The 49,697-nt window shown below is 73.0% G+C and carries 41 protein-coding genes and 1 riboswitch; of the genes, 17 read left to right on the top strand and 24 right to left on the bottom strand.

All coding sequences use genetic code 11. The features are described 5' to 3' along the window. The 6 genes from PT931_RS26090 to PT931_RS26065 form a co-directional block, all read right to left on the bottom strand. A partial coding sequence (locus tag PT931_RS26090) for a hypothetical protein (protein WP_456248340.1) occupies positions 1-189 on the bottom strand: 189 nt, incomplete at its 3' end. Beyond that, entirely contained in the window at positions 186-1,703 is a 1,518-nt protein-coding gene (pelF, locus tag PT931_RS26085; RefSeq protein ID WP_456248339.1) for a GT4 family glycosyltransferase PelF, read from the bottom strand. The genes pelF and PT931_RS26090, both read right to left, overlap by 4 nt. Positions 1,704-1,728: 25 nt before the next feature. Further along, positions 1,729-3,819 (bottom strand): Agd3-related carbohydrate-binding protein, encoded by a 2,091-nt coding sequence (locus PT931_RS26080; RefSeq protein ID WP_456248338.1) that lies wholly within the window; start codon positions 3,817-3,819, stop codon positions 1,729-1,731. A gap of 209 nt (positions 3,820-4,028) precedes the next feature. Further along, the gene (locus PT931_RS26075) at positions 4,029-7,406 is read right to left on the bottom strand and encodes an AfsR/SARP family transcriptional regulator (protein ID WP_456248337.1); all 3,378 of its coding nucleotides are present in this window, start codon (positions 7,404-7,406) and stop codon (positions 4,029-4,031) included. A 51-nt stretch (positions 7,407-7,457) separates the two neighbouring features. Continuing rightward, complete coding sequence (gsmA, locus tag PT931_RS26070) at positions 7,458-8,321, bottom strand: sporangiospore maturation cell wall hydrolase GsmA (RefSeq protein ID WP_456248336.1); 864 nt, start codon at positions 8,319-8,321, stop codon at positions 7,458-7,460. A gap of 212 nt (positions 8,322-8,533) precedes the next feature. Next, positions 8,534-8,755 (bottom strand): hypothetical protein, encoded by a 222-nt coding sequence (locus tag PT931_RS26065; RefSeq protein ID WP_363726033.1) that lies wholly within the window; start codon positions 8,753-8,755, stop codon positions 8,534-8,536. Positions 8,756-9,100: 345 nt separating this feature from the next. Between PT931_RS26065 and PT931_RS26060 the strand changes: the two genes are divergently transcribed. From PT931_RS26060 to PT931_RS26035, 6 genes are all read left to right on the top strand, one after another. Then, complete coding sequence (locus PT931_RS26060) at positions 9,101-9,838, top strand: lysozyme (RefSeq protein WP_456248335.1); 738 nt, start codon at positions 9,101-9,103, stop codon at positions 9,836-9,838. Between the two features lie 283 nt (positions 9,839-10,121). After that, a riboswitch (cobalamin riboswitch) is annotated at positions 10,122-10,191 on the top strand. Positions 10,192-10,204: 13 nt separating this feature from the next. Continuing rightward, positions 10,205-12,253, top strand: a complete 2,049-nt coding sequence (locus PT931_RS26055; protein WP_456248334.1) for a magnesium chelatase subunit D family protein — start codon at positions 10,205-10,207, stop codon at positions 12,251-12,253. A 127-nt stretch (positions 12,254-12,380) separates the two neighbouring features. After that, positions 12,381-12,980, top strand: coding sequence for a cob(I)yrinic acid a,c-diamide adenosyltransferase (cobO, locus tag PT931_RS26050; protein ID WP_363726025.1), 600 nt, complete (start codon positions 12,381-12,383; stop codon positions 12,978-12,980). Next, complete coding sequence (locus PT931_RS26045; protein WP_456248333.1) at positions 12,974-14,305, top strand: cobyrinate a,c-diamide synthase; 1,332 nt, start codon at positions 12,974-12,976, stop codon at positions 14,303-14,305. The genes cobO and PT931_RS26045 overlap by 7 nt, the downstream gene beginning before the upstream one ends. Then, entirely contained in the window at positions 14,296-14,754 is a 459-nt protein-coding gene (locus PT931_RS26040; protein WP_456248332.1) for a cobalamin biosynthesis protein, read from the top strand. Before PT931_RS26045 ends, PT931_RS26040 begins: the two co-directional genes overlap by 10 nt. Positions 14,755-14,830: 76 nt before the next feature. After that, entirely contained in the window at positions 14,831-15,427 is a 597-nt protein-coding gene (locus PT931_RS26035) for a precorrin-8X methylmutase (RefSeq protein ID WP_456248331.1), read from the top strand. Positions 15,428-15,463: 36 nt separating this feature from the next. Here PT931_RS26035 and PT931_RS26030 read toward each other — a convergent pair whose 3' ends face one another. Together PT931_RS26030 and PT931_RS26025 are read right to left on the bottom strand one after the other, a co-directional pair. Next, the gene (locus PT931_RS26030) at positions 15,464-16,636 is read right to left on the bottom strand and encodes an Ig-like domain-containing protein (RefSeq protein WP_456248330.1); all 1,173 of its coding nucleotides are present in this window, start codon (positions 16,634-16,636) and stop codon (positions 15,464-15,466) included. Positions 16,637-16,642: 6 nt separating this feature from the next. Next, positions 16,643-17,080: a hypothetical protein gene (locus PT931_RS26025; RefSeq protein ID WP_456248329.1), complete on the bottom strand. Its 438-nt coding sequence runs from the start codon at positions 17,078-17,080 to the stop codon at positions 16,643-16,645. Between the two features lie 159 nt (positions 17,081-17,239). On the opposite strand from PT931_RS26025, the gene PT931_RS26020 reads away from it, so the two are divergent. Genes PT931_RS26020 through PT931_RS26010 form a run of 3 tightly spaced genes read left to right on the top strand, consistent with a single transcriptional unit; the run spans position 17,240 to position 19,550 of the window. Continuing rightward, positions 17,240-17,626, top strand: a complete 387-nt coding sequence (locus PT931_RS26020) for a GntR family transcriptional regulator (protein ID WP_456248328.1) — start codon at positions 17,240-17,242, stop codon at positions 17,624-17,626. A gap of 2 nt (positions 17,627-17,628) precedes the next feature. Further along, a complete protein-coding gene (locus tag PT931_RS26015; RefSeq protein WP_456248327.1) occupies positions 17,629-18,525 on the top strand; it encodes an ABC transporter ATP-binding protein in 897 nt (298 codons plus the stop codon). Next, complete coding sequence (locus PT931_RS26010; protein WP_456248326.1) at positions 18,522-19,550, top strand: ABC transporter permease subunit; 1,029 nt, start codon at positions 18,522-18,524, stop codon at positions 19,548-19,550. Before PT931_RS26015 ends, PT931_RS26010 begins: the two co-directional genes overlap by 4 nt. Before the next feature lie 102 nt (positions 19,551-19,652). On the opposite strand, the gene PT931_RS26005 is transcribed toward PT931_RS26010, so the two are convergent. The 3 genes from PT931_RS26005 to PT931_RS25995 all read right to left on the bottom strand — a co-directional run bounded on the left by PT931_RS26005 (position 19,653) and on the right by PT931_RS25995 (position 23,372). After that, complete coding sequence (locus PT931_RS26005; RefSeq protein ID WP_456248325.1) at positions 19,653-20,342, bottom strand: MIP/aquaporin family protein; 690 nt, start codon at positions 20,340-20,342, stop codon at positions 19,653-19,655. A 176-nt stretch (positions 20,343-20,518) separates the two neighbouring features. Continuing rightward, on the bottom strand, positions 20,519-20,938 hold the full coding sequence (locus PT931_RS26000) for a cupredoxin domain-containing protein (protein ID WP_456248324.1): 420 nt from the start codon (positions 20,936-20,938) through the stop codon (positions 20,519-20,521). After that, complete coding sequence (locus tag PT931_RS25995) at positions 20,931-23,372, bottom strand: Dyp-type peroxidase (protein WP_456248323.1); 2,442 nt, start codon at positions 23,370-23,372, stop codon at positions 20,931-20,933. Before PT931_RS25995 ends, PT931_RS26000 begins: the two co-directional genes overlap by 8 nt. 125 nt (positions 23,373-23,497) lie before the next feature. Here PT931_RS25995 and PT931_RS25990 point away from each other — a divergent pair, with 125 nt between their 5' ends. Then, positions 23,498-25,396 carry a beta-propeller domain-containing protein gene (locus PT931_RS25990; protein WP_456248322.1) on the top strand — a complete coding sequence of 633 codons (1,899 nt, stop codon included), beginning with the start codon at positions 23,498-23,500 and terminating at the stop codon, positions 25,394-25,396. A gap of 88 nt (positions 25,397-25,484) precedes the next feature. On the opposite strand, the gene PT931_RS25985 is transcribed toward PT931_RS25990, so the two are convergent. From PT931_RS25985 to PT931_RS25970, 4 genes are all read right to left on the bottom strand, one after another. Continuing rightward, positions 25,485-26,327, bottom strand: coding sequence for a TatD family hydrolase (locus tag PT931_RS25985; protein WP_456248321.1), 843 nt, complete (start codon positions 26,325-26,327; stop codon positions 25,485-25,487). Between the two features lie 92 nt (positions 26,328-26,419). After that, positions 26,420-26,542: a hypothetical protein gene (locus PT931_RS25980; RefSeq protein ID WP_456248320.1), complete on the bottom strand. Its 123-nt coding sequence runs from the start codon at positions 26,540-26,542 to the stop codon at positions 26,420-26,422. Beyond that, the gene (locus tag PT931_RS25975) at positions 26,536-29,484 is read right to left on the bottom strand and encodes a BTAD domain-containing putative transcriptional regulator (protein ID WP_456248319.1); all 2,949 of its coding nucleotides are present in this window, start codon (positions 29,482-29,484) and stop codon (positions 26,536-26,538) included. Before PT931_RS25975 ends, PT931_RS25980 begins: the two co-directional genes overlap by 7 nt. 22 nt (positions 29,485-29,506) lie before the next feature. After that, the gene (locus tag PT931_RS25970) at positions 29,507-31,078 is read right to left on the bottom strand and encodes a BCCT family transporter (RefSeq protein WP_456248318.1); all 1,572 of its coding nucleotides are present in this window, start codon (positions 31,076-31,078) and stop codon (positions 29,507-29,509) included. Between the two features lie 62 nt (positions 31,079-31,140). Here PT931_RS25970 and PT931_RS25965 point away from each other — a divergent pair, with 62 nt between their 5' ends. Continuing rightward, on the top strand, positions 31,141-34,281 hold the full coding sequence (locus PT931_RS25965; RefSeq protein WP_456248317.1) for a BTAD domain-containing putative transcriptional regulator: 3,141 nt from the start codon (positions 31,141-31,143) through the stop codon (positions 34,279-34,281). Here PT931_RS25965 and PT931_RS25960 read toward each other — a convergent pair. Next, positions 34,265-35,056, bottom strand: coding sequence for an ABC transporter permease (locus PT931_RS25960; protein WP_456248316.1), 792 nt, complete (start codon positions 35,054-35,056; stop codon positions 34,265-34,267). The genes PT931_RS25965 and PT931_RS25960 overlap by 17 nt on opposite strands. Then, positions 35,053-36,003 (bottom strand): ATP-binding cassette domain-containing protein, encoded by a 951-nt coding sequence (locus PT931_RS25955; RefSeq protein ID WP_456248315.1) that lies wholly within the window; start codon positions 36,001-36,003, stop codon positions 35,053-35,055. The genes PT931_RS25960 and PT931_RS25955 overlap by 4 nt, the downstream gene beginning before the upstream one ends. Before the next feature lie 89 nt (positions 36,004-36,092). On the opposite strand from PT931_RS25955, the gene PT931_RS25950 reads away from it, so the two are divergent. After that, positions 36,093-37,031 (top strand): S41 family peptidase, encoded by a 939-nt coding sequence (locus tag PT931_RS25950; protein ID WP_456248314.1) that lies wholly within the window; start codon positions 36,093-36,095, stop codon positions 37,029-37,031. A 24-nt stretch (positions 37,032-37,055) separates the two neighbouring features. Then, positions 37,056-38,135 (top strand): hypothetical protein, encoded by a 1,080-nt coding sequence (locus tag PT931_RS25945; RefSeq protein WP_456248313.1) that lies wholly within the window; start codon positions 37,056-37,058, stop codon positions 38,133-38,135. On the opposite strand, the gene PT931_RS25940 is transcribed toward PT931_RS25945, so the two are convergent. From PT931_RS25940 to PT931_RS25925, 4 genes are read right to left on the bottom strand one after another with little or no spacing between them, the layout of a single operon-like run. Further along, positions 38,132-38,389 carry a PLD nuclease N-terminal domain-containing protein gene (locus PT931_RS25940; RefSeq protein WP_456248312.1) on the bottom strand — a complete coding sequence of 86 codons (258 nt, stop codon included), beginning with the start codon at positions 38,387-38,389 and terminating at the stop codon, positions 38,132-38,134. The genes PT931_RS25945 and PT931_RS25940 overlap by 4 nt on opposite strands. 22 nt (positions 38,390-38,411) lie before the next feature. Next, positions 38,412-39,251: an SDR family NAD(P)-dependent oxidoreductase gene (locus PT931_RS25935; protein WP_456248311.1), complete on the bottom strand. Its 840-nt coding sequence runs from the start codon at positions 39,249-39,251 to the stop codon at positions 38,412-38,414. A 37-nt stretch (positions 39,252-39,288) separates the two neighbouring features. Further along, positions 39,289-39,969 carry a hypothetical protein gene (locus tag PT931_RS25930; protein ID WP_456248310.1) on the bottom strand — a complete coding sequence of 227 codons (681 nt, stop codon included), beginning with the start codon at positions 39,967-39,969 and terminating at the stop codon, positions 39,289-39,291. A 40-nt stretch (positions 39,970-40,009) separates the two neighbouring features. Continuing rightward, positions 40,010-40,588 (bottom strand): helix-turn-helix domain-containing protein, encoded by a 579-nt coding sequence (locus PT931_RS25925; protein ID WP_363725976.1) that lies wholly within the window; start codon positions 40,586-40,588, stop codon positions 40,010-40,012. A gap of 135 nt (positions 40,589-40,723) precedes the next feature. Here PT931_RS25925 and PT931_RS25920 point away from each other — a divergent pair, with 135 nt between their 5' ends. Both PT931_RS25920 and PT931_RS25915 read left to right on the top strand, forming a co-directional pair. Next, a complete protein-coding gene (locus PT931_RS25920; protein ID WP_456248309.1) occupies positions 40,724-40,882 on the top strand; it encodes a hypothetical protein in 159 nt (52 codons plus the stop codon). Continuing rightward, a complete protein-coding gene (locus tag PT931_RS25915; protein WP_456248308.1) occupies positions 40,879-42,204 on the top strand; it encodes a radical SAM protein in 1,326 nt (441 codons plus the stop codon). Before PT931_RS25920 ends, PT931_RS25915 begins: the two co-directional genes overlap by 4 nt. On the opposite strand, the gene PT931_RS25910 is transcribed toward PT931_RS25915, so the two are convergent. Further along, a complete protein-coding gene (locus PT931_RS25910; protein WP_456248307.1) occupies positions 42,171-42,986 on the bottom strand; it encodes a YndJ family transporter in 816 nt (271 codons plus the stop codon). The genes PT931_RS25915 and PT931_RS25910 overlap by 34 nt on opposite strands. A 189-nt stretch (positions 42,987-43,175) precedes the next feature. On the opposite strand from PT931_RS25910, the gene PT931_RS25905 reads away from it, so the two are divergent. Further along, positions 43,176-44,552 (top strand): FAD-binding oxidoreductase, encoded by a 1,377-nt coding sequence (locus PT931_RS25905; protein WP_456248306.1) that lies wholly within the window; start codon positions 43,176-43,178, stop codon positions 44,550-44,552. A 141-nt stretch (positions 44,553-44,693) separates the two neighbouring features. On the opposite strand, the gene PT931_RS25900 is transcribed toward PT931_RS25905, so the two are convergent. Beyond that, complete coding sequence (locus PT931_RS25900) at positions 44,694-47,168, bottom strand: DEAD/DEAH box helicase (RefSeq protein WP_456248305.1); 2,475 nt, start codon at positions 47,166-47,168, stop codon at positions 44,694-44,696. A gap of 676 nt (positions 47,169-47,844) precedes the next feature. Between PT931_RS25900 and PT931_RS25895 the strand changes: the two genes are divergently transcribed. Next, positions 47,845-49,068 carry an ATP-grasp domain-containing protein gene (locus tag PT931_RS25895; RefSeq protein ID WP_456248304.1) on the top strand — a complete coding sequence of 408 codons (1,224 nt, stop codon included), beginning with the start codon at positions 47,845-47,847 and terminating at the stop codon, positions 49,066-49,068. 186 nt (positions 49,069-49,254) lie between these two features. Here PT931_RS25895 and PT931_RS25890 read toward each other — a convergent pair. After that, positions 49,255-49,697: class I adenylate-forming enzyme family protein (locus PT931_RS25890; RefSeq protein WP_456248303.1), on the bottom strand; the 443-nt coding region annotated here is incomplete at its 5' end.

The following is a 49,697-nucleotide window of genomic DNA, read 5'->3' as shown; positions in this document are numbered from 1 at the left end:
GTGGCGTCGCGGTTCTTCGTGCACGTCCTTGTAGCCGTAGTCCTGGAGAGCCATCCGGTCGGTCATGCCGTCGCTCTCGAGCATCGCGGCGATCTGCAGCGGGTCGATGGCCAGGCCGCAGCGGTCCGACACCTTGGTGGCGAGCGCGTCCACGGGGTCGACCTGGCGGAGCTGGAGCGTGTCGGTCACGCCAGGACCTCTTCGTAGACCGACCGGTACGCCTCGATGGACTGGGCCAGGGTGAAGTTGTTCAGGATCCGTTCCCGGGCGGCCACCCCGAGCCGGCGGCGCAGGTCGTGGTCGGTGAGCAGCTTGACGCAGCCTGCGGCGATGGCGACGTGGTCACGGGCGGCGCAGACGATCCCGGCGTCGCCCACGGCCTCGGCGACCCCGCCGACGTTGGTGCAGACCGGCGGCCGGCCGGTGGCCATGGCCTCCACGATGGTGTACGGGAACCCCTCGGAGATCGAGGTGAGCACGTTGATGTGCCCGGCGTGGTACGCGTCGACCTGGCTGGCGATCCGGCCCTCGAAGGTGGCGGAGTCGGTGAGCCCGAGGTCGTCGACGAGTTTGCGGCAGCTCGCCGCGTACTCCTGATTCACCTCGGGGATCGGCCCGAACATCTTGAGTCGCGCGTCGGGCACCTCCTCCTTGACCAGGGAGAACGCCCGGATCAGGGTGTGCAGGTCCTTGAGCGGGTCGATCCGGCCCATGAACACGATCGTGGGCACGTCCGGCTCGCCGGTCGCGGCGGGGAAGTCGGCCGGGTCGACGCCGTTGTACATGGTGCGCATCCGCGCCGGGGTGGCCCCGTTGTACAGCGCCCAGCGCCGGTTGTAGTTGGAGTGCGGGGCGAGCAGGTCCGCGCTGTGGTACGTCGCCACGGCCAGGGTGCGGAAGAAGTTCAGCAGCAGCACCTTCACGGCGTGCGGCACGTCCTCGTTCACCATGGACAGGTAGCGTTCCCGCAGGTACACCCCGTGCTCGGAAAGAATGATCTTGGATCCGTTGCGCCACTTGGCGGCCAGCGCGACGAGGCCGGCGAGCCCGTTCATGGCCAGGTGGCAGATGTCGACCTCGACGGGCGGCGCCGACAGGGGCCGGAGCATGTGCTCGATGAGGTCGGCGGCGGTCAGCGCGTCGGCCAGGCAGAGCGGCTCGCCGATGTCCATGCCGGACTCGTGCCAGGCGTCCATCAGGCGGCTGATCGCGGCGTTGCTGGTCAGCGCGGCGGTCAGGTCGGCGATCTGCGCGTAGTCGAACAGGGCCCGCAGCGCCTGCAGGAACGACTCGCGGCCCTGCTGGCTCCAGCGTTCCCGCACCTCGGCGGGCCGGATCAGGGCGCGCAGGAACGTGGCGTGCGCGTCGGTGAACCACTGCGGCTCGCGGTCGGGCTGGCGCTCGCGCCGGGTCCACAGCGGGATGTTGATGACCTGGTCGAGGTTGTCGGGGATGTCCCAGACGCTCTTCTCGACCCCGGTGACGGTGAGGGCCACCACCTGGAACCGGTGCTCCGGCATGCCCCGGATCAGCTGGTCCATCCAGACGCTGACCCCGCCGAAGTGGTGCGGGTAGGTGCCCTCGGAGATCATGGCGACCCGGGTGGTGCGCCGGTCGCGCTGCCGGGGGACCACCGGGTCGGCCACGGAGGCCCGCCCGATGGCCCGCCAGCTCTTCAGCGGGGTGTGGGGGCGCGTGGTCATGGGGAGCATCGCCCCCACCTCCCTTCTACGGCTTCGGGTACGCGGTCAGGACGGTCGCGGTGGGCACCTTGGAGATCGAGTCGGTGCCGTACGCGTCGAACCCGGCGGCCCGGACCCCGGTGGCGAACACCGGACCGGCACCCGTGAAGGTGACCTGGTTCGTGGCCCGGTCCCACACGGCGTCGTTGCCGGCGGACAGGGAACCGAAGTGCGCGGTGCGGTCGGCCACGTAGCCGGCGAGCGCGACCCAGTCGGGGTTGCGCAGCGGCACGTTGTAGTAGGTGCTGTACTTGCCGGCCACGGCCCGCAGCCAGTCGAACGTCAGGTTCTTGTTCGCCGCGTACTGGCGCAGGTTGTTCTGGTGCACCGTGTGCGAGTACGCCGACCCGGTCATCACGTGTTGCAGCGCGACGTCCGACTCGTGGCCGATGATCTGGTCGTAGGTCTGGTTCACCGGCCAGTAGGGGAACTTGCCCTGCGGCCCGTAGTAGGAGTTGTAGAACTGGGTCTCCTGCGCCGGGTTCGTGACGTGGTAGGCGATGTTCGTCGGCCAGTCGGGCACGATGAGCAGGCTCGGCTCCAGCGGGTGGTAGATCCCGCAGTTGAAGCAGGCCGGCTTCTGGCTGGCGAAGGACATGTTGCCGTGCAGGTACTTGACCCCGGCGGCCTTCGCGGCGGCCAGCAGGTTCACGTTGGACGCGCCGAGCCCGTAGTCCGTGGGCGGGTCGATGTCGTTGTTCGGGTCCGGGTGGTAGACGCCCAGGCCCGAGTACTCCGGGGTCTTGAGCACCGTGGTCGGCACGGCCAGCCCGATCTGCGCGGCGGCCGTCAGGTTGCTCTGGATCTCGGCGAGGCTGGTGTTGTAGTCGGTCGCGTTCATCTTCGGGTGGGTCAGCGTGTGGTTGACCCAGCGGAAGTCGTCCTTGTTGCACCGCGACTGCCCGGTCAACGCGTCCTCGAGGATGATCAGGCAGGCGACGTTGACGCCCGGCTGGATGCCCTCGCCGTTGAAGGGGACGTTGAGCTCGAAGCCGGCCGCCAGCGGGTACGTGCTGCGCAGCGAGGCCTGCTGCGTCTTCGTGCTGGTGACGTCCGTGCCGTTCATCCGGTAGCCGGGGTCGGAGTTCACCGTGCCGTCCGGCTGGAGGACGTCGCCGTTGTTGAACCAGTCGTCGACGTCGACGTTGAGCCAGTGCCGCTGCTCGCCGAGGAACACGCCCTTCGAGGCCCAGCGCAGCAGGCCGTACGTCAGCAGGTTCGCCTGGATCAGGTACTGGTTCGACGTGAACGTCAGCGCGAGGCGCTCGCGGCCGTCCGCGGTCGTGCTGGTCACGCCGATGACGCTGCCGCCGAGGGTGAGGATCGGGGTGGCCGCGCAGTTCGGGGTGACACTTGTCCGGTACACGTAGGACAGCGAGATCGGGATGTTCGCCGCTGCCTTCAGGTAGTCGAAGATCGGCGCGCCGGCGGTCGTGAGCACCGCGTTCTGCGGGGTGTCGCCGATGCCGCCCTCGCTGACCGGGGTCAGGCAGTAGCTCTCCGGGTAGGTGCCGTAGGAGGTGTACAGGGACACCTGCCGCACCTTGTACGCCTTCTCGTACTCCCACAGTGCCGTCCACTCGGCGGGGTCGAGGGCGCTGACGTAGTTGCCGTTGTCGTTGTACAGCAGCGCGTTGTTGGTCAGCAGCACCGCGTTGTACTTACCGGTGCCGTCGGGCCTGGTCAGCGCGCCGAGGGGCGCGTTGCGGGCGTACAGCAGGTCGTAGGGGGCGCCGATCTGGTCCAGGCTGGACTTCCAGGTGGCGGCGCCGAAGTCGCCCGCGTCCACGGCGATGACGAGGGCGCGCAGGGCCACCTTGTCGGTGGGGGCCAGCGCGGCGGCGGCGCGCGGCGCGGCGGTCGACAGGGGACCGTTGCGGACCGGGAGCTTCTCCGGGGTCTTGACCTGCGGCCGGGCCGCGTCCGCCCGGATCACGCTGTGCCTGTGGTCGTCGGTGTGCCCCGGCGCGGCCTGGGCGGTGGTGACCGTGCCGGACACCACTGCCACGGAACCGACGAGGGCGACAGCCAGAATGATGCGTCCGGGCAGACTTCTGCCCGGCATGCGATATTTCATGCCACATCCTTGATGGGACGGGCAGTGATCATTAGAGCACTGCGGGTGTGGGGGAGGGGCTCGTGTGAAGTAAACCGTCCCCGGGCAGCGCGCATGACGGCTCCGACAAGTTGCCGACATGGTGACTAAGAAAGAGGGTTTGGGGTAATGCGGGGTTCACAGTGGAGGACGTGGCCCTGTTGGTCTGAAGAAGCAACCAAATGTCTGATTCAGGGTACCTGAAGAGGGGAGTCCCCCTCGGGCACCGGCACGCCGATCTCGGTGAGGATGTCGCGGGCCGTCCGCCGCTGGTCCTCGTCGCCGGTGGCCTCGGCGAGCAGTTCCAGGGTCCGCGCCTCGCCCAGCAGGTGCCCCGTCGTGCGGTGGATCCGGATCGCCTCCCGGCCGTCGACGACCGCGAGGTCCGACTCGCCGCGCGCCAGGTGGACCCGGGCCCGTTCGGTGAGCGCCTGCCCCTCCAGCACCGCGTACCGCCCCTCCCGGGCCAGTGCCAGGGCCGCCGTGGCGTCCTCCAGGGCCGCCCCGGTGTGTCCCAGGGCCCCGGACGCGGCGGCCCGCCGGATCAGCGCCACGATCCGCTGACCGGGCTGGGCGTTGCCCAGGGCCACGTCCACGGCCCGGGTGTGCCCCGCCACGGCCTCGTCGAACTGCCCCAGCCGCCAGCGCACGTCCGCCAGGTTCGTCTCCACATCGGCCTCCAGCCGCACGATCCGGTGCTCCCGGACCAGCGCGACCCCCTCCCGCAGGTCGGCGAGGGCCGGTTCCAGCTCGCCCAGCTCGGCGTGCGCCTCCGCCCGGCCGCTCAGGCCCGAGACCACGGTGTCCACACTGGCTATTCCCCGGGCCAGCGCCAGGCCCCGGGTGAACGTGTCCACGGCCAGGGCGGGCCGCCCCAGTTGGTGGTACGAGCGGGCCAGGGTCGTCAGGAGTGATGCCCGCACGTTGTCCAGCTCGTCGGCGGGCAGCAGCGACAGCGCCGTACTCAGCTCGGCGGCGGCCCGGTGCAGCCGGCCCGTCTCCAGCAGCACGATGCCCAGATTGGCCAGAATGGACGCCCGGACCTGCGGGGCCAGCTCGAAGCCCAGGGCCGCCTCCAGGTGCCGTGCCCCCTCCTCCATCTGGCCGCGTTCGCTGAGGATCCGGCCGCAGTTGGCGAGCAGCACCACCTCGTAGTCGGTGAAGCCGTGCGCGCGGCTCAACTCCAGGGCCGCCCGGCCGTGGTCGAGGGCCCGGTCGTGCCGGGAACCCACCGCGTTGGCCAGGCTCAGGCTCAGGTGCGCGGCCGTCCGGACCAGCGGCTCGTCGGCCGCCGTCGCCGAGGCCAGGCTCGCCTCGGCCGCCGCGAACCAGTCGACGGTGAGTTTGCGCTGCCAGAAGTACCCGCGCAGGCTGTCGGCGAGCAGCCAGGCCACCGAGGGCAGGCCTGCGGGCGGCTCCGCGATCGCGGCGACCAGGTTGGCCCGCTCCGCGTCGAGCCAGGCCAGCGCCTGCGCGTGGGTGTCGAACGCGGCGGCCCCGGGCACCGTCCCGGCCGGGCGGGGCAGCCGGAGCATCTGGGGGTGCAGGACGTGCGCGGCGGTGTGCGCGGCGTCGCCGTACCAGAGGTGGAGCCGGTGTTCCGCCGCCGCGCGGTCCGCCGGCTCCTCGTCGGCCTCGGCCCGCTCCCGGGCGTACGCGCGGACCAGGTCGTGCATGGTCCACCGGCCCGGGGCGTGCCCCTCGACCAGGTGCGCCGCCGCGAGCCGTTCGAGCAGCTCGGCCGCCTCGGCGAGGTCCGTACCCGCGAGCTGGGCGGCCGCCGCCGCGGTCAGGTCCGGTCCCGGGGCGAGGCCGAGCAGCCGGAACAGCCGGGCGGCCCGGGGCGCCAGCGCCTGGTGGGACAGGTCGAACGCGGCCCGCACCGAGGACTGCTCGTCCCCGTCGACCTCCAGCGCGGCCAGCCGGTTGCCGGCCCGCAGTTCCGCCGCGTGGTCCGCCAGCGGCAGCGTGGGCCGGTCCGCCAGGTACGCGGCGCTGATCCGCAGGGCCAGGGGGAGGTGGTCGCACAGGCCGGCCAGCTCGGCGGCCGCGGCGGACTCGGCGGTCACCCGGCCGGGGCCGACGATCCAGGCCAGCAGCGCCACCGAGTCGGGGCCGGACAGCACGTCGAGGTGCAGCCGGCGCGCCCCGTCGCGGGCGGACAGGCCGGCGAGCCGGTCCCGGCTGGTGATCAGGGCCAGGCCGGCCGCGCCGACCGGCAGCAGGGGGCGCACCTGGTCGGCGCTGTTGGCGTTGTCGAGGAACACCAGGAGCCGGCGGCCGGCGATCCGGCTGCGGTACAGGTCGACGGCCTCGTCCAGGTCGACCGGGATCTGGCCGGGCGGCACGCCGAGCGCCCGGAGGAACCGGGCCAGCGCCTCGATCGGGCGGAGCGGGGCGGAGGTGGAGTAGCCGTGCAGGTTGACGTAGAGCTGGCCGTCGGGGAAGCGGTCGCGGACCTGGTGCGCCCAGCGCAGGCCCAGGGCGGTCTTGCCGACGCCGCCGATGCCGGCGATCACGCCGACGGGTACCGGGCGGTCCTCCACCGGATCGCGCTGGCCCGGGATGTGGGCGCCGGCCGGGCCCCGGACGCGGTCGGCCCCCGGCGCGGGGAGCGGGCCGGGGCTCTCCGGCTGGTCGCCGGGCGGCACCTCCGGGCCGGTGACCCCGCGCGCCGGTTCGCCGCACAGCAGCGTGTCGAGGGCCGCGAGCTGGTCGACCCGGCCCGTGAAGTCGGCGATGCTGGCCGGCAGCAGCCGGGGCACGTCCCGCGCGTCTGCGGCCGGCGCGGGGGTGGGCGGGGTCTCCGGCTGCTCCAGCAGGAGGACGGGGTCGTCGCGGAGGACGGCCAGGTGCAGCCGGTTCAGGTCCGGGCCGGGGGTCAGGCCCAGCTCGGCGGCGAGCCGGCGGGTGATCCGCTGGTGCGCGTCGAGGGCCTCGGCGCGGCGGCCGGCCCGGTACAGGGCGAGGATCCGCAGCTCGGCGAGGCGTTCGCGCAACGGGTACCGGACGGCCAGCTCGGCCAGCTCCGTCAGCACCTCGTGGTGCCGGCCGTACTCCAGCTCGGCGGCGATCCGCAGGTCCGTGGCGTCCTGGAAGGCCGCGTCGATCGGCGGCCAGATCCGCTCCCAGATCCGGTCGTTGAGGATCTCCCCGAACAGCCCGCCCCGGTCGAGGGCGTGCGCGGCCCGGTGCAGGGCGACCTTCGCGGCCAGGTCGGTGGCCGCCGCGGCCCGCTCGACGAGCAGCCGGAAGCGGTGCAGGTCCACCCGGTCGGGGTCGCCGGTGAGCAGGTAGCCGTCGCCGGAGCGGGCGAGGGTGAAGCCGAACCGGTCGGCCCCGGCGGCGGCCAGCCGTTTGCGGATCCGGGACACGTGCACCTGGACGGCGCTGCGCGGCCGGGCCGGGGGCTCGGTGTCCCAGAGCAGGCCGATCAGCCGGTCGGTGTCCACAGTGCAGCCGAGGTATACGGCCAACAGGCCCAGTAGCCGGCGCTCCATGCGCTGACCTATGTCGATGGACTGCCCGTCTGCGACGGCCTCGACCGTGCCTAGTACGCGCAACTCCATGTCAGGAGGTTAGTCCAGTACGGACCGTGTTCGGGAGGCCCGCGCTGTCGGTTACAGGTCGTACTGGTAGAGGTTGTACCGCTTCATCAACGTGATGACCTTGTCCGCGTACCGGGGATCCGTGGCGTAGCCGGCCTTCGCGATCCGGCGCGCGAACTCGTCCGGGTTCCCGGTCGCGCCGAACGAGCCGGCGTAGCGCTCGTTGACCCGGAGGAAGCGGCCGTGGTCGTCGTAGGAGTCGGACTCGCTGCGGTACGAGCGGAACGTGGCCGAGGTCGGGTAGCACCGGGTCCCCGCGCACTCCGACGTCCTGTACTTCGCGCACCCGGTCGCGATCGGCCCCGCCCAGCCGAAGCACTTGATCCCGAACAGGTTGTGCTCGACCCTGGCCAGCTCGCTCGCGCCCCAGCCGGACTCGAGGATCGCCTGGCCGAGGCTGACGGACGCCGGCACCCCGTAGGTGGTCTGGGCGCGGCGCGCGTGCCCGACGCCGGAGGCGATGAAGGCCCCCGCCTCCCGGGGCGCGGCCGGGGCGGCGGGCGCGGCCCCGCACACGGGCGGTTCGGCGGGCCGGGCGACGTAGGCGTCGGAGACGAAGCCGCCGGAGGTCAGGCGGTCCCACCGGTTCGTGGTGCGCACCGTGCCCTCGACCATCTGGCCGGTGACCTGGCAGTCGACGGCGAGCGGCGTACCGTTCTCGACCGTGCCGACCCGGGTACTGGTCGCCGACGCCGCCGAGCGGATCTTCAACGGGATGCCGGGGGTCCGGACGACGGCGCTGGTGGGCGCCTGGGCCAGCGCCCGGGACACGGCGGCACCGGAGAGGCCGGCCAGGGGCGCCGCGGACGCGGGCAGGACGGGGAGAACGAGGAACGTGCCGATCGCCGCGCCGGTCAGGACCACCAGGGATCGCATAATCGCCTCCAAGTACCAGATAACTCTCCAAAGGTACCGGATGGACATCCGGGCTGAGAGAGGAATCGGGCAACCCGGAGGGGCGATCGTGGATGTCCGGGCAGCTCACGGCCCCCGGGGCTCAACGGGGCTCGAAGTGGGGGAAGGCGGCCAGGCGGCCGGGCCCGGCTCGACGCGGGGCGACCGTGGCCGGGCGGGTGGGGCGTGCGGGCCTAGGCCCTGCGTAACTGGTCCGCCCAGACGGGGCTGTGATGGACCACCAGGCGCGCGGTGCCGAGATCGGAACCGGTGAGCACCCGCACCGCCGTGACGGAGTCGGGCTCGCCGAGCCCGGCCGCACGCAGGTACGAGATCACCTGGTCGAGATCGGCACCGGCCGCCAACTGGTCCCTCGCCGCGGCGACGACCTGCTCTAACCGTTCGGCGGGCTGCATGTCGCCAGTATGCCGGCGAAGATCGCGGGGCCGGAAGGACAAGTTGTCCGTCTTCGCAGATGGTGATGAACAATATTGCACAGGGTAAATGCTGTGTAAGCACGTAGTAAGGATGGGCGGATAACCGCAGGACAGGGGATCCCCCGGATTCGGGCGCCGTTCGTATTCACCGGCATGAGTTCATGCGAAAACCGACGACGGGGGTACCGGCCGGGCCGACGGCCGCCCCGCCCCGGTCATCCGGGACCGGGACATTGTTTACGCCACGCACGTTGATCTGTCTTGTCCACACAGGTCATCCTGGGGCGGTCATGTCGCATCACACCTCCCGAAACTGGAGGCACCATGCACATCCCGCGCATTTTCGGCCGGTTCGCCGTCGCCGTCACCGCGAGCGTCCTGGCCGCCGTCGGACTGGCCGCGCCGGCCGGGGCCGCCGTCCAGACCCCCGGCATCGACGTCTCGCACTACCAGGGCACGATCAACTGGACCTCCGTGCGCAACGCCGGCATCCAGTTCGCGTACATCAAGGCGACCGAGGGGATCGGGTACAAGGACACGAAGTTCAACACCTACTACCCGGCCGCGTACCACGCCGGGGTCATCCGGGGCGCGTACCACTTCGCGCTGCCCGACCGGTCCACCGGCGCCGCCCAGGCGGACTTCCTGGTCGACAATGGCGGCGCGTGGTCGCGGGACAACCTGACCCTGCCCGCGGCGCTGGACATCGAGTACAACCCGTACGGCGCGACCTGCTACGGGAAGAGCGCCTCGGCGATGGTGGCGTGGATCAACGACTTCCTCGCCCGGTACCAGGCCCGGACCGGTCGGTGGGCCGTCATCTACTCCACGACGAACTGGTGGCAGACGTGCACCGGCAACTACTCCGGGTTCGCGAACCGCAGTCCGCTGTGGCTGGCCCGGTACGCGAGCGCGCCCGGGACGCTGCCGGCGGGCTGGCCGGTGTACACGATCTGGCAGTACTCCTCGACGGGTTCCGTGTCCGGGATCGCCGGCAACGTCGACCGGAACAACTTCAACGGTGACCGCAGCCGCCTGCTCGCCCTCGCGAACAACACCTGACGGGTACCGGGGCCGCCCGGCGGGTTCCGGGTGGCCCCGGCGGGCCCGCGACGGGGTGACCTCGCCCGGGCGTCCGTGACAGGTTCCGGCTGGTGGCAGGAGGGGCCGCCGGGTGGTTCGGGGCCGGGTGGACCGGCGGTCGCGTCCAGGTAGCGGCGCCCCGGGTCGTGGACCGCGGGCGTGCCGCCGTGGCGGGGCCGGCGCGTGGTCCGGTACCCCTCGTGAGCTTGGCCTCTTTGACGGGGGCACGCCGATAGGCCAGCATGGGGCGGGGCAGCAGTGGAGGAACCCGGTGGGAGTCCGGGGCGGTCCCGCCACTGTGACCGGGGATCTTCGCCCGGGAGTCAGGAACTTCCGCTGCCCGCAATGTCGCAGCTATTCGCGGGCGTGGACACCCGCGGAGAGGACTCACCCGTGGTGCCGTTCCCGTTCTCGGCCGTCGTCGGCATGCCCGACCTGCGGCTCGCCCTGCTCCTCAACGCCGTGTCGCCGGCGATCGGCGGGGTGCTGGTCCGGGGCGAGAAGGGCACGGCCAAGTCGACCATGGTCCGGGCGCTGGCCCGGCTGCTGCCCACCCTCGACGTGCTCGACGGTTGCCGGTTCTCCTGCGCGCCCGGTGCCGAGTACCCGGGCTGCCCCGACGGGCCGCACGACGGGGTGACCGTCCGCAAGGACGCCCGGCTGGTCGAGCTGCCCGTCGGCGCGACCGAGGACCGCCTCCTCGGCTCCATCGACCTGGAGAAGGCCCTCGGCGGGGGCACGGTGTCCTACACCCCCGGCCTGCTGGCCGCCGCCCACCGCGGCGCGCTGTACGTCGACGAGGTCAACCTGCTGCCCGACCACCTCGTGGACGCCCTGCTCGACGCCGCCGCGATGGGCGAGGCGCACGTGGAGCGCGACGGGGTCTCCCTCAAGCACGCGGCCCGGTTCCTGCTGGTCGGCACCATGAACCCGGAGGAGGGCGAGCTGCGGCCCCAGCTCCTCGACCGGTTCGGGCTGACCGTGGAGGTGCGCGCGCCCCGGGTCGCCACCGAACGGGTCGAGGTGGTCCGCCGCCGGCTCGCGTACGAGGCCGCGCCCGAGGCGTTCGCCCAGTCCTGGGCCGGGGCCGACACGGTCCTCGCCGACCGGATCGCCACCGCCCGCGCGCACCTCGCGAAGGTCGACCTGCCCGACGCGGAACTGCTCCGGATCGCCCAGGTCTGCGCCGCCTTCGACGTCGACGGGCTGCGCGCGGACCTCGTCGTCGCCCGGACCGCCATCGCCCTCGCCGCCTGGGAGGGCCGGGCCGAGGTGACCGCCGCCGACGTGGAGGTGGCCGCCCGGCTGGCCCTGCCGCACCGGCGGCGGCGCGACCCGTTCGACGCGCCCGGCCTGGACGAGGACACCCTGCAGGACGCGTTGCAGGACCCGCCGGCCCCGGAGGAGCCCGAGGACGACCCGGACGGCAACGGCCCGGACTCCGACGGCGGCCCCGACGACGGCGGCCCGGACGGCGGCTCCGGCGGCGCCCCCGAGCCCGACCAGGACCGGTCCGCGACCCCGCCGGACGCCGACCGCCCGAACCCGCCGGACCCCGACCGCAAGCCCCCGCAGCCCCGGGGCCAGTCCGACGACGGCAACGGCAGGGCCGGCCAGGACAAACACGGCAAGGGCCAGCCGTTCCGCGCCCGGCTGCTCACCGTCCCCGGCACCGGGCAGGGCGCGGCGGGCCGGCGTTCCCCCGCGTACACCCGCAGCGGCCGGGTCGTCGGCGCCCGGCTGCCCGACCCGACGCTGACCGGGGTGCACCTGGTCGCCACGGTCCGGGCGGCCGCCCGGCGCGGTTCGGCGACCCTGGAGCGCCAGGACCTGCGCGCGCCGGTGAAGAAGGGCCGCGAGGCCAACCTGGTGCTGTTCGTGGTCGACGCGTCCGGTTCGATGGCCGCGCGCCGCCGGCTCGGCGCGGTCACCGATGCCGTGTTGTCCCTGCTCATGGACGCCTACCAGCGCCGGGACAAGGTCGGCATGATCACGTTCCGGGGGAGCGAGGCGCAGCTGGTCCTGCCGCCGACGTCGAGCGTGGAGGTCGCCGCCGCGCGGCTGCGCGACCTGGGCACCGGCGGCCGGACCCCGCTCGACGCGGGCCTGCGCCGGGCCGAGGACACCCTGCGGATCGAGCGGCTGAAGGACCCGTCCCGCCGGCCGCTGCTCGTCGTGGTCACCGACGGCCGGACCACCTCGGGGCCGACCCCGGGCGCGACCGCCGGCCGGTTGGCCGCCGCAGGGGTGGCCAGCGTCGTCGTGGACTGCGAGTCCGGGCACGTCCGGCTCGGCCTCGCCGGGCAGCTCGCGACCCAGCTGCGCGGCGAGCACGTGCCCCTGGCCGACGTGTCGGTGCAGAGCCTGCGCACCGTCGCCGGCCGCGCCGCCTGACGGGGACGACGCCCGGGGCGGTAGCCCCGGGCCACGCGTGCCGTCCGGCGCCGGACGAACCGCCGGGCACCGGAACAGGCGCCCCCGTAACCATCCAACGGTGTCGATCTTGAATTGAGGAGTGAACATGCCGCAGGGCAAGCCCGAGACGGTCCCCGACGACGGTCTCACCACCCGCCAGCGCCGCGCCCAGCCGGTCCTCGCCGTGCACACCGGCCTCGGCAAGGGCAAGTCCACGGCCGCGTTCGGCATGGCGCTGCGCGCCTGGAGCGCCGGCCTGCGGATCGGGGTGTTCCAGTTCGTGAAGAGCCCGAAGTGGAAGGTCGGCGAGGAGGCGGCGATGCGCGCGCTCGGCGAGACGGGCAAGGGCGGCACGGTCGACTGGTTCAAGATGGGCGAGGGCTGGTCGTGGCTGGCCCGGCCGGGGACCGAGCGCGACCACGCCGTGGAGGCCGTCGAGGGCTGGGCGCAGATCAAACGCGACCTCTCGGCGGGTACCTACGACTTCTACGTGCTCGACGAGTTCACCTACGTGATGCACTGGGGCTGGGTGCCGGTCGAGGAGGTCGTCGAGGTCCTGGGCGCCCGGGACGGCGCGCACGTCGTGATCACCGGCCGGTACGCCAAGGACGAGCTGACGGCCGCCGCCGACCTCGTCACCGACATGGGCAAGGTCAAGCACCCGATGGACGCGGGCCGCAAGGGGCAGAAGGGCATCGAGTGGTGAGTCTCGCCGTGCCCCGGGTCGTGATCGCCGCCCCCGCGTCCGGGCACGGCAAGACGACCGTGGCCACCGGGCTGCTCGCCGCGCTGACGGCCGCCGGGCACCGGGCCGCCGGCTTCAAGGCCGGCCCGGACTACATCGATCCCGGGTACCACTCGCTCGCGTGCGGCCGGCCGGGACGCAACCTGGACCCGGTACTCGTCGGCGAGGAGAAGATCGCGCCCCTGTTCGCGCACGGGGTGGCCGGGGCCGACATCGCCGTCATCGAGGGCGTGATGGGCCTCTACGACGGGGCCGTCGGCCGGGGCGACTTCAGCTCCACCGCGCACGTCGCGCACCTCCTCGACGCGCCCGTGGTGATGGTCGTGGACACGTCCTCGCAGGGCCGGTCGGTGGCGGCCGTGCTGCACGGGTTCCGGTCGTTCCCGGGCGCGCCCCGGATCGGCGGCGTGATCCTGAACCGGGTCGGCTCCGACCGGCACGAACAGCTGCTGCGGGACGCGTGCGAGGAGGTCGGTACGCCCGTGCTCGGGGTCCTGCGCCGGCACGCGGTGATCTCCGCGCCGTCCCGGCACCTCGGGCTGGTGCCGGCCGTGGAGCGCTCGGCCGCGGCCCGGGAGTCCGTGGCCGCCCTGGCCGCGCTGATGGCCGACCTGGTCGAACCCGTCCTGGAGGTCGCGCGGACCGCCCCGGACCTCGTCACGACCCCGTGGGCCGCGCCCGTGCTGGAGCGGGCGGTCCGGCCCGTGATCGCGGTCGCGGGCGGGCCGGCGTTCTCGTTCGGCTACACGGAGACCACCGAGCTGCTCACCGCCGCCGGGGCCGACGTGGTCACCTTCGACCCGCTGCGGGACGCCGCCCTGCCCGCCGGCACCCGCGGCCTGGTCGTCGGCGGCGGCTTCCCCGAGGTGTACGCGGCCGAACTGTCCGCCAACGCGACCCTGCGCGCGGAGGTGGCCGCCCTCGCCGCGACGGGTGCCCCGGTGGCCGCCGAGTGCGCCGGGCTGCTCTGGTTGTCGCGTTCCCTCGACGGCGCGCCGATGTGCGGGGTGCTCGACGCGGAGGCGGAGATGACCCCGAACCTGACTCTGGGGTACCGCGACGCCGTCGCCGCGTCGGACAGCTGGTTCGCGCCGGCCGGTACCCGGCAGTCGGGGCACGAGTTCCACCGCACGGTCGTGGCGCCGAGGGCGGGCGCGGCGCCGGCCTGGGTGAGCGCGCACGGGCCCGAGGGGTTCGTGGCGGGCGGGGTGCACGCCTCGTACCTGCACGTGCACTGGGCGGCGCGGCCGGAGATCGCGGCCAGGATGGTGGCGGCGTGCGGATAGAGCCGGGCACGGGGGGCCTGCCGGTGCCCGGTGTCGAGGGCGCGCGGGCGGTGCCGGCCGGCGACGCCCTGGTGGGGCCCGGTACGCGGCTGGTGCTCGGGGTCGGGACCCGGGCCGGGGTGACCGTCGAGGAGCTGGCGGCGGCGGTGGCCGCGGTTCTGGCGACGGCCGGGCTGGGTGAGGACTGTGTGGATCGGCTGGTGACGGTGGCCACGAAGGTCACCGAGCCGGCGGTCGTCTCGTTCGCCCGCGCGGCCGGTTGGCCACTGGTGGGCTACCCGGCCGAGGAGCTGGCGGCGGTGTCCGTGCCGCATCCCTCGGCCGTGGTCGACGGTTCCGTGGGTACTCCGAGCGTCGCCGAGGCCGCCGTGTTGTTGTCCGGGGCGACCCTGCTCGTACCCAAGACCTCTACGGCGCGAATTACCCTAGCTGTAGGGACTTTGTCCTAGTTCCCTAGATACGCCAAGTGACGATAGGATCACAGTTCCTATCAATTCACGGTATCGTGTGACTACAGTGGACACCGTGAGAACTCCGCACCCGATCGAAGTTGAGTCCTACCGGATCCTGCGGGCCGCCTGCGACACCCACGGGCTCCCACCCCGCAGCCGTGACGTCGTCGAGCGGATGGTGCACACCAGCGCCGACGAGAGCTGGTGCGCCGACCTGATCCTCGACGAGCAGGCCCTGGCCGCCGGAGCGGCCGCCCTCGACGGTGGCGCGCCCCTCGTGGTCGACGCCCAGACCGTGTCCGCCGGCATCGCCGCCTACCCGTCGCTGTGCCTGATGGACAGCGAGGCCGCCTACGACATCTCCGTCCGGACGGGCATCACCCTGCCCGCCGCGGGCTTCCAGCTCGCCGCCTCCCGGGTGGCCGACGGCGCGGTGTGGGTGGCGGGCAGCTCGCCCACGGCGCTGTGGGAGCTGCTCCGCCTCGCCGAGGGCGGCGTGCTCCGCCCGGCCCTCGTGATCGGCCTGCCCGTCGGGTATGTCGGCGCCGCCGAGGCCAAGGCCGCGCTGCGGCGCAGCGGGCTGCCGGCGATGTCCAACGTGAGCGCGAAGGGTGGGGCGGTGGTCGCGGCGGCGGCCGTCAACGCGCTGCTGTACGGCGACATCTGCTGACCCGGCCACCGCCGGACCCGGGCGGGGTGAGGGGGGTCAGCCGGCCGGCGGCGGCAGCGCCGAACCCTTCAGGAAGTCCCCCCAGCTCAGGTCCCACGCCGTCCACCCGTTGCCGGGCGACAGCGCCTGCTCGGTGTTCTTGACGACGATGGGGTCGCCGACCTTCGTGAAGTCGTACGTCCACTTCGCGCCGTCGGCGGCCACGTTCACGCAGCCGTGCGAGACGTTGTTGCGCCCCTGGTCGGCCACGGACCACGGCGCGGAGTGGATGAACTGGCCGTCCCAGGTCATCCGCTGGGCCCACTCGATGTCGGTCCGGTACCCGTCGGGGGAGTTGGCCGGGACGCCGTACGTGCCGGAGTCGAAGACCGTCTTCGGCAGCTTCTCCATCACGACCATCGTGCCGTGGAACGACGGCTTGCTCGGCTTGCCCAGGCTCACCGGCATGCTCTTGACCTCGGCCCCGTTGAGGGTGGCGACCATGGTCTTGGTGTTGTTGTCGATCACGAGCTCGCGCTTGTCGTGGTCGATGGTGAAGTCGCTGGTCACGTCGTACTGGCCGTACTTGTCGCCGCCCAGGGGGAGGCCGCCGAGCCCGTAGCGCACGCTCACCTTGGTGTCGGGCTGCCAGTACTCCTTCGGCCGGTACTCCAGGTGGCTGCCGCTGAACCAGTGCCACGCGCCGACCTGCGCCGGGGTGCTCGTGACGAACAGCCGCTTCTCCACGGCCGCGCGCTGCTCCTTGGGGACCTGGTAGTCCTTGAACTCCATGACGATGGGCATCGCCTGCCCGTAGACCGTGTTGTCGCTGACGTACACGTGCACGTTGACCCGGTTCTTCGGGCTGGACATCGTCGTGAACGTGCTGGAGGACCCCCCGACCTTCACCGTGTACTGCGTGTCGTAGCCGAGCGGCTCGGCCGGCACCCAGGAGCTGCCGTCGGCGCGCGCCGCGCCCTTGACCTCGCCCTTCGGGCCGGTGAGCTGCACGTCGGCCGCCTTGCCGCCCGCGACCACCGCGATCTCGGCGGAGACCGGGACGTTGACGTCCTTGTCGGCCGGCGTCACCTGCGCGGCGGAGCCCTTGGTCGGCCCGGCCGAACCCTTGCCCTGCGGATCCTTGTCGGACTTGCCCGAACCGCAACCGGTCAGGACCACTGCCATCGTGGCCATCACGGCCACGCCCACCATCAGTCGTCTGCGCGCCATGTTGTCCTAGGCTACCCGCTCCCCGGCGACCGCGACCGGGTGAGCTGATCTTGGGGTGCGCGGGGGCTGGGTGACCAGTGCGCCGATGCTGAGGACGAAAACGACGAACAGCCCACCGAACCACCACCAGCTGAAGATCAGGCCGCCGACGACCATCAGCAGCCACTGCAGGGGCATCGAGGTGAGCAGCAACACGCGCCCCGTGCGGGGGAGCTGGCGACGGAACGCGCTGACCAGCAGGAACCCGGCGACGGACACCAGGAACGCGCCGAGCACGCAGAGCAGGATCCCGAGGACGACCACGGTCTCGCCGGTGGGGCGGCCGCCCATGCTGATCGAGTACTCCCGGGTGGAGCTTTGGAGCACGAACAACAGGCCGCAGAAGACCGCGGCCTCGCCGAGGACACCGAGCGCTGCGGCGGCGGAGAGGAGGCGTCGGACCATGCCCGAGAAGCTACTCGCCGGTAGCCATCCTTTCAAGAGTCTCGATATATTGTGCGGATTTCTCCGGGAGGGCCCGTCATGGTCCGCGCGCGGCCGGCGGTTGACACCTCCTCCCACTAGCAGTCTATTGTGCTAGCTAACTAGATGAATGGAGGCCAGGTGATCGAGTTCCACCTGGACGGCCGGTCGGGGGTCTCGCCCTACCAGCAACTGGTCCAGCAGGTGCGCCAGGCGCTGCTGCTGGGCGTGCTGCGCAAGGGTGACCAGCTCCCGACGGTCAAGGAGGTCGTGGCGCGGCTGGCGATCAACCCCAACACCGTGCTCAAGGCGTACCGGGAACTCGAGCACGAGGGTCTGGTGGCCGCGCGGCCCGGCGTCGGCACGTTCGTGACGGCGACGCTGGCCGACGACACGCTCGCCGCGCACGGCCCGCTCCGCGAGGAGCTGCGGCGCTGGCTCGATCACGCACGCCAGGCGGGCCTCGACGAGGAGAGCATCGAGGCCCTGTTCCTGACCACCTTCCGTACCCCCGTAACGAAGGACTAGGCATGACATCCGTGATAGAGGCCCGGCGACTGGGCATGCGGTACGGCCGCCGCTGGGCACTGCAGGACTGCACCCTGGACATTCCGGCCGGGCACGTCGTCGGGCTCGTCGGCCCCAACGGAGCCGGGAAGACCACGTTCCTGAACCTGACCGTCGGCCAGATGGCGCCGACAGCGGGCGACATCCGGGTCCTCGGCAGCCGGCCCGCCGACACGACGGCGCAGCTCGCGAAGGTCGGTTTCGTCGCGCAGGACACCCCCACCTACGCGAGCCTGACCGTCGCCGAGCACCTCCGGCTCGGCGCCCGGCTCAACCCCGGCTGGGACGCGGCCCTGGCCGCCGACCGGATCCGCAGTCTCGGCCTGGACCCCGCCCAGCGCGCCGGGAAGCTGTCCGGCGGCCAGCGCGCCCAGCTCGCCCTGACCCTGGGCATCGCCAAGCGGCCGGAGCTGCTGGTCCTGGACGAGCCGGTCGCGGCCCTGGACCCGCTCGCCCGCCGCGAGTTCCTCCAGAGCCTGATGGAGGCCGCCGCCGAGCACGAGTTCAGCGTGGTGATGTCCTCGCACCTGGTCTCCGACCTGGAACGGGTCTGCGACTACCTCGTCGTGCTCGTCGGCTCCCGGGTCCAGTTGGCGGGCGAGGTCGACGAACTGCTGGCCACCCACCACGTGCTCAGCGGACCCCGGCGCGATCCCGGCACCCTGCCCGCCGGCGTGCACGTCGTCTCCGCCAGCCACACCGACCGGCAGAGCACCCTGCTCGTGCGGACCGACACCCCGGTCCACGATCCCGAGTGGACCGTCAGCCAGGTCAACCTGGAGGACCTCGTCCTCGCCCACATGAGCCGGCCCGCCACCGCGGGCGACGACCGCACGCCCGCACTGGAGGTACAGAAATGATCTGGCTGACCTGGCGCCAGTTCCGTGTGCAGGCGGGCGTGGTGTTCGCCGCCCTCGCCGTCCTCGGCGTCGCCCTGGCGGTGACCGGCCCGGCCATGGCCGGTGACTACGCGGACGGGATGAAGGCCTGCGCCGCGCGCGGCACCTGCGAGTCGTTCTCCCACCAGTTCTTCGAGGACCGCACGTCCCTGTTCACGGCGTTCGGCCTCGTGGTCCTGGTGCTGCCGGCGATCATCGGGATGTTCTGGGGCGCTCCGCTGGTCGCCCGCGAGTTCGAGGCCGGCACCCACCGGCTGGCGTGGAACCAGAGCGTCCCCCGGACCCGCTGGCTCTTCGCCAAACTGTCCCTCGTCGGGCTGGCCGCGATGGCCGCCGCCGGCCTGACCAGCCTCGCGGTGGGCTGGTGGGCGAGTCCGCTGGACAAGGCGCTCGCCGCCCAGTTCCCCCGGTTCGCGCCCGAGCTGTTCGACATCCGCGGGATCACGCCTGTCGGTTTCGCGGCCTTCGCCTTCGCGCTCGGCGTCACCGTCGGGGTCCTGATCCGCAAGACGCTGCCGGCCGTCGCGGTCACCCTGGCGCTGTTCGCCGTCGTGCAGATCGTGATGCCCCTCGCGGTCCGGCCGCACTTCGCCGAGGCGTCCAGTGTCACCACCCCGATCACGGCCGACAACGTCAAACAGATCGGCATCGGGAACGGCGGCCGCATGATGGTGACGGTGAGTCTGACCAAGCCGGGTGACTGGCTCCTGACCAACGAGACCCTCGACGCGGCCGGCAAGGTGGTCGAGAGCATGCCCGCGTCCGTCGCCGACAAATGCCAGCCGGAAGGGTCGCAGAACGAGGGGATCCGGATGCCCGAGGCCTGCTTCACGAACATCGGCCAGCTCGGGTACAAGCAGCGCGTGACCTACCAGCCCGCCAACCGGTACTGGGCGTTCCAGTGGGCCGAGACCGGGATCTTCCTGGTGCTGGCCCTCGGCCTCGCCGGATTCTCCTACTGGTGGATCCGCCGCCGCCCGGCCTGACCGGTCGCGCGACCAACGGGGAGCGGGGCCTTCGCGGCCCGGCTCCCCGGACGGCGGCCCGGGGACGGGGCCGCCCGCGTGCGGACGGCCCCGATCGTCGGGCTACTCGGAGGGCTTCGCCTCCGCCGTGGACTTCAGGAGCGTGTCGACGACGAGGACGCCGACCAGGATGCCGACCACCGGGCCGACGAGGTAGACCCAGAGGTCCGACCAGTCACTCTTGCCCCCCGACAGGGCGAGCGTGATCTGCGGGGCGATGCTGCGGGCGATGTTGGCCGACGCCCCGGTGAAGCTGCCCAGGGCGAGGATGCCGGTGCCGTACGCGAGGCCGACGCCCAGGGCGCCCAGTCCGCCGGAGAGGCGGCCCTGGACGTGGAAGGCGTAGTACGCCGCGCCGAGCAGGAAACCGGCGAGAGCCTCCGCGAGCAGGCCCTCCCACACGTTGGTGCCGGCGCTGAGCGAGGTGGCCCCGAGGCCCGCGCCCTTGGTGCCGACGGCGGCCCAGATCAGCAGGCTGCCGGCGACCGCGCCGACGAGCTGGGCGACGACGTAACCGGGGACGTCGCGCCACGCGAACCGGTTGCGGGCGGCCATCACGAGGGTGATCGCCGGGTTGAGGTGCGCGCCGGACACGCCGCCCACCAGCCAGATGGCCAGGGTCAGGGCCAGGGTGTAGGCGACGGCCGTCCCGTACGCGCCGGACGCGGCCGAGACCGCGGCGGTCGCGCCGAAGAAGACGAGGGTGAAGGTGCCGAGCGCCTCGCTGAGGAGACGTTGCAGGGTGGTGCTCATGTCCCACCTCCGAGAGTGGCGGTGCAACTACTCTGGGTCAACAGAGTGCCACTGTGGAACGAGCCACCGGAGCTGTCCGAACAGCCCGATGCGCCGATCGGCCGACATCGATCGGTGGGCGGCGCGGCGGTGCGCCCAACGGTCGGCGGACGGCGCCCCGCCGCGCCGAACGGTCGTCAGCGCACGTCGAGCGTGCCCCGCATGCCCACACTGCCGTGGTAGGCGCACGGGTACGGGTAGCTGCCCGGGCGGTCCACAGTGACCCGTAGCGTCCGGGTCTCCCCGCCGTTGACGTTGTCCAGCTTGTCCGCGCCCACCCCGAACGTGTGCGGCGAGCCGCCCGTGTTCCGGATCGTGAACTCGATGACGCCGACCCTGGCCCGCACCTCGGCCGGCTCGAACCGCAGCCGGTCGGTCACCGTGATCGTCACCCGCTGCACGCCGTCCGCGCCGAGGATCGCGTCCGTGGCCGTCGCCGTCGTGGCCGCCGCGCTCGGCCGGGGGATGCCCGCCCCGTTCGGGCCGCCCTCCGGGCCCCAGACGGCGCACCCGCCCAGCAGGGGCAGGACCAGCAGCAGGCCGAGGAGTTTACGCATCGAGGAGCCCCTGTCCCAGGTAGCCGGTGGCGTCGACCCCGGCCGGCATCGCGAACACCGCGCTGGTCTCGTGCCGGATGAAGGCGTTCAGCGCGTCGGCGTCGGCGAGCCGGCGCTGCACCGGGATGAACCCCCGGCGCGGGTCGGCCTGCCAGGCCAGGAACAACAGTCCACTGTCGTCGGGCGCGTCGGCGTAGTTGAACCCGCGCCGGACCATCGCCGCCCCGTTGTTGAACGCCGGCGTCGCCAGCCGCACGTGCGCGTCGGGCCGGATCACCAGGCCGCCGCCCGGCTCCTGCGCGCCGAAGTCCGCCGGGGTCCGTTCCGTGCCGCCGGTGGCGGGCGCGCCGCTGTCCTTGCGCCGGCCGATCACCTGCGACTGGCGGTCCACCGGGGTGGCGTCCCAGGCGTCGAGCAGCATCCGGATCCGACGGAACACCAGGTAGGAGCCGCCCTTCAGCCAGGCGGGGCCCTCGGTGACGAAGACCTGCTCGGCGGGTACCGGGTTGCCGGTGCCGTCCAGGAAGCCCATCATGTTCCGCTGGGTCGCGCCGTCGTCGGCCCCGGAGCCCCGCGCGGCCCCGAACCCGGACATGCCCCACCGGGGGGTCGCCAGGCCGGCCGCCAGCCGGGTGAGGGCGCGGACCGCCTCCTGCACGACCAGCGGGTCCTCGGCGGCGATCACCACACCCAGGTCGCCGTCGCCGCGCGCCGGGTCCAGCCGCTCGCCGGGGAACGCGGGCAGCGGGGCGAGCGCCTCCGGCCGGGGCAGGCCGAGCTTGTCGAAGAACGTCGGGCCGAAGCCGACCGTGATGGTGAGGGCGGCGGGGCCCAGTCCGGCGCCGATCAGGTTGTCGACCGCCGCGCGCCGGCCGGCGGTCAGGGCGCGGGCCGTGTCGGTCCAGCGGCGGAGGAGCTGCTGCGCGGCGGGCTTTCCCGCGCCGTCGACCAGGTCGAACGCCCCGATCCAGCCCTGGGCCTGACGCCGTGCCGGGCTGAGGATCCCGGCCTGGTGCGGGCCGTGGAAGTCGACCCTCTCCTCGCCGGTACGAGGTGCCGGGGCGGCCTTCTCGGTCGGCGCGTCCGGGGCGGAGGCGTAGCCGAGGGCGGCACCCGCGACGCCGCCCAGTCCGGCGGCCCCGGCGTACTCGACGAAGCGGCGGCGGGGGAGCGTGGGGCCCGGGGTGGGCGGTGCGTCAGCGCCGCCCACCCCGGGCGACTCCCCGTCGGGCGTGCCGGCCCCGGGCTCGACCGCCCCGGACGCCGGATCCGCGTCGGGGCTGAGTGACGCGTGTCCGGCGGGGGCGGCCGGGCTGTCGCTGACGTCGGCGTGCCCCGGGGCCGGGTCGGCCGGGGACACCGGGGCCGCGCCCGGAACGTTTCCCGCGTCGTCGGCCGCGTCCCCGGTACCCGTCGAGGTCTTCTTCTGCCGGTGCACCACGAACGGGAGGGCCAGCAGCAGGCCGAAGCCCAGGGCGATGGTCACGGCGAGCGTGCCCCGGTTCAGCGCCGCCGACCACGCGAACGGCGCCGAGGACCGCCAGAACACCGGCGCGTCGGACATGCCGCTGGTCAACGCGATCATCGCCGCGCCGCCCGCCGCCAGCCACGCCCCGACCACATACCCCTTGCGCAGCGCCAACAGGGCCAGGACGAGCACGAACCAGCAGGTGATCTGCAACAGGTCCCCGCCGATGAACGCCCCGACCCGCTCCAGGGTCGACCCGGGCGTGACCAGCGCGATCCCGGCCGCGTGCACCACGTCCGCCACGATCATGGCCACGGTGGCGGCGGTCAGGGCCGCGTACGGCCGGCGGAGCAGGCCCAGCGCCCCCACGGCGAGCACCGCGAGCCCGATCACCGCGAACCAGGCCCACGGCTGCGGGCCGGGCCGCCAGTCGAGGGTGCCGGTGGCGGTCAGCGGCCGGCCGTCCTGCACGAGGGTGATGCTCCACGCCGTGACCCGGTGCTCCCTCGTCGGGGCGTCGGCCACGGCCGGGGGCATGGTGTTGAGCATCCAGTGGATCCGGTGGTCGTGCCAGCGGTACACCGGCTCGTCGGAGACCTTCCGCCAGTCCGGCGGATTCTTCGGGGACACCCCGACGGGTACCGACACCTGCGCGTACCGGCTCTGGTTGAGGTACGCGGCGGGGGACTGCCGGTTCTCGTACACCCCCTCGGGGCCGACCCGCAGGTACGGCTCGTCCGCGTAGCCCCGGACCGTGACCTCCGACGAGGAGGTGTTGCGCAGCTCCAGCCGGCTGCCGTTCTCGATCACGGCGAGCCGCACGCCCGGCGCGGCCGGGGACAACGCGGACAGCGTGGTGTGGAAGTTCGTCGCGCCGACCCCGCCGACGGTGTGCGCGCTGGCGGGGCTCGCGGGCAGCACCACGAGCGCGGCGAGCACGGCGAGCAGGAGCGCGAGCCGGCGCATGGTGCCTCCCAGACGTGTCGGAGCGGCCATTCTTCCATCCCGGCCTTCGCCCGGTTCCCCGGGAACGCGTCACGGGCGTTCCGACAACCAGGGAACGCCCGCGCGGGTTCCGGCGTCATACCGCCATGACACGCAAGCGTTGGGGCGGCATCGGCCTGGTACTCGCCACGGGAATCTCCCTGGCCGGGTGCACGCCGGAGGACAGGGCCCCCGTTTTCAAGGACTCCGGGGTGACGACGGTCGGCATGCGCCTCGTCGCGTACGACTCGTGCCAGGCCGCGATGGACGGTCTGCGCGCGGCGGCCAAGAGCGCGGTCGGCCCGTACGGGTTCGGCGGCGGCATGATGTACGCCAAGGGCTCCGGCGCCCGGGCCCTGGACGCCCCGGCGGCGGGGGGCGTTCCGGAGACGTCCAAGAAGGGCGAGGACTATTCCGGGACGAACACGCACGAACAAGACGTGGACGAGCCGGACCTGGTCAAGACGGACGGCAAGCGCATCATCACCGTCACCGGCGGCACCCTGCGCGTGGTCGACGCGGCCACCAGGCGGATCACCGGCGAACTGAAGCTCGACGACCAGGGCGCCGACGAGCTCCTGCTGTCCGGCGACCGGGTCCTGGTGCTCTCGCACGGCGGGGGCTGGGCCCAGCCCATGGCCCGGTCCGTGCCCGACAAGCAGGGCTACGGCTCCCGGCTCACCCTGGTCGACCTGTCCGGCGCGCCGAAGGTCACCGGCACGCTCTCCGTCGACGGGTCCTATCTGGACGCCCGGCAGACCGGTAGCACGATCCGGGTCGTCGTCAAGTCCGCGCCCCGGGTGGAGTTCCCCTACGACCAGCGCGAACTGAGCCCCGACGAGCGCACCGCGGCCAACCGCAAGGTGATCGACCGCGCGGGCCCCGACGAGTGGCTGCCCCGGTACCAGCTGGAGGTCGACGGCTCGACCAGCACCGGACGGGTCGACTGCGCCCAGGTCAGCCGGCCCGAGGTGTACTCCGGGGCCAGCATGCTCAGCGTGTACACCATCGACCTGGCGGCCCGCACCCTCGGCTCCGGCGACCCCACCACGATCGTCGCGGACGGCGAGACCGTCTACGGCACCGGCTCCAGCCTGTACATCGCCAACGACGACCGGTGGCGGGTGTGGTTCTGGTCCGGCCGGGACGGGATCCGGCAGCCGCCGAAGGACCGGACCCAGATCTTCCAGTTCGACACCTCGAAGCCCGGCCGGCCGGTGTACGTGGCCTCGGGCGAGGTGCCCGGCTGGCTGCTCAACCAGTACTCGCTGTCCGAACACGACGGCCGGCTGCGGGTGGCCACCACCACCGACCAGCGGATCTGGGGCGGCGAGTCCCGCGACACCTCGCACAGCGGCGTGTACGTGCTGCACCGCAAGGGCGACGCGCTCACCGAGGTGGGCCGGGTCGACGGGCTCGGCAAGGGCGAGCGGATCTACGCGGTGCGCTTCGTGGGGACCACCGGGTACGTGGTCACGTTCCGCCAGGTCGACCCGCTGTACGTGCTCGACCTGCGCACCCCGGACAAGCCGAAGGTCACGGGCGAACTGAAGATCAACGGGTACTCGGCGTACCTGCACCCCGCCGGTGACGGCCGCCTGATCGGGGTCGGCCAGGACGCCAGCGACCAGGGCCGGGTCAAGGGCACCCAGGTGTCGCTGTTCGACGTGCGCGATCCGGCGAAGCCCGGGCGGCTGGCGCAGTACGTGCTGGCCGGGGCGCACTCGGAGGCGGAGTTCGACCCGCACGCCTTCCTGTACTGGCCGAAGACCGGGCTGCTCGTCGTCCCCGTCTACGACCGGACCGGCACCGGCGTCCGCGGCACCGCCCTGGCGCTCAAGGTCGACGGTTCCTCGGTGACCGAGGCGGGCCGGGTCATCCTGGACGCCGGGCAGATCCGCCGCTCGCTGGTCATCGGCGACACGCTCTGGGTGGTCTCCGACGCGGGCCTCAAGGCCAGTGACCTGACCTCGCTGGCCCCCCAGGCCTGGGTCCCCTTCGCGTGACCGGGTGGGGCGCGCTCCGCACGCCCCACCCCCACACCGCGTCCGGGTGGGTGTCGCCGTCACGAGGGGGACGGCGACACCTCCCTGGTCAGCCCCGCCGGATCGAGTTCCCCCCATGGTGGTCGGCCACCGGCCCCACCTCCAGCCGCAACCTCCCCGACCGCCCGTAGCACCGCACGGGGTTGTCCCACAGCACCCCCTCCACCCGCTCCGCCCCGAACCCGGCCGCCAGCATCGCCTCGGCGGCCACCCGGGTGAGCAGCGGATCCGTCCGTCCCCAGTCGGCCGCCGAGTTCACCAGCACCCGCTCCGGCCCGTACTCCTCCACGAAGCCCACGAGCCGTTCCGGGCTCAGCTTCGCCTCCGGGTACACCGTGAAGCCGAGCCAGAACCCGGCGTCGGCCGCCAGCGGCGCGGTCTCCTCGTCCAGCTGGTCGAACACCACCAGCTCCGGGTCGATCCCCGACTCCCGGACCAGGTCGATGCTCCGGCGCACGCCGAGTGCCTTGTCCCGGTGCGGGGTGTGCACGAGCACCGGCAGCCCGTACCCGGCGGCCAGCTCCACCTGCCGGGCGAACGCCACGTCCTCGGCCGGGGTCATCGCGTCGTAGCCGACCTCGCCGACCGCGAGCACCCGGTCCCGGGCCAGGAACCGGGGCAGCTCGTCCAGGATCTCCGCGCAGCCGGGCTCGTTGGCCTCGCGCGGGTTGAGCCCGAGCGCGCAGTGGTGCGCGATCCCGTACTGCGCCGCCCGGAACGGCTCCCAGCCCAGCAGCGACTCGAAGTAGTCCACCTGGGAGCCGGCCGAGGTCCGGGGCTGCCCGGCCCAGGACGCCGGCTCCAGCACGGCGCGCACGCCGGCCGCGTGCAGGTCCTCGTAGTCGTCCGTGGTGCGCGCCGAGGCGTGCAGGTGCGGGTCGAAGATGCGCATCACTCAGGCTAGAAAGTCGAGCATCCGACACGCCCGGTTGAGTCGGGGTGACGACACGTGAGCGACCTATCCCCGGTACCCGGTGAAAGGCGCTATTTCTTCCCGAAGACGGTGCGGATGGCGAGGACCATGATGACCGCGCCGAGGGCGAGTCCGACGAGCTTGACCGCCGGGATGTCCTCCCAGGCGCGGTCCGCGAGCAGGCTGGCTAGCATCCGGGCATCGTAGCCGGATTCGGCGCCGCCGGGCGGATCACGTCCACGAGCTGCCGGGACCGGACCAGGCCGGCGTGGTAACCGGTCCGCTCGTGCGCCGCGACCGCCTCGACCGCCCGCGCCAGGGCCGCCCCGGTGTCCCCGGCCGCCAGCAGCGCCTCCGCGCACGCGGTCAGCGCCCGGCCCGCCACCGCCGCGTGCCCGTGCCGGCGGGCCAGCTCCAGGGCCCGTTCGGCGTGCGCGACGGAGCACTCGCACGCCGACAGCCCCAGCAGGGCCTCCGCCTGGCCGTACCGGTGCTCCACCTCCTCGGCGACCGCCAACGCCGACCGGTACGCCTCCGTCGCCCGCCCCGGGTCGCCGAGCCCCCGGTGCGCGTCCCCGATCACGACCAGCGCGTTGGCCTCGAACTCCGGGGCGTGCTGGGCCACGATCGACGGCAGCGCCCCGGCGGCCCGGTCGAGCGCGGCGGCGTGCTCGCCCCGGTCGCACAGCAGCCGGCCCAGCACGGTCAGGGTGTGGCCGGCCCCGTTGACGGTGCCCGACACGTCGAGCTGGACGAGCGCCCGGTCGAGCAGCGCACCGGCCTCGTCGAGCCGGCCCAGGCTCCGGGCGGCGTCGGCCAGGTTGGTGAGGGCGATCGCCCCGCTGGCCCGCTGCCCGTCGGTCGGGTCGCCGCGCAGCACCTCCTCGGCGAGGGCCACGGCCTCCGTCAGATAGCGGTACGCCCCGCGCAGGTCGCCCTGGTCGTACAGGAGGTCGCCCAGGTTGTTGGTGATCGTGGCCGTGCCGTGGCTCCAGCCGGCGGCCACGGCCAGGTCGAGCGCCGCCCGGTAGTGCTCGGTGGCCAGCTCCGGGTCGTTGGTCACGTACCGCGCGACGCCGAGGCTGAGCAGCATCGCCGCCCGGGCCAGCCCGTCGTCCTCCGCGACGGCGGCGTCCAGCGCGGCCTGCGCGCCGGCGAGCCAGTCCACGGCGTGCCGGCGGTGGTAGAGGTAGCCGCGCAGGGTGTCGGCGATCCGCCAGGAGTACTCCCGGGGGCCGTGTTCCGCCGTGTGCCGGATCGCGGCGACCAGGTTGGCCCGCTCGGACTCCAGCCAGGTCAGCGCGTCGGTGTCCAGGCGCACGGGGGTCGGCGCGGGCGGCAGGGTCAGCCGGGTGGCGCCGGAGTACAGCTGCTGGGCGGCGGCGTCGGCCGAGTGCAGGTACCAGTCGTGCAGCCGCCGGGTGGCCGCCTCCCGCTCGGGGTCGTCGGCGACCCGCTCCTCGGCGTACCGGCGCAACAGGTCGTGCAGCGCGTACCGGCCGCCGGACTCCCCGACCAGGTGCGCGGCGGTGAGCTGACGCAGTAGCCGGTCCGGGTCCGCCCCGGCGAGGGCGCGCGCCGCCCCGGCGGTCAGGTCGGGGCCGGGCACCAGGCCGAGGAACCGGAACAGCCGGGCGGCGTCGGGGGCCAGCGCCGCGTAGGACAGGTCGAACGCGGTGCGCACCGAGGCCTGCGGGTCGTCGTCGACCTCCAGCTCGCCGAGCAGGTCCCCGCCGCGCATCCGGGCCACGTGCGCGGCGATCCCGGGCCGGTCGAGCAGGTGCGCGGCCGTGATCCGCAGGGCCAGCGGCAGCCGGCCGCACAGCGCGATCAGCTCGGCGGTGGCCTCCGGCTCGGCGGCGACCGCGTCGGGGCCCAGGACGGACCGGAGGAACTCCGCCGCCTCGTCCGCGCTGAGCACCGGCAGTTCCAGCACCACGGCGCCGTCCCGGACGACGAGCCCGGTGAGCGCGTTGCGGCTGGTCACCAGGACCATGCAGTGTGGACCGGAGGGCAGCAGCGGCCGGACCTGGTCGGGGTGGTGGGCGTTGTCGAGGAGGATGAGCACCCGGCGGTCGGCGAGCAGGCTGCGGTACATGTCGGCGGCCTCCTCCAGGTGCGGCGGGATCCGCTCGGACGGCACCCCGAGGGCGCGCAGCAGCCGGGCCAGGGCCTCGGTGGGCGGTACGGGGGCGCTCGTGGAGTACCCGTGCAGGTTGAGGTGCAGTTGCCCGTCGGGGAACCGGTCGCGGATCCGGTGCGCCCAGTGCACGGCGAGGGTGGTCTTCCCGATCCCGCCGGTCCCGGTGACGGTGCTGATCACGACCGTGCCGCCGCCCGTGGGCAGCAGCGCGTCGAGCCGGTCGAGTTCGGGTTCGCGGCCGGTGAAGTCGGCCAGGTCCGGCGGCAGCTGGGCGGGGGTGCGCACCGGGGCGTCGTCGTGCAGCACCCGCTGGTGGGCGGCCGCCAGTTCAGGGCCGGGGTCCAGGCCGGTCTCCTCGGCGAGCCGCTCCCGGGCCGCCTCGTACGCGGCGAGGGCCTCCGGGCGCCGGCCGGCCCGGTGCAGGGCGGTGACCCGCAGCGCGGTGAACGTCTCCCGGAGCGGGTGGGCGGCGGTCAGCGCGGCCAGTTCGGGCAGCACCGCCGCGTACTCCCCGGCGGCGAGCTCGGCGGTCAGCCGGAGCCCGGTGGCGGCGAGGAACAGCTCGTCGAGGCCGCCGGCGAACCGCTGCCGGACCGCGTCGGTCGCGTCCGGGCCGAGCGCGGGGCCCCGCCACAGCGCGAACGCCTCCCGGAGCGGCGCGAGCGGCCGGTCGGACCCGCGGGCGGCGGCCACGAGGGCCCGGAACCGGTGCACGTCGATCCGGTCGGGGTCGGCCAGCAGCGTGTACCCGCCGCCTCCGGACCGCACCCGCGCGCTGGTGCCGGCCAGGGCCCTGCGGAGCCGGGAGACGTGCACCTGCACCCGGGACCGGGTCAGGTCCCCGCCGAGGAGGTCGACCAGGGTGTCGGTGGACACCGGGGTGTTGACCTGCAACAACAGCACGCCGAGGAGGCACCGTTCGCGTCGGCGGCCGAGGTCGACCGGAACGCCGTCGACCTGGGCCCGCACGCCGCCGAGTACCCGGAACTCCATGGCGCGAGGGTAGCTCGGCGGGTCAGACGTCCTCGCCCACGGTGGCCCGGACCGCGTCGCCCATCCCGTGCGGTCTCGTGCGCCGGGCGCCGTGCGCGGCCATCGGGTCGTCGCGCAGTTCGCGGACCAGGGCGACGCTGAGCGCGAGCAGGACGAGGACGAACGGGCCGGCCACGAGGATGGTGGCCTGTTTGAGGGCCTCCAGGCCGCCGGCGACCAGCAGGACGGCGGCAACGGCCCCGATCAGCACGCCCCACAGCACGACGAGGCTGTTGGGCGGCTTGAGGGCGCCGCGGCTGCTCAGGGAGCCCAGGACGAGGGAGGCGGAGTCGGCGCCGGTGACGAAGTACAGGCCGACGAGCACGATCGCGATCACGGAGGTGACGGTGGCCGCAGGCAGCGCGTCCAGCAGTCCGAACAGCGCCTGCTCGGCGCCGCCCTTCGTGGCCCCGATCAGGTCGGCGTCCCCGTCGGCCTGCAACTTCAGGGCGCTGCCGCCCATGATGGAGAACCAGACGGCGCTGGCCCCGCTGGGCACGAGCAGCACGCCGACCAGGAACTGCCGGATGGTGCGGCCCCGGGAGATCCGGGCGATGAACGTGCCGACGAACGGGGCCCAGGAGATCCACCAGGCCCAGTAGAAGATGGTCCAGCCGGACAGCCACGCCGGGTCGGAGAACGCGCCGGTCCGGGTGGACATCCGGACCAGGTCGGTCAGGTAGCTGCCCACGGCGGCGGGCAGCACGTCGAGGATGTACACGGTGGGGCCGACGACGAACACGAACAGCGCGAGGAGCACGGCGAGCCCCACGTTGGCGGTGGACATCCACTTCACGCCCCGGTGGATGCCGGAGAACGCCGACACCACGAACGCGGCGGTCAGCGAGCCGATGATGATCAGGTGCAGGGTCTTGGAGTCCGCGACCCCGGTGACGATGTTCAGCCCGGCGCCGACCTGGAGCGCGCCCAGGCCCAGGCTGGTGGCGGAGCCGAACACGGTCGCGAAGATGGCGATCAGGTCGATCACCCGGCCGGCGGCGCCGTCGGCCCGCTTTCCCAGGAGGGGTACGAACGCGGCACTGACCCGGTTGCCCCGGCCCTTGCGGAACGTGGCGTACGCCATCGCGAGCCCGGCGACCGCGTAGATCGCCCACGGGTGCAGGGTCCAGTGGAACAGGGTGTAGCGCATCGCCGCGTCGGCCGCCGGCCCGGTGAGCGGCGCCGCCCCGCTGGCCGGTGGCGGGGCCGCGAAGTGGCTGAGCGGCTCGGACACTGCGAAGAACATCAGGCCGATGCCCATGCCGGCGCTGAACATCATGGCGATCCACGCGACGGTGCGGAACTCCGGCTCGTCGTCGTCGCGGCCGAGCGGGATCCGGCCGTACCGGCTGACGGCGAGCAGCACCGCGAGGACCAGGAACGCGTCGGCGGCCACCACGAACAGCCAGCCGAAGGTGCCGATCACCCAGTCCAGCCCGGAGGTGGACGCCGCGAACAGCGAGTCGGCGTCGAGCGCGCCCCAGGCGACGACGGCGAGCACCACGCCGACCGCGATCCCCAGGACAATCCGGTCAACAGTGGGCTTTTCCGTCATGTGGCCACCGTACCGGCCGAGCTGAACACCCGGGCCGGAACGGACGGGGCAGAATCGTCCAGGTGACCATCGCGATACTGGGGCCCCTCGAGGTCGAGGGTGGGACGGTCCGCGGCGCGAGGCTGCGCACCCTGCTCGTCCTGCTCGCCCTCGAACCGGACCGGATCGTCACCACCGGACGGCTCGCCGACGCGCTCTGGGGCGGCGCGCCACCCGCCGAGGTGACCAACGCCCTGCAGGCCCTCGTCTCCCGGCTCCGCCGCGCGGTGCCCACCCTGGACCTCCGCTCGCACCCGGCCGGCTACCGGCTCCGGATCGCCCCGGAGGCCGTCGACGCCCGCCGGTTCGAGCAGCTCGCCGCCGCCGGCCGGGCCGCGCTGCCCGACGACCCGGCCGGGGCGCTGGCCATCCTGCGCGAGGCCCTCGGGCTGTGGCGCGGACCGGCGCTGGCCGACGTGGCCGACGCCGAGTTCGCCCGGGCCCCGGTCGCCCGGCTCACCGAACTGCGGCTGTCCGCCGTCGAGGACCGGGTCGCCGCCGAGCTGCGCGCCGGGATCGGGCCCGGGACGGTCGCGGAACTGGAGGGCCTGGTCGCGGAGTACCCGGTGCGCGAGTCCCTCGCCGTCGCCCTGATCCGGGTGCTGTCCGCCCTCGGCCGGCCCGGGGCCGCGCTCACCGCGTTCGAACGGGCCCGCGCGGAGCTCGCCGACCGGCTGGGCGCGGACCCGTCGCCGGCCCTCGCGGCGGCGCACCTGGAGGTCCTGCGCGCCGAACCGGCGGCCCCCGAAGCCGCCGCCCCCCGGCCCACCAACCTCCGGACCGGACTGACCAGCTTCGTCGGCCGCGACGCCGACCTCGACCGGGTCGGCGGCCTGCTGTCCGACGCCCGGCTCGTCACCCTGACCGGGCCGGGCGGGGCGGGCAAGACCCGGCTGGCAGGCGAGGCGGCCCGCCGGTACCTCGACCGGACCCCCGGGGCGGTGTGGATGGTCGAGCTGGCCCCGGTCACCGACGAGGCCGAGGTGCCCCAGACGATCCTGGCGGCCCTGGGCCTGCGCGAACAGGCCCTCTACCAGCGCCGGCGCTCCGCCCCCGAACCGGCGGACCTCGTCGGCCGGCTGGTCGAGGGCCTCGCCGGCAAGGACGTGCTCCTCGTCCTCGACAACTGCGAGCACGTGATCGGTACCGTCGCCGCCGTCACCGAGCGGCTCCTCGGCGAGTGCCCGGCGCTGCGGGTGCTGGCCACCAGCCGCGAACCGCTGGGCATCACCGGCGAGACACTGTGGCCGGTGGAGTCCCTGGACCTGCCACCGGACGCCGACGGGGACCCGACCCGGTACGCCGCCGTCCGGCTCTTCGTCGACCGGGCCACCGCCGCCCGCCCCGACTTCACGATGGACGACCGCACCGCCGGGGCCGTGGTCCGGATCTGCCGGGCGCTGGACGGCATGCCGCTGGCCATCGAACTGGCCGCCGCCCGGCTGCGCTCGATGGGCGTCGAACAGGTCGCCGGCCGGCTCGGGGACCGGTTCCGGCTGCTCACGGCCGGTAGCCGTACCGCGCTGCCCCGACACCAGACCCTGCGGGCCGTCGTCGACTGGAGCTGGGAACTCCTCAGCGAGGACGAGCGCGCCCTGTGGCGGGCGATGGCCGTGTTCGCCGGCGGGGCGACCCTGGAGGCCGTCGAGGAGATGTGCGGCGGGCCGGGGGCGGCCGACCTGGTCGCGGCGCTGGTCGACAAGTCGATCCTGGTGCCGGCCGGCGACCGGTACCGGATGCTGGAGACCATCCGCGAGTACGGCCTGGACCGGCTCGCCGACCACGGGGACACCGACCGGGTCCGCCGGGCGCACGCCACGTACTTCCTGGCCCTCGCCGAGCAGGCCGAGTCCCGGACCCGCGGCGCGGAGCAGGTGCCGTGGCTGGCCCGGCTGTCCGAGGAGCACGACAACCTGCACGGCGCGCTGCGCTGGGCGATCGCGGCCGGTGACGCGGACATCGCGGTCCGGCTGGCCGCCGCCCTCGGCTGGTACTGGGGCCTGCGCGGCCACCGCGTCGAGGGCGCGGCCCTGGCCGTCGACGCCCTGGCCCTGCCGGGCGGCGGCCCGCCGGCGTCCCGCGCGCTCGCCCACGTCCTGGGCGCGTTGAACATCGCGGAGGGCCGCCACGACGCCGAACTGGCGCTGAGCTGGCTGAACGTCGCCGCCGACATGGTGGTCGCCGACGACTCGCTGCTGTCCGCGCACCCGATGCTGCGGATCGTCGTCGCGATCCGTTCCCTGTTCCGGGACATGGAGGACGGCTCCGGCCTGGCGGAGCTGCGCGAGGTGTACGACGATCCGGACCCGTGGCTGGGGGCGGCGGCCCGGGTGGCGCACGCGTTCGTCGCGTTCAACGTGGGGTTCGAGGCCGAGACCGCCGAGGCCGACAGCCTGGCGTCGCTGGCCGTGTTCCGGCGGCTCGGGGACCGGTGGGGCATCTCGCTCGCCCTGTCGGCCGTGGCCGAGCACCGCACCCGGACCGGGGACCACCGGGGCGCGGCCACGGCGTACGCGGAGTCGGCGACCCTGACCGCCGAACTCGGCGCGTACGAGGACCTGCCGCAGTTCCAGACCCGCCAGGCCGAGCAGTGGTGGCTGGCCGGCGAGCACACCCGCGCGTGGGAGGTCCTGGCGGAGGCCCGGCGGGCGGCCGAGCGGGCCGGGCTGGTCGAGGGTGACGCCGCCGTGCACATGACCCACGGCCTGCTCGCCAAGTGGGAGGGCCGGACCGCCGAGGCCCGGGCCGCCCTCGCCCGCGCCGAGGAGCAGATCCGCTCGCCCACGCTGTCCGGCCAGGTCAGGGCCCTGATCTTCGGGTTGCTGGGCAGCCTGGACACGGCGGACGGCGACCTGGCCGGGGCGGGGGTCCGGTTGCGCGACGCGCTGACCTCGGCCGTGGCGGCCCGGGACGCCCCGGTCACCGCGGCGGTCCTGGTGTACCTCGCGGAGTTCGCGGTGGCCTCCGGCGACCCGGGCCGGGCCGCGGTGCTGCTCGGGGTGTGCGACAGCAGCCTGGGCGCCAGGGGTCCGGTGGGGCCGGACGCGGTGGCCGTGGCGACGGCCGCGTGGGCTGCCCTCGGCGAGGCGTACACCGGGTGCTACCAACGCGGCCGCTCCACGACCGTGCAGCAGGTACTCGCGGAGGTCATGTCCTCCGCATGAAGGCCCGCACCGCCAGGGTGGCGAACACGGCCGTGAACCCGGCGGCCCACAGCAGGGCCTGGAGGATCGGCTTCGCCTCCGCGCCGGTGACCCACAGGCCGCGCAGCGCGTCGGCGATGACGCTCACCGGGTTGATCTTCGCCCAGGCCTGCAGCCAGCCGGGCATCTTCTCGGTGGGCACGAACACGTTCCCGGTGAACGTGATGGGGAACAGCACGGTGAACCCGAAGATCTGCACCTTCTCGGGGTTGGCCGCGAGCATGCCGATCAGCACGGAGACCCAGGACACGGCCAGCGCGAACACCAGCAGCAGCAGGAAGCCGCCGAGGACGCTGAGCGGGTCGGTGCCGATCCGGAAGCCGAGCACCCAGCCGCCGCCGAGCAGCAGCGCCACGGCCCAGGACTGCTTGACGACGTCCGCGAGGATCCGCCCCGCCAGCGGCGCGGTCCGGGCGATGGGCAGGGACCGCAGCCGGTCGAAGACGCCCTTCTGCAGGTCGGTGCTGAGCCCGACGCCGGTGTTCATCGTGGCGAACAGGGCGTTCTGCACGATGATGCCGGGCAGGGCGAAGGTCAGGTAGTCCCCGGTACTCCCCATGATCGCGTTGCCGAACACGTACGTGAACAGCAGCAGGAACATGATCGGCTGGATGCTGAAGTCGAGCAGCTCGGCCGGGTTGTGCTTGATCTGCACCAGGGTGCGCCAGGCCAGGGTGAGGGTGTGCCGGAACCCGGCGGCCGGGCCGACCCGGGGGGTGAGTGTCAGGGTGGTCATGCTGCGGTCCCTTCGAGAACAGTGCGGTGCCCGGTCAGGGACAGGAAGACCTCGTCGAGGCTGGACCCGCGCAGCGCCAGCTCGCTGACGACGACGCCGGCGTCCTCCAGCCGGCGGACGACCAGGGGCATCGCGGCCGGGTCGGTGACGGGCGCGGAGACCAGGCCGCTGACGACCTGCGGGGTGGTGGTGGTCACGCCGTCCATCAGGGACAGCACGAGCGGGATCTGCCCCGGGTCGGCGGGCCGCACCTCGAGGGTCTGGCCGCCGGTGCGGGCCTTGAGGTCGGCGGGCGTGCCCTCGGCGATCACCCGGCCGTGGTCGACGACGGCGACGACGTCGGCGAGCAGGTCGGCCTCCTCCAGGTACTGCGTCGTGAGCAGCACCGTCGTGCCGTCCGCGACGAGCATCCGGATGATGTCCCACATCTCGTTGCGGCTGCGCGGGTCGAGCCCGGTGGTCGGCTCGTCCAGGTACAGCACCCGGGGCCGGCCGACGAGGCTCGCGGCCAGGTCGAGCCGGCGGCGCATCCCGCCCGAGTAGGTCTTCGCGGCCCGGCCGCCGGCCTCGTCGAGCCGGAAGTCGGCGAGCAGGGCGCTGGCCCGGGCCCTGGCGTCGGCGCGGCTGAGGCCGAGCAGCCGGCCGATCAGGACGAGGTTCTCCACCCCGGTGAGGGTCTCGTCGACGGACGCGTACTGCCCGGTCAGGCCGATCAGCTGCCGGACCTGGTGGGCCTGGGTGATCACGTCGTGCCCGCAGACCGTGGCGTGGCCGGCGTCGGGGCGCAGCAGGGTCGCGAGCACCCGCACGGTGGTGGTCTTGCCGGCCCCGTTGGGACCCAGGAGGCCCATGACCGTCCCGGTGCGCACCGAGAGGTCGACCCCGTCCAGGGCGGTGGTCTCCCCGTACCTCTTGACCAGCCCTTCGGCCTGAATCGCATAAGTCATGTCCGATACCCTGCACCCCGGGTCTGACAGTCCGCTGACACGGCGAAAACCCGCTGACAGCCCGCTGACGCGCCGGTACCGTCCTCGCCATGTCACAGACCCTGATCGAGGACGCCCTGGCGATCCTGCGCGACAAATACGTTTTTCCGGATAAGGCCGAGGAGGCGGCGGCCATCGTCGAGGCGAGCCTCGCGGCGGGCGAGTACGAGGGTCTGACCGAGGAGCAGCTCGGCGAGCGGCTCACGGAGCAGATCTACGCCGTGTGCGCCGACAAGCACCTCCGGGTCCGGGTCCGCGCGGCGGATCTCCAGGAGGCCGGCGAGAGCGAGGAGGACGCCGACGCGGTCTGGAACGAGCGCCAGCGCCTGACCAACTACGGCATCCTCAGGACCGAGCGGCTCGACGGCAACATCGGCTACATCAAGCTGCGCGGCGTCACCTCCCCGGGGATCGGCGGCGCGGCGATCGCGGCGGCCATGGAGCTGGTGGCCAACACCGAGGCGCTGATCTTCGACCTGACGGTCAACCGGGGCGGCGACCCGGACGGGGTCCAGATGTGGAACAGCTACCTGTTCAAGGACTCCGAGACCCACCTGAACAGCATCTACGACGCGGAGACCAAGCACACCCGCGACTACTGGACCCTGGCGCACGTGCCGGGCGCGCGCTACCTCGACAAGCCGGTCTACCTGCTGACCAGCAAGTCCACCTTCTCCGGTGGCGAGGAGTTCGCGTACAACCTCCAGGCGCTGGGGCGCGCGACGCTGATCGGGGAGACCACGGGCGGCGGGGCGCACCCGACCGACCAGTTCCCGGTGTCGAAGACGGTGGAGATCACGGTGCCGGTGGCCCGGTCGATCAACCCCGTGACGGGTACGAACTGGGAGGGCGTCGGCGTCGTCCCCGACATCGCGCTGCCGGCCGACGAGGCGTTCGCGCACGCGTACACCCTGGCGCTCCAGCACGTCGCCGCCACCTCGAAGTCACAGCTCGTACTGGAGGAGGCACAGTCCGCTCTGGAAAAATGAGGCACGCACTGCCAGTATTGATGAATGTCCATTGCTAGCCCGGCGTCCCCCCGCGAGGACGCGCTCACCACGTTCTTCGGGGCCTGGCTCGTCGGCGGCGCGCTCGCCGACGGCTGGGCCCACAACAACATCCGGACCCTGGAGACGATCTTCACGCCCTGGCACGCGATCCTCTACTCGGGATTCATCGCCACCGGCCTGTGGACCGTGTTCCTCGCCCACCGCCGCCGCGCCGCCCACCGGCTGTGGTGGCGCGACGCCTGGCCCGCCGGCTACCGGACCGGCGTCATCGGCGCGGTCATCTTCTTCTTCGCCGGCAACCTGGACCTGGTCTGGCACTCCGTCTTCGGGATCGAGACCGACCTCGACGCCCTGTTCAGCCCCACGCACGTCGGCCTCGCGATCGGATCCGGGCTGCTGCTGACCAGCCCGCTGCGGTCCTGGTGGGCGGCCGGCTCGACCGGGACGCTGCGCACCGCCGCCGGGGTGGGGGCCCTCGTCCTGGGCACGACGAGCACGGCCGTGTTCCTGATCTACGCCTCGGCGTTCCAGACGGTCCAGCCCACCGTGCCCTACGCCGGCGCCCAGGGCACCCCCGGCTACCTGGCCGCGGCGATGGCCCTGACGGCCTACCTGGTCACCACGGCGCTGCTCGTGCTGCCGCTGACCCTGGTGCTGCGCCGCCGGGCCGCCGTGCCGGGTGCGGCGACCGCGCTGGTGGCGGTCGTGGCGGCCTTCGCGGTGGGCCTCCTGGACCTGCCCCGGACCCAGACCGTCGCGGCGCTCGCGGCCGTCGGCGGCGCGATCGCGGTCGACCTGCTGCTGGGGTACCTGGACCGGACGCGCGGGCTCGACGCCCCGCTGCGGCTGCCCGTCGCCGGGGCGGTGTTCGCCGCCGTGGTCTGGTCGGCGCATCTACTCGCCCTCGACCTGGTCGCGGGCGTGCGCTGGCCGGTGGAGCTGTGGTCGGGCACGGTCGTGATGTCTGCGGCGGTCGGCGCGCTGATCGGCGGCCTGGCGGCCCGCCCGGTGCCCGCCGAGCCCGCGACGAGGGAGGCCGGGCCCGCCGTCGCGAGGACGCCGGACCCGGCCCGTACCCCCTAGAAGCTGAGTTTGTCCTGGTTCTTCTTGCCCCAGAAGAACCAGGCCAGGCTCCCGACGAACGGGAACGCGAACGCCACGACCGCCCAGAGGATCTTGGCGGCGGTCGTCAGCCGGTCGGCGCTGATGATGCTGATCAGCGCCGCGATGAACAGGATCAGGCTGCCGATCGAGCAGATCAGCCCGCAGGTGCCGGTGATCAGGCCCCAGACCCAGTTCTTGTCGTCGTCGTCACTCAGGTACGCGAGAAGGTCCATGCCTCACGCTAACCGACGGTGATCACCCTTGGGGCGGGTTCGCGAGCATTGTCCGGACTGCCCCGTCGAAGCCCTCGTCGCCGAGGTCGCGGCGCAGGTCCACGAAGTACGGGCCCTCGGCGGCCACCAGCTCCCGGCTCGGCGCGTGGTCCCCGGTCAGCGCCCGCTCGATCGACTCGGCGACCGCCTCGGGGCCGACCCCGGCGGCCGGGTCGGAGAAGGCCCGCCGGTACATGGCGTCCACCTGGGACTTCACCTCCGAGTACGGGCCGCCGGCCGCGCCGTTCGCCGCCAGGGTCCGCAGCGCGGTGGCCCCGAACTCGGTGCGCACCAGGCCCGGCTGGATCAGGGTCACCCCGATGCCGAACGGCCCGACCTCGTAGCGCAGCGCGTCGGCGAGGGACTCCAGCGCGTACTTCGTCAGGTGGTAGCCGGCCGCCGCCGGGAACGTGAACAGCCCGCCGGTCGAGCCGACGATCACGATCCGCCCCGCGCCGGCCGCCCGCATCCGGGGCAGCGCGAGCTGGCAGAGTCGCACGGTGCCCACCACATTGGTCTCGAAGCCCCGGCGCAGCGACTCGACGGGCAGCTCCTCCACGACCCCGTACTCGCCGTAGCCCGCGTTGTTGACCAGCCCGAACAGCGCGTCGCCGGCCTCGTCGACCACGGCGCGCATCGACTCCTCGTCGCAGGTGTCCAGCCGGCGCACCCGGGCCCCCGCCGCGGCCAGGTCGCGCAGGGTCTCGGGGTCGCGGGCGGTCGCGTAGACGGTCCAGTCCCCGGACGCGGTCAGGCGCTCGGCGGTGGCCCGGCCGATGCCGGTGGAACAGCCGGTGATGAGGACAGCGGGTTTCTCGGTCATGGGCACAAGTAGTAGCGGACCGGGGCGGCGGGGACTGTCAGCCTTTTGCCAGTTCGACCAGCTTGGCCGCGTACGCGTCGGCGGCCGCCGTGCTCTTCTTCAGGTCCTCGGCGGACGGTGCCTTGGGGTTGGGGAACAGGACGGTCACCTTGACGTGCAGCAACAGGGTGGCCGACTGGTAGAAGTAGCAGCGCGGCTGGTGGGAGAGGGTGGCGGTCTGCGGCCACTCGTACACCGACAGGCCGTTGCCGAGGGCGGTGTCCCGGCCGTCCAGGGGCTGGGGCAGCGCGTCGCCGCCGCCGGCCCGGCACAGTCCGAAGAAGGCCTTCTGGAGCTTGTCGGCCTGCACGGCCGCGGTCACCGGCTGCACGTGCGCCTCGGCGACGGCGGCGTGCCGGGTGGCCTGGCCGGAGTCGCCGGCCGGCAGTGCGAGGGCGTCCAGGCAGGTCACTCCCGTGGTGCCGTCGCCGCCGGAGATCGGCTGCAGCGCCGTGTGGTTGCTGGTGCCGACCCCGGTCGAGCCCGTGGCGGTCAACAGGGGCGCCAGCGCCGTCGTGCAGGTCGCGGCGAGGGTCTGCTGGGCGGCGTTCATCGACGCCGGGGGCGCGGGGGAGGGGACGGGGGCGGTCGGTTGGGCGGCCGGCGGGGGGCCGACACATCCCGAACCGAACAGGACCGCGCCGAGGGCGGCCGCGACCGCGAGGTGCCGGATGCTCATCGGCACACCGTACTGAAAACAAAGCTTCCAGAAAAGGGTGTCAATTCCTGGGATGGATCGCGATGAGTACCTGGTACTCCGGCTCGGACGGCTCCTCGGCCGCCCGGAACTCCTCCGCGAGCGCCAGCAACCGGGCCCGGAACTCCTCGGCGCGGGCCGGGGACACGTGCGCGATCGAGTGGCTGATCATGGCCCGGGTCTCCGGCGGCGCCTCGCGGCTCATCACGTTGTGGCCGGTCAGCAGGCGTTCGTTGATGTCCCCGCGCACCTGGTCGAACAGCGCCATCATCACGTCCTCCACCGCGCCCTCGGGGTCGCGGGGGTGGTCGGGGCCGCGCTGGAAGGTGATCCGCTGCTGGCTCGCGCCGTAGTGCTTCTCGATGATGCCGTTCACGATCCGGGTACTGCGGATCTGGAGCAGTGCGCGCTGCTCCAGAGTGTTCAGGTGGTAGTAGATCTTCGTGGTCGAGATGCCGACCCGCGACGCCAGTTCCTTGGCGGTCCACGAGCGGGTGTGGTCGGCCATCATCAACTCGAGCACCGTGAGGCGGATGGGATCGGCGAGTGCCTTGAGGGTGTCGACGTCCTGCACGATCCGGCGTGACGGTTCTTGCTCCATTCCCGCTACCTCATCACGTTCTGCCTTGATTTGGTTAAGGAAGTGTATCAAATGTTTGACAAAAGCTTGTCGTTTTACCAACAGTGAGCGTTACTTCGGGGCAGTCATACGAACAGGTCAAGCACAGGAGTGGCGATGAACGTCGACCCCCAGATCGTGATCCACGCGGTCGAACAGATCAAGGATGCGGGGGAGACCGTTTTCCGGATGTTTCTCGAGGAGATTACTCAGGTCGCCAGCGCCTTTGATGAGGGCACCCTCCCCGGGCACGACGGCGGCTGCTCGGCCGAGTGAGGAAGCAGGCCAGCCGGTACGTGATCGTCGGGTCCACCACCTTCCGCCACCCGGCCGGGCACCCCGTGCGCCCCGTCCTGCACGCGGCCACCGCCCGGGTCTACCTGGTCGACCCGGTCACCGCCGACCGGCTCGCGGGCGGCGCCCCGTTGCCCGACGACGCGGAACGGGCGCTGCACGCGGCCGGGCTGCTCGTCGACGCCGAGGTCGACGAGCCGGCGGCCGTGATCGCGGCGGGCCGGCGCGCGGTCGCCGACACCCGGGAGCGCCGGTTCGTGGTGATGCCGACGAGCTGGTGCAACATGTCCTGCTCGTACTGCGGGCAGGCCCATGTCCGGGGCGGCCCGGCGCCGGGCCACCGCGACCTGCTGGCGGCCCGGTTCACCGCCGCCGTCGACAGTGGCCGCTACGACACCGCGCACGTCTCCTGGTTCGGCGCCGAGCCCCTGGCGGGCTACGCCGTGGTCCGGGACCTGTCCCGGCGGTTCACCGCCGCGGCGGACGCGGCGGGCGTGGGCTACGCGGCCCACATGGTCACCAACGGCGCGCTGCTCGACGCCCGCAAGGTCGCGGCCCTGCACGTCGGGGACCGGGTGGGCCACTTCGAGGTCACTCTGGACGGTCCGGCCGCCGCGCACGACGCGAGCCGGCCCCTCAAGCGCGGCGGCGGGTCGTTCGCGCACGTCGTGGGGGTGATCGCCGCCGCCCTGGCCGAGCACGGGGGTCTGCACTGGCGGATCCGCACCAACGTCGGGGTGGCCAACGCGCACCTGGCCGACGAGTTCGCCGCGACCCTGGCGGCGGCGGGGCTCGCGGACCCCCGGGTCAGGATGTACACCGCGCCGCTGCACCCCTGGGGCAACGACGTCACCGACGCGGCGCTGGACCGGGCCGGGATGGCGGAGACGGAACTGGCGTGGCTGGCGGCGTACGCCCGGCACGGCCTGACCACCTCCCTGCTGCCGGGCGGCCCCAGGCCCGTCGTGTGCGTCGCGGTCACCCCGCACGCCGAGGTGGTCGCCGCCGACGGCGGGGTGTACACCTGCACCGAACAGCCCCTGGTGCCCGGCTTCGCCGACCGGCGGGTCGCGACCCTGGCGACCCTGGGTGACGGGGCGCGCCCGGCGGGGGAGTTCGACGACTGGGCCGACGCGCTGGAGGCCGACGAGACCGGCTGCCGGCGGTGCCGGATCCTGCCGTTGTGCGGGGGCGCGTGCCCGAAACTGTGGCGGGAGGGGCATGTGCCCTGCCCGCCGCTGAAGCACAACGTCGCGGGGCGGCTGGACCTCTACGCCCGCTCGGCGGGCTGCACGCCCCTCTGAGGCCGCAGGGTCACCACCTTGGCCTCGTTCCCCCGCGAGGCGAGGAGACCGCAGAGCGCGAGCCCGAGCGCGTTGGCGATCCCGTGGGCGACGGTCATCCAGGCCAGTCCGACGGTCGGGGCGCCGAAGGCCTCGCCGACCGCCCAGACCAGTGCGAGCACCACGGTGGCCGCGAGGGCGAGCGAGCTGAGCCGGAACAGGAACCCGTCCCGCCACAGCATCCAGCCGACGAGCCACATGCCGACGGTGAGCGCGAGGGCGCCGACGAGTTCGAGGTGGCCGCCGACGAAGTACCCGATCAGGATGGTCTCCGCGCCGATCGGCACCGTGAGGGCCGCGATCCGGGCGGCGGTCGAGTCCTGGTCGGTCCGCTGCACCAGGCCCGCGACGAGCGCGGCGGCGAATCCGGCGAAGTGCAGCTGCGGCAGGGCGAGCGCCAGGCCGCCGACGTCGACGGCGAACAGGCCGACCCCGGTGCGCTCGACGAGCAGGGCGGTGGCCGCGACGGCCGGGCTGACCAGGGCGGTGCGGACCGCCAGTTCCCGGGGGTTCCAGCCGGTCCGCCGGCCGGCCTGGAAGGCGACGATCAAGGTCATCATCAGGTACGCAGCGGCGAGTCCCGCGGCCGTCGCGCCCCGGGGCAGCCAGAGACTGATCGCGCCGGGCACCGCCGCGAGGGGCCAGAAGGTGCGCACGGCGGCCGGCAGGTGCAGCAGCCGCAGGCCGAGCGGGAGGATGACGAGCATGCCGAGGGTGACGATCAGGTTGACGAGGATGGTCATGGCATCCCTCTTTTCTTGAACGCGTTCAAGTTATCACGTCGAATTGATCGCGTTCATTGTGATGCTGGTCGCAGGCCCCGCGCTATGCCTGGATTGCCCGATCGGACTGGATCACGTGCCAGCCGTTGTTAGCCTCAGGGCATCGGCGGTCCTCGTCGGCCGCCCGGCTGTGGAGGGTGGTCGGTCGCGATGAACAGCTTGGACCGTGCCGTGGAGGCACTGCGCGCCGAGTTCCAGGGCGCACTGCTCACCCCCGGGGTACCCGGCTACGACGACGCCCGGACCCTCTTCAACGCCATGATCGACAAGCGGCCGGCCGTGATCGCGCAGTGCGCGGACGTCCCGGACGTGCAGAGCGCCCTGCGCCTGGCCCGGGACACCGGCCTGGAGATCGCCGTCCGGGGCGGCGGGCACGGCGTCGCCGGCGCGGCCCTCACCGACGGTGGCCTCGTGATCGACCTCCGTCGGTTGAACGCCGTCACCGTCAACCCCGACGCGCGGACCGCGACCGCCGCCGGCGGTGCGACCATGGGCGACCTCGACCGGGCCACCGCCCCCTACGGCCTGGCCACCACCGGCGGGCGGGTGTCCAGCACCGGGGTCGCCGGCTTCACCCTGGGCGGCGGCTCCGGCTGGATCGAGCGCAAGTTCGGCCTCGCGGTCGACCGACTGCTCGCGGTCGACCTGATCACCGCCGACGGGAGCGCCGTCCGGGCCAGCGAGCAGGAGAACCCCGACCTGTTCTGGGCGCTGCACGGCGGCGGCGGCAACTTCGGGGTCGCGACCGGGCTGACGTTCCGCCTCGACCCGCTCACCGACTTCTCCATCGCGCTGCTGCTCTGGCCGGCGGACCGGGGACCGGAGGTGGTCCGGCGCTGGCGCGACGTGATGGCCGACGCGCCTGACGAGGTGGGCGGCGGGACGATCTACCTGACCGCGTCCGCCGAGATGCCCTTCGTGCCCGCGAGCCTGTACGACCAGCTCGCCGTCGGGGTGCTGTTCACCTACCTGGGCGACGAACCGGGCGTCCGCGAGATCGCCCGGCCCCTGCTGGAGCTGGACCCGGCCGGCGAGATGATCACCTCGGTGCCCTACGCCGAGTTCCAGAGCATGCTCGACGACCCGCCCGGCTTCCGCAACTACTGGTCCGCCGAGCACCTCGACGCCCTGCCGGACCCGGCCGTGGACGCCTTCTGCGCGTCGGCCGGCGCCATGATCGTGCCCTCGCCGTCCCAGCACGCGATGATCGCGCTCGGCGGGGCCGTGGCGCGCGCGTCCGACGACTGGCCGATCTCGTTCCGGTCCGCGCCGTACGTGGTGCACCCGCTCGGGTTGTGGACCGACCCGGCCGACGACGAGCGCGGGCGGGCCTGGGCGCGGGGCGTGCGGTCGGCGATGGAGCCCTGGTCCACCGGCGACGTCTACCTCAACTTCACCGGGGACGAGGGGCACGAACGGGTGGTCGCCGGGTTCGGCAAGGCCAACTACGACCGGCTGGCCGCGATCAAGAGCCAGTACGACCCCGGCAACCTGTTCCACCTCAACCACAACATCCGGCCGGCGTAGGCCTGGCGCCCCCGGTCGGGTGGCCGCAGGCACCGGCGTTGTCCGGGCGGCCACCGGCACCTGGCGGGCGGCCACCGGCACCCTGACGGGGCGGCGCCGGCACCCTGGCCGGGCGGCCGGCGCCCGACCGGGGTGGTCGCGCTACAGCCGGTCGACCGCCGTGATCTCCAGGACCGCGATGCCCGCCTCGTCCGACGCCCGCAGGTCGACCTCCGCGCTGATCCCCCAGTCGTGGTCGCCCTCGGGGTCGTCGAAGATCTGCCGGACCAGCCAGCGGTCCTTCTCCACGGTGATCATCAGCATCGCCGGCCCGCGCGCGTCCGGACCGGTGCCCAGGCTGTCGTACTCCTCGAAGTACTCGTCCATCGCCCCGCGCCAGTCGAACCCGGGGTCGAGTTCCTCCAGCTCCTGGTTGCGGGCGGTCGCGGCCAGTTCGACCCGGCGGAAGAGCGCGTTGCGGACGAGGACCCGGAAGGCGCGCACGTTGTTCGTGACGGCCGGCGGGGCGGTGTCCACCGGCATCGCCCCGGTGTTCTCCTCGCCCGGGTTGCGGAGCTGCTCCCACTCGTCGAGCAGGCTGGAGTCGACCTGGCGGACCAGCTCGCCGAGCCACTCGATCAGGTCGTGCAGCTCCTCGGTCTTGGCGTCCTCGGGCACGGTCTGCCGCAGCGCCTTGTACGCGTCCGCCAGGTACCGCAGCACCAGCCCCTCGGAGCGGGCCAGCTGGTAGTAGCTGACGTACTCGACGAAGGTCATGCCCTGCTCGTACATGTCCCGGGCCACGCCCTTGGGGGACAGCCGCTGGTCGGCGACCCACGGGTGCCCCTTGCGGTAGGACTCGAACGCGGCCTCCAGCAGCTCGGCGAGCGGCTTGGGGTGCGTGACGTTCTCCAGGAGCGCCATCCGCTCCTCGTACTCGATGCCGTCGGCCTTCATCTGCTGCACCGCCGCGCCCTTGGCCTTGTTCTGCTGGGCGTAGAGGATCTGGCGCGGGTCCTCCAGCACCGCCTCGACGATGGAGACGACGTCGAGGGCGTAGCTGGGGGAGTTCTCGTCGAGCAGCTCGATGGCGGCCACCGCGAACGGGGACAGCGGCTGGTTGAGCGCGAAGCCGAGCTGGAGGTCGTCGGTGACCCGGATGCCCCCGTCGGCGTCCTGCTCCACGATGCCGGCGGTGCGCAGGCCCTTGTAGATGCCGATCGTGCGGCGGATGTGCGCGCGCTGGGCGGCCGGGGACTCGTGGTTGTCGGTGAGCAGGTGCCGCATGTTCGCGAAGGCGTTCCCGCCGCGCTCGATGACGTTGAGGACCATCGAGTGGCTGACGTGGAAGCTCGACGTCAGCGGCTCGGGCTCGGCGGACACCAGGCGGTGGAACGTGGGCTCGCCCCAGCCGACGAACCCCTCCGGCGGCTTCTTCTTCACGAGCTTGCGGAGCTTCTTGGCGTCCCCCGCCGCCTTGGCGACGGCCTTCTCGTTCTCCACGACGTGCTCGGGGGCCTGCACCATGACGGTGCCGACGGTGTCGTAGCCGGCCCGGCCCGCGCGTCCGGCGATCTGGTGGAACTCGCGCGCCTTGAGCAGCCGCATCCGGATGCCGTCGAACTTGTTCAGCCCCGTGAACAGCACGGTGCGGATCGGCAGGTTGATCCCGACCCCGAGCGTGTCCGTCCCGCAGATGACCTTCAGGAGCCCGGCCTGCGCCAGAAGTTCCACCAGTCGGCGGTACTTGGGGAGCATGCCGGCATGGTGCACCCCGATCCCGTGCCGTACCAGTCGGGAAAGGGTCTTTCCGAAGCCGGCCGTGAACCGGAAGTTGCCGATCAGCTCCGCGATGGAGTCCTTCTCGGCCCGGGTGCACATGTTGATGCTCATCAGGGCGCTGGCCTGTTCGAGGGCGGCGGCCTGGGTGAAGTGCACGATGTACACCGGAGCCTGCTTCGTCTTGAGCAGCTCCTCGATCGTCTCGTGCAGCGGCGTCGTGACGTAGGAGTACAGCAGCGGCACGGGGCGCTCGCCGGAGCTCACCACGGCGGTCGGCCGGCCGGTCCGCCGGCTCAGGTCGTCGACGAACCGGGTGACATCGCCCAGGGTGGCCGACATCAGGATGAACTGGGCCTGGGGCAGCTCGATGATCGGGATCTGCCACGCCCAGCCCCGGTCGGGCTCCGCGTAGAAGTGGAACTCGTCCATGATCACCTGGCCGACGTCGGCGGACCTCCCCTCGCGCAGGGCGAGGTTGGCCAGGATCTCCGCCGTGCAGCAGATGATCGGCGCGTCCGGGTTGACCTGGGCGTCGCCGGTCATCATCCCGACGTTCTCGGGGCCGAACACCTGGCAGAGCGCGAAGAACTTCTCCGACACCAGGGCCTTGATCGGCGCGGTGTAGAAGGTGGTCCGGTCGTCGGCCAGGGCCGCGAAGTGCGCCCCGATCGCGACCATGCTCTTCCCCGAACCGGTCGGGGTGCTCAGGATCAGGTTCGCCCCGGAGACGATCTCGATCAGCGCCTCCTGCTGGGCCGGGTACAGGCTCAGGCCCTGGTCCTCGGACCAGGCGGTGAACGCCTCGAACAGGGCGTCGGGATCGGGGCTGCCCGGCAGGCGGTCGGTGAGAGTCATAGTGCCCTGATCGTGCCTGGTCGGGGTGGCTCCCGGCTACCCGGGGTGCCCCGGCGTGACCGAGATGCGACCATGCCGGGCCGCCGGGCGGACCCCGCGGGCCGGCGGCGCCGATGATCATCGGATCGGGGCGGTCCGGTCCGGCCGTGGTCCGGCCGTGGTCCGGCCGTGGTCCGCCCGTGGTCCGGGCGCGATCCGGTCCGGCCGGTCGGGGCCGGTCGGGAACGAACCGGGAGGCTCCCGGGCAGCCTCGGCAAGTCCGACTCCCGACTGTGGCCACCGCCGCCCGGGGAGGCCATCGTGGACCCGTCCGGATAAGGATAACTTTCCGACAGCTGAGGCCGATTCTCGAATAGCGACTTTCCGGACCTCCGTCCACTGTAGAAATGTTTAATGATGGCAGTCCTTGACACAGGTCTGTGATCGACTAATCCTTGTGACGTACCACCTTTCATCGCACTCATAGATGGAGAAAATATAATGCGCCGTGAAGACGAGCCCGTGGCCAAGTTCCGCGAGGACGAGCCCGTTGCCAAGTTCCGCGAGGACGAGCCGGTGGCGAAGTTCGAGAACGAGCCGCAGATCAAGGAAGCCGGCTAACTAGCACTCCGGAGGGCCCCGCTTCGGCGGGGCCCTCCGTCTATTTCCCGACGCGAGACGCAACAAGAGGAACGCGATGACCGACGAACGGCCACTGGTGCTGATGCTCCGCACGGGGACCCGCCCGTCCCGCGAGTTCCTTCTGAAGGCCATGTCGGCGAAATACCGGCTGCACCTTTTCACCAGTCTCGAGCCGTCGTGGGAGCTGCCCTACCTGACCGGGTGGACGAAGCACCTGACCCGCGACCCCGCCGACACCCTCGCCGCGGCCCGCGAGCTGCACGCCCGGGACCCGATCAGCGGCGTGATCAGCTACGACGAGGCCCGCGTGACCCAGGTCGCCTTCGTGGCCGACGGGCTCGGGCTGCCGCACGCGGGACTCGACGCCGCCGAGGCCTGCCGGTTCAAGAACGTGACCCGGCGGGTGCTGGAAGCCGCCGGGGTGCCCCAGCCGCGTTCGATCCCGGTCACCTCGCTGGAGGAGGCCCGGGTCGCCGCCGAGCGGATCGGCTACCCGGTCGTCGTCAAGCCGCACGACCTGCTCGCCGGGATGGGCGTGCTCCGGATCGACTCGCCCGACCAGCTCGAGGAGCGGTACCTCGACAGCACCGGCAACCCGGTCGGCGGCGTGCCGGACTACGTGTACGAGCCCCTGATCGAGGAGTGCGTCACCGGCACGGAGGTCAGCGTCGACTGCGCCCTGCACGGGGGGGAGCTGACCGTGCTGTGCCTGGCCCGCAAGGACACCGGCTTCGCGCCGTACTTCGTGGAGATCGGCCACACCGTCGACGGCGCCGACCCGCTGCTCGGCGACCCCGCGCTGCTCGACCTGCTCCGGGCCGCGCACAAGGCGATCGGCTACCGCGACGGCGTGACGCACACCGAGGTCATGCTGACGGCGGACGGCCCGAAGATCATCGAGATCAACGGTCGGATGGCCGGCGGGCACATCACCCAACTGGCGATGTTCGCGACCGGTACCGACGTGGGCCTCGCCGCCTGCGACGTCGCCTGCGGGCGGCCCCCGGTGGTCGGCACCGCGCCGGCCCGGGTCGCGGCCATCCGGTTCTTCTCCGTCGAGGAGGACGCCACGATCGACTCCCTCCGGTTCGACGAGGACGCGCTGCACCCGGCCGTGGACCACACCCTCGTCACCGCCGAGCCCGGCACCGCCGCCCAGCGGCCGCACGGCACGGGCTCCGGCCGGCTCGCCCTCGCCGTCGCGGTGGGGGACTCGACCCAGGAGTGCCGGGACGCGCTCGCGTCGGCCCAGGCCGCCCTGCGGATCAACCAGGACTAGACGGGTACGGCGCGCCCGCCCAGGGGCTCGCCGGCGCCTCCGGGAGGTTGCTCCTGTCTCCGGGCAGGGGCGACCTCCCGTGGCGTGTCCGGGGTCCGGCGCCCGGCCGCCCTGCGTCAGACGGGTACGGCGGCCCGCCGGGCACGCGCGGTCATCCCTCCGCGCGCCCCGACGGCCGTGCCGGGCTCAGCGGGCCTGGTGGCGGGCGCGCAGGGCCTTCTTGTCGACCTTGTTGGTCTCCGTCAACGGCATCGCGTCGATGAACTCGACCGCCACCGGCGTCCACGCCGCGCCCAGCTCGGCCAGGACGAGTTCCCGCAGTTCCTCACCCGTGACGGGTACGTCCGGGTTGCCGACCACGTACCCGTGCACGACCTCGCCGTACTTCTCGCTCGGCACGCCGATCACCGCCGCCGCGCGGACCCCCGGGTGCGCGGCGAGCAGGTCCTCGATCGGCCGGGCGAAGATGTTCGTGGAGCCCCAGCCGGTGAGGATCATGTCCTTGACCCGGTCGACGAGGAACAGGTTGCCCGTCGGGTCGAGGTAGCCGACGTCCCCGGTGCGCAGCCAGCCGTCCACCAGGGTCTCGGCGGTGAGTTCGGGCTGGCCCCAGTACCCGGCCATCATCA

This window comes from Longispora urticae (assembly GCF_053902585.1).
The sequence above is the reverse complement of the archived record's forward strand: the minus strand, read 5'-3'. Positions and strand labels throughout refer to the sequence as shown.

Excerpts from the sequence above, each read along its gene's own strand:
- PT931_RS26080 (WP_456248338.1), bottom strand. The coding sequence starts at position 3,819 with ATGAAATATCGCATGCCGGGCAGAAGTCTGCCCGGACGCATCATTCTG.
- PT931_RS25975 (WP_456248319.1), bottom strand. The coding sequence starts at position 29,484 with ATGGAGTTCCGGGTACTCGGCGGCGTGCGGGCCCAGGTCGACGGCGTT.
- PT931_RS25940 (WP_456248312.1), bottom strand. The coding sequence starts at position 38,389 with ATGGACCTTCTCGCGTACCTGAGTGACGACGACGACAAGAACTGGGTC.
- PT931_RS25925 (WP_363725976.1), bottom strand. The coding sequence starts at position 40,588 with ATGGAGCAAGAACCGTCACGCCGGATCGTGCAGGACGTCGACACCCTC.
- PT931_RS25910 (WP_456248307.1), bottom strand. The coding sequence starts at position 42,986 with ATGACCATCCTCGTCAACCTGATCGTCACCCTCGGCATGCTCGTCATC.
- PT931_RS25980 (WP_456248320.1), bottom strand. The coding sequence starts at position 26,542 with ATGCTAGCCAGCCTGCTCGCGGACCGCGCCTGGGAGGACATCCCGGCG.
- PT931_RS26055 (WP_456248334.1), top strand. The coding sequence starts at position 10,205 with ATGTCGCAGCTATTCGCGGGCGTGGACACCCGCGGAGAGGACTCACCC.
- PT931_RS26065 (WP_363726033.1), bottom strand. The coding sequence starts at position 8,755 with ATGCAGCCCGCCGAACGGTTAGAGCAGGTCGTCGCCGCGGCGAGGGAC.
- PT931_RS26005 (WP_456248325.1), bottom strand. The coding sequence starts at position 20,342 with ATGAGCACCACCCTGCAACGTCTCCTCAGCGAGGCGCTCGGCACCTTC.
- PT931_RS25950 (WP_456248314.1), top strand. The coding sequence starts at position 36,093 with ATGTCACAGACCCTGATCGAGGACGCCCTGGCGATCCTGCGCGACAAA.
- PT931_RS26060 (WP_456248335.1), top strand. The coding sequence starts at position 9,101 with ATGCACATCCCGCGCATTTTCGGCCGGTTCGCCGTCGCCGTCACCGCG.
- PT931_RS25930 (WP_456248310.1), bottom strand. The coding sequence starts at position 39,969 with ATGAGCATCCGGCACCTCGCGGTCGCGGCCGCCCTCGGCGCGGTCCTG.
- PT931_RS25985 (WP_456248321.1), bottom strand. The coding sequence starts at position 26,327 with ATGCGCATCTTCGACCCGCACCTGCACGCCTCGGCGCGCACCACGGAC.
- PT931_RS26015 (WP_456248327.1), top strand. The coding sequence starts at position 17,629 with ATGACATCCGTGATAGAGGCCCGGCGACTGGGCATGCGGTACGGCCGC.
- PT931_RS25905 (WP_456248306.1), top strand. The coding sequence starts at position 43,176 with ATGAACAGCTTGGACCGTGCCGTGGAGGCACTGCGCGCCGAGTTCCAG.
- PT931_RS25900 (WP_456248305.1), bottom strand. The coding sequence starts at position 47,168 with ATGACTCTCACCGACCGCCTGCCGGGCAGCCCCGATCCCGACGCCCTG.
- PT931_RS25990 (WP_456248322.1), top strand. The coding sequence starts at position 23,498 with ATGACACGCAAGCGTTGGGGCGGCATCGGCCTGGTACTCGCCACGGGA.
- PT931_RS26025 (WP_456248329.1), bottom strand. The coding sequence starts at position 17,080 with ATGGTCCGACGCCTCCTCTCCGCCGCCGCAGCGCTCGGTGTCCTCGGC.
- cobO (WP_363726025.1), top strand. The coding sequence starts at position 12,381 with ATGCCGCAGGGCAAGCCCGAGACGGTCCCCGACGACGGTCTCACCACC.
- PT931_RS25955 (WP_456248315.1), bottom strand. The coding sequence starts at position 36,003 with ATGACTTATGCGATTCAGGCCGAAGGGCTGGTCAAGAGGTACGGGGAG.
- PT931_RS25945 (WP_456248313.1), top strand. The coding sequence starts at position 37,056 with ATGTCCATTGCTAGCCCGGCGTCCCCCCGCGAGGACGCGCTCACCACG.
- PT931_RS25995 (WP_456248323.1), bottom strand. The coding sequence starts at position 23,372 with ATGCGCCGGCTCGCGCTCCTGCTCGCCGTGCTCGCCGCGCTCGTGGTG.
- PT931_RS25970 (WP_456248318.1), bottom strand. The coding sequence starts at position 31,078 with ATGACGGAAAAGCCCACTGTTGACCGGATTGTCCTGGGGATCGCGGTC.
- PT931_RS25960 (WP_456248316.1), bottom strand. The coding sequence starts at position 35,056 with ATGACCACCCTGACACTCACCCCCCGGGTCGGCCCGGCCGCCGGGTTC.
- PT931_RS26000 (WP_456248324.1), bottom strand. The coding sequence starts at position 20,938 with ATGCGTAAACTCCTCGGCCTGCTGCTGGTCCTGCCCCTGCTGGGCGGG.
- PT931_RS25895 (WP_456248304.1), top strand. The coding sequence starts at position 47,845 with ATGACCGACGAACGGCCACTGGTGCTGATGCTCCGCACGGGGACCCGC.
- PT931_RS25935 (WP_456248311.1), bottom strand. The coding sequence starts at position 39,251 with ATGACCGAGAAACCCGCTGTCCTCATCACCGGCTGTTCCACCGGCATC.
- PT931_RS25920 (WP_456248309.1), top strand. The coding sequence starts at position 40,724 with ATGAACGTCGACCCCCAGATCGTGATCCACGCGGTCGAACAGATCAAG.
- gsmA (WP_456248336.1), bottom strand. The coding sequence starts at position 8,321 with ATGCGATCCCTGGTGGTCCTGACCGGCGCGGCGATCGGCACGTTCCTC.
- PT931_RS26030 (WP_456248330.1), bottom strand. The coding sequence starts at position 16,636 with ATGGCGCGCAGACGACTGATGGTGGGCGTGGCCGTGATGGCCACGATG.
- pelF (WP_456248339.1), bottom strand. The coding sequence starts at position 1,703 with ATGACCACGCGCCCCCACACCCCGCTGAAGAGCTGGCGGGCCATCGGG.
- PT931_RS26010 (WP_456248326.1), top strand. The coding sequence starts at position 18,522 with ATGATCTGGCTGACCTGGCGCCAGTTCCGTGTGCAGGCGGGCGTGGTG.
- PT931_RS26075 (WP_456248337.1), bottom strand. The coding sequence starts at position 7,406 with ATGGAGTTGCGCGTACTAGGCACGGTCGAGGCCGTCGCAGACGGGCAG.